Source organism: Streptomyces sp. NPDC050211, assembly GCF_040656035.1.
GTDB lineage: Bacteria > Actinomycetota > Actinomycetes > Streptomycetales > Streptomycetaceae > Streptomyces.
In genome coordinates this window covers 167,636-210,230 of the sequence record NZ_JBFALC010000002.1, presented here as the reverse complement: position 1 = coordinate 210,230, position 42,595 = coordinate 167,636, and the positions used below count along the sequence as shown (strand labels likewise).

Annotated in this window: 41 protein-coding genes and 5 tRNA genes (1 of these 46 only partly in view); 24 read left to right on the top strand and 22 right to left on the bottom strand. The window is 69.9% G+C overall.

Annotated elements, in window-relative coordinates; genetic code table 11:
• Positions 1-81: 81 nt before the first annotated feature.
• Positions 82-1,368: an amidohydrolase family protein gene (locus AB0I98_RS02930; protein WP_362934304.1), complete on the bottom strand. Its 1,287-nt coding sequence runs from the start codon at positions 1,366-1,368 to the stop codon at positions 82-84.
• Positions 1,369-1,611: 243 nt separating this feature from the next.
• On the opposite strand from AB0I98_RS02930, the gene AB0I98_RS02925 reads away from it, so the two are divergent.
• The 9 genes from AB0I98_RS02925 to AB0I98_RS02885 all read left to right on the top strand — a co-directional run bounded on the left by AB0I98_RS02925 (position 1,612) and on the right by AB0I98_RS02885 (position 6,334).
• Positions 1,612-1,684 (top strand) — tRNA-Thr (locus AB0I98_RS02925).
• Between the two features lie 46 nt (positions 1,685-1,730).
• Positions 1,731-1,803: transfer RNA gene (locus AB0I98_RS02920), tRNA-Met, on the top strand.
• Positions 1,804-1,891: 88 nt separating this feature from the next.
• On the top strand, positions 1,892-2,056 hold the full coding sequence (gene rpmG, locus AB0I98_RS02915; RefSeq protein WP_003948671.1) for a 50S ribosomal protein L33: 165 nt from the start codon (positions 1,892-1,894) through the stop codon (positions 2,054-2,056).
• A gap of 202 nt (positions 2,057-2,258) precedes the next feature.
• Entirely contained in the window at positions 2,259-2,711 is a 453-nt protein-coding gene (locus AB0I98_RS02910; RefSeq protein ID WP_301983260.1) for a MaoC family dehydratase N-terminal domain-containing protein, read from the top strand.
• Positions 2,712-2,713: 2 nt separating this feature from the next.
• On the top strand, positions 2,714-3,142 hold the full coding sequence (locus AB0I98_RS02905) for a MaoC family dehydratase (protein ID WP_301983261.1): 429 nt from the start codon (positions 2,714-2,716) through the stop codon (positions 3,140-3,142).
• Between the two features lie 102 nt (positions 3,143-3,244).
• Positions 3,245-3,814 (top strand): TetR/AcrR family transcriptional regulator, encoded by a 570-nt coding sequence (locus tag AB0I98_RS02900; RefSeq protein WP_362934301.1) that lies wholly within the window; start codon positions 3,245-3,247, stop codon positions 3,812-3,814.
• A 91-nt stretch (positions 3,815-3,905) separates the two neighbouring features.
• Positions 3,906-5,351, top strand: a complete 1,446-nt coding sequence (locus AB0I98_RS02895; RefSeq protein WP_362934298.1) for an MFS transporter — start codon at positions 3,906-3,908, stop codon at positions 5,349-5,351.
• A gap of 328 nt (positions 5,352-5,679) precedes the next feature.
• Positions 5,680-6,270: a bifunctional DNA primase/polymerase gene (locus AB0I98_RS02890; RefSeq protein WP_362934295.1), complete on the top strand. Its 591-nt coding sequence runs from the start codon at positions 5,680-5,682 to the stop codon at positions 6,268-6,270.
• Positions 6,261-6,334: transfer RNA gene (locus AB0I98_RS02885), tRNA-Lys, on the top strand. The genes AB0I98_RS02890 and AB0I98_RS02885 overlap by 10 nt, the downstream gene beginning before the upstream one ends.
• A gap of 73 nt (positions 6,335-6,407) precedes the next feature.
• On the opposite strand, the gene AB0I98_RS02880 is transcribed toward AB0I98_RS02885, so the two are convergent.
• Positions 6,408-7,751 (bottom strand): M6 family metalloprotease domain-containing protein, encoded by a 1,344-nt coding sequence (locus AB0I98_RS02880; RefSeq protein ID WP_362934292.1) that lies wholly within the window; start codon positions 7,749-7,751, stop codon positions 6,408-6,410.
• 359 nt (positions 7,752-8,110) lie between these two features.
• Here AB0I98_RS02880 and AB0I98_RS02875 point away from each other — a divergent pair, with 359 nt between their 5' ends.
• Positions 8,111-9,976: an EAL domain-containing protein gene (locus AB0I98_RS02875; RefSeq protein WP_362934289.1), complete on the top strand. Its 1,866-nt coding sequence runs from the start codon at positions 8,111-8,113 to the stop codon at positions 9,974-9,976.
• On the opposite strand, the gene AB0I98_RS02870 is transcribed toward AB0I98_RS02875, so the two are convergent.
• The 3 genes from AB0I98_RS02870 to AB0I98_RS02860 form a co-directional block, all read right to left on the bottom strand.
• The gene (locus tag AB0I98_RS02870) at positions 9,952-11,043 is read right to left on the bottom strand and encodes an LLM class flavin-dependent oxidoreductase (RefSeq protein ID WP_362934286.1); all 1,092 of its coding nucleotides are present in this window, start codon (positions 11,041-11,043) and stop codon (positions 9,952-9,954) included. The genes AB0I98_RS02875 and AB0I98_RS02870 overlap by 25 nt on opposite strands.
• Positions 11,044-11,106: 63 nt before the next feature.
• Positions 11,107-12,495, bottom strand: a complete 1,389-nt coding sequence (locus AB0I98_RS02865) for an amidase (RefSeq protein ID WP_362934283.1) — start codon at positions 12,493-12,495, stop codon at positions 11,107-11,109.
• Positions 12,496-12,514: 19 nt separating this feature from the next.
• Positions 12,515-13,474 carry a D-2-hydroxyacid dehydrogenase gene (locus tag AB0I98_RS02860; protein WP_362934280.1) on the bottom strand — a complete coding sequence of 320 codons (960 nt, stop codon included), beginning with the start codon at positions 13,472-13,474 and terminating at the stop codon, positions 12,515-12,517.
• Positions 13,475-13,668: 194 nt separating this feature from the next.
• On the opposite strand from AB0I98_RS02860, the gene AB0I98_RS02855 reads away from it, so the two are divergent.
• Both AB0I98_RS02855 and AB0I98_RS02850 read left to right on the top strand, forming a co-directional pair.
• Complete coding sequence (locus AB0I98_RS02855; RefSeq protein WP_362934277.1) at positions 13,669-14,508, top strand: aspartate/glutamate racemase family protein; 840 nt, start codon at positions 13,669-13,671, stop codon at positions 14,506-14,508.
• Positions 14,505-15,236 carry a decarboxylase gene (locus tag AB0I98_RS02850; RefSeq protein ID WP_362934274.1) on the top strand — a complete coding sequence of 244 codons (732 nt, stop codon included), beginning with the start codon at positions 14,505-14,507 and terminating at the stop codon, positions 15,234-15,236. The genes AB0I98_RS02855 and AB0I98_RS02850 overlap by 4 nt, the downstream gene beginning before the upstream one ends.
• Here the strand turns inward: AB0I98_RS02850 and AB0I98_RS02845 are convergent.
• Positions 15,208-15,561 (bottom strand): helix-turn-helix domain-containing protein, encoded by a 354-nt coding sequence (locus AB0I98_RS02845; RefSeq protein ID WP_362934271.1) that lies wholly within the window; start codon positions 15,559-15,561, stop codon positions 15,208-15,210. The genes AB0I98_RS02850 and AB0I98_RS02845 overlap by 29 nt on opposite strands.
• 435 nt (positions 15,562-15,996) lie before the next feature.
• Positions 15,997-16,461 (bottom strand): hypothetical protein, encoded by a 465-nt coding sequence (locus AB0I98_RS02840; RefSeq protein ID WP_362934268.1) that lies wholly within the window; start codon positions 16,459-16,461, stop codon positions 15,997-15,999.
• 246 nt (positions 16,462-16,707) lie between these two features.
• Here AB0I98_RS02840 and AB0I98_RS02835 point away from each other — a divergent pair, with 246 nt between their 5' ends.
• A complete protein-coding gene (locus AB0I98_RS02835) occupies positions 16,708-17,550 on the top strand; it encodes an alpha/beta hydrolase (protein WP_362934852.1) in 843 nt (280 codons plus the stop codon).
• Between the two features lie 66 nt (positions 17,551-17,616).
• Here AB0I98_RS02835 and AB0I98_RS02830 read toward each other — a convergent pair whose 3' ends face one another.
• Entirely contained in the window at positions 17,617-18,111 is a 495-nt protein-coding gene (locus tag AB0I98_RS02830; RefSeq protein ID WP_362934265.1) for a DUF3830 family protein, read from the bottom strand.
• 126 nt (positions 18,112-18,237) lie between these two features.
• Here AB0I98_RS02830 and ehuB point away from each other — a divergent pair, with 126 nt between their 5' ends.
• The 6 genes from ehuB to AB0I98_RS02800 all read left to right on the top strand — a co-directional run bounded on the left by ehuB (position 18,238) and on the right by AB0I98_RS02800 (position 22,348).
• Positions 18,238-19,113 carry an ectoine/hydroxyectoine ABC transporter substrate-binding protein EhuB gene (gene ehuB, locus AB0I98_RS02825; RefSeq protein ID WP_362934262.1) on the top strand — a complete coding sequence of 292 codons (876 nt, stop codon included), beginning with the start codon at positions 18,238-18,240 and terminating at the stop codon, positions 19,111-19,113.
• Positions 19,110-19,811, top strand: coding sequence for an ectoine/hydroxyectoine ABC transporter permease subunit EhuC (ehuC, locus tag AB0I98_RS02820; protein WP_362934259.1), 702 nt, complete (start codon positions 19,110-19,112; stop codon positions 19,809-19,811). Before ehuB ends, ehuC begins: the two co-directional genes overlap by 4 nt.
• A complete protein-coding gene (gene ehuD, locus AB0I98_RS02815) occupies positions 19,808-20,458 on the top strand; it encodes an ectoine/hydroxyectoine ABC transporter permease subunit EhuD (protein WP_362934256.1) in 651 nt (216 codons plus the stop codon). Before ehuC ends, ehuD begins: the two co-directional genes overlap by 4 nt.
• The gene (gene ehuA, locus AB0I98_RS02810) at positions 20,448-21,230 is read left to right on the top strand and encodes an ectoine/hydroxyectoine ABC transporter ATP-binding protein EhuA (RefSeq protein WP_362934253.1); all 783 of its coding nucleotides are present in this window, start codon (positions 20,448-20,450) and stop codon (positions 21,228-21,230) included. The genes ehuD and ehuA overlap by 11 nt, the downstream gene beginning before the upstream one ends.
• Positions 21,231-21,437: 207 nt before the next feature.
• Entirely contained in the window at positions 21,438-22,196 is a 759-nt protein-coding gene (locus tag AB0I98_RS02805) for an IclR family transcriptional regulator C-terminal domain-containing protein (RefSeq protein ID WP_362934250.1), read from the top strand.
• A gap of 78 nt (positions 22,197-22,274) precedes the next feature.
• Positions 22,275-22,348 (top strand) — tRNA-Lys (locus AB0I98_RS02800).
• Here AB0I98_RS02800 and AB0I98_RS02795 read toward each other — a convergent pair.
• The 5 genes from AB0I98_RS02795 to AB0I98_RS02775 form a co-directional block, all read right to left on the bottom strand.
• Positions 22,314-23,984 (bottom strand): long-chain-fatty-acid--CoA ligase, encoded by a 1,671-nt coding sequence (locus tag AB0I98_RS02795; protein ID WP_362934247.1) that lies wholly within the window; start codon positions 23,982-23,984, stop codon positions 22,314-22,316. The genes AB0I98_RS02800 and AB0I98_RS02795 overlap by 35 nt on opposite strands.
• A 70-nt stretch (positions 23,985-24,054) precedes the next feature.
• Positions 24,055-24,501: a DUF3592 domain-containing protein gene (locus AB0I98_RS02790; protein ID WP_362934244.1), complete on the bottom strand. Its 447-nt coding sequence runs from the start codon at positions 24,499-24,501 to the stop codon at positions 24,055-24,057.
• Between the two features lie 103 nt (positions 24,502-24,604).
• Positions 24,605-25,210 carry a lytic polysaccharide monooxygenase gene (locus AB0I98_RS02785; RefSeq protein WP_362934241.1) on the bottom strand — a complete coding sequence of 202 codons (606 nt, stop codon included), beginning with the start codon at positions 25,208-25,210 and terminating at the stop codon, positions 24,605-24,607.
• A gap of 121 nt (positions 25,211-25,331) precedes the next feature.
• Positions 25,332-26,453 (bottom strand): SPFH domain-containing protein, encoded by a 1,122-nt coding sequence (locus AB0I98_RS02780; RefSeq protein WP_362934238.1) that lies wholly within the window; start codon positions 26,451-26,453, stop codon positions 25,332-25,334.
• A gap of 75 nt (positions 26,454-26,528) precedes the next feature.
• Positions 26,529-27,818 carry a peptidoglycan-binding protein gene (locus AB0I98_RS02775; RefSeq protein ID WP_362934235.1) on the bottom strand — a complete coding sequence of 430 codons (1,290 nt, stop codon included), beginning with the start codon at positions 27,816-27,818 and terminating at the stop codon, positions 26,529-26,531.
• A gap of 187 nt (positions 27,819-28,005) precedes the next feature.
• Between AB0I98_RS02775 and AB0I98_RS02770 the strand changes: the two genes are divergently transcribed.
• From AB0I98_RS02770 to AB0I98_RS02760, 3 genes are all read left to right on the top strand, one after another.
• Positions 28,006-28,079, top strand: a tRNA-Lys gene (locus AB0I98_RS02770).
• A 449-nt stretch (positions 28,080-28,528) separates the two neighbouring features.
• The gene (locus tag AB0I98_RS02765) at positions 28,529-30,514 is read left to right on the top strand and encodes a glycosyltransferase family 2 protein (RefSeq protein WP_362934232.1); all 1,986 of its coding nucleotides are present in this window, start codon (positions 28,529-28,531) and stop codon (positions 30,512-30,514) included.
• Complete coding sequence (locus tag AB0I98_RS02760; protein ID WP_362934229.1) at positions 30,511-32,448, top strand: kelch motif-containing protein; 1,938 nt, start codon at positions 30,511-30,513, stop codon at positions 32,446-32,448. Before AB0I98_RS02765 ends, AB0I98_RS02760 begins: the two co-directional genes overlap by 4 nt.
• A gap of 54 nt (positions 32,449-32,502) precedes the next feature.
• Here the strand turns inward: AB0I98_RS02760 and AB0I98_RS02755 are convergent, their stop codons facing one another.
• Complete coding sequence (locus AB0I98_RS02755; RefSeq protein WP_362934226.1) at positions 32,503-33,540, bottom strand: glycoside hydrolase family 6 protein; 1,038 nt, start codon at positions 33,538-33,540, stop codon at positions 32,503-32,505.
• Between the two features lie 166 nt (positions 33,541-33,706).
• Between AB0I98_RS02755 and AB0I98_RS02750 the strand changes: the two genes are divergently transcribed.
• Positions 33,707-34,483 carry a GAF and ANTAR domain-containing protein gene (locus tag AB0I98_RS02750; RefSeq protein WP_362934223.1) on the top strand — a complete coding sequence of 259 codons (777 nt, stop codon included), beginning with the start codon at positions 33,707-33,709 and terminating at the stop codon, positions 34,481-34,483.
• Positions 34,484-34,795: 312 nt separating this feature from the next.
• On the opposite strand, the gene AB0I98_RS02745 is transcribed toward AB0I98_RS02750, so the two are convergent.
• Positions 34,796-35,443 carry a class F sortase gene (locus tag AB0I98_RS02745; protein WP_362934220.1) on the bottom strand — a complete coding sequence of 216 codons (648 nt, stop codon included), beginning with the start codon at positions 35,441-35,443 and terminating at the stop codon, positions 34,796-34,798.
• A 6-nt stretch (positions 35,444-35,449) separates the two neighbouring features.
• On the bottom strand, positions 35,450-36,052 hold the full coding sequence (locus AB0I98_RS02740) for a hypothetical protein (RefSeq protein ID WP_362934850.1): 603 nt from the start codon (positions 36,050-36,052) through the stop codon (positions 35,450-35,452).
• A 156-nt stretch (positions 36,053-36,208) separates the two neighbouring features.
• Between AB0I98_RS02740 and AB0I98_RS02735 the strand changes: the two genes are divergently transcribed.
• The gene (locus AB0I98_RS02735; RefSeq protein WP_362934217.1) at positions 36,209-36,988 is read left to right on the top strand and encodes an HAD-IIA family hydrolase; all 780 of its coding nucleotides are present in this window, start codon (positions 36,209-36,211) and stop codon (positions 36,986-36,988) included.
• 29 nt (positions 36,989-37,017) lie between these two features.
• Here AB0I98_RS02735 and AB0I98_RS02730 read toward each other — a convergent pair whose 3' ends face one another.
• From AB0I98_RS02730 to AB0I98_RS02705, 6 genes are all read right to left on the bottom strand, one after another.
• Positions 37,018-37,509 (bottom strand): SRPBCC family protein, encoded by a 492-nt coding sequence (locus AB0I98_RS02730; RefSeq protein ID WP_362934214.1) that lies wholly within the window; start codon positions 37,507-37,509, stop codon positions 37,018-37,020.
• Complete coding sequence (locus AB0I98_RS02725; RefSeq protein ID WP_362934211.1) at positions 37,506-37,898, bottom strand: metalloregulator ArsR/SmtB family transcription factor; 393 nt, start codon at positions 37,896-37,898, stop codon at positions 37,506-37,508. Before AB0I98_RS02725 ends, AB0I98_RS02730 begins: the two co-directional genes overlap by 4 nt.
• 61 nt (positions 37,899-37,959) lie before the next feature.
• Positions 37,960-39,423: an NAD(P)/FAD-dependent oxidoreductase gene (locus AB0I98_RS02720; protein ID WP_362934208.1), complete on the bottom strand. Its 1,464-nt coding sequence runs from the start codon at positions 39,421-39,423 to the stop codon at positions 37,960-37,962.
• 79 nt (positions 39,424-39,502) lie between these two features.
• Positions 39,503-41,845, bottom strand: a complete 2,343-nt coding sequence (gene secD, locus AB0I98_RS02715; protein WP_362934205.1) for a protein translocase subunit SecD — start codon at positions 41,843-41,845, stop codon at positions 39,503-39,505.
• 62 nt (positions 41,846-41,907) lie between these two features.
• A complete protein-coding gene (locus AB0I98_RS02710) occupies positions 41,908-42,312 on the bottom strand; it encodes a hypothetical protein (protein ID WP_362934202.1) in 405 nt (134 codons plus the stop codon).
• A gap of 170 nt (positions 42,313-42,482) precedes the next feature.
• Positions 42,483-42,595: the final stretch of a hypothetical protein gene (locus tag AB0I98_RS02705; protein ID WP_362934847.1), read on the bottom strand. Its footprint extends 619 nt past the window's final position; the window shows 113 of its 732 coding nt (coding positions 620-732); the start codon falls outside the window, past its right edge; it ends in the stop codon at positions 42,483-42,485.

Sequence of the window (42,595 nt, the reverse complement as noted above, 5' to 3'; positions counted from 1 at the left end):
TCTTTCCCTCCCCGAACATCCACCGATCCTGATCGCGCGCCTGGCGCCCACCACCGCCGCCAGCTCCCCAACCCCCAACCCTCACGACAACTCCCCGCGCCCCTGCCGAGGCAACCCCAGCTCCACCGCTACCGTCGAGTTGCAGTACTCCCGTACCGCGCTCGTCCGTGCCACTACGCGCCCCCGGTGCACCACGATCCGGCTGTACGCCAGCGACAGCGCGCTCGCCAGCCCGTCGCCCCGCACCGCGAGCAACTCGGCCGGGAATCCCGCCTCCACTCGGACCTCGGGCAGGCCGAGCACGGCACGAGCGGTCGTGCTCACCGCGTCGTAGGCGTCCTCGGGGCGCAGCCCGTAGCGCGAGGCGAGCAGATACGCGGCCTCCAGGGGGTCGCCGCGGCCGACCGGGTTGGAGACGTCACGGAGCGAGCCGCTGCCCGCGGCCACCCGTACGCCGGCCGAGCGCAGCAGCCGTACCGGAGCGGTGCCCCGGCGGTCCACGCCCCCGCAGCCGCCCTGGGGCAGGCACGCCACGGTCACTCCGGCCGCGGCGAGCTGGTCGGCGGTGCGGGAGGCCACCTCGGAGGGCAGCCGGCTCAGGCCCCCGCACGGCCCGAGTGTGACCCCGGGGCGCAGCCCTCCGGCCATGGTCGCGAGGCGGGCCAGACGGGCCGGGTCGGTGGCGTCCGTGTGCAGGTCGACGGGGCAGCCGTGCTCGGTGGCGACCTCCAGGACAGCCTCGACGTAGCCCGTCGGATCGGGGTCCAGATCCGGACAGCCGCCCACCACGGAGGCGCCCATCTTCGCCGCGTCCCGCAGTATCGCGAGCCCGTCCGCCCCGGCACGGCCGGTCAGCACACGGGGCATGGCCACCGTCATCAACTCGGTGAGCCCGCGCAGCGATCGCCGGGCCTGCAGTACGGCGCCCAGCGCGCCCAGCCCCTGCACGTCCCCCACGCGCACGTGCGCACGCAGCGCGGTCGCCCCGTGTCCGAGCTGCAGCAGGGCGGCCTCGGTCGCCCGGCGCTGGACGTCCTGGGGGTCGTACGAGACCGGACCGCCCTCGTCCGCCGACAGCGCGGTGTCGGCGTGGGCGTGCGGCTCGGCCGGGGCGGGCAGCAGCAGATAGCCGCCGAGGTCCACGCGTGCGCCCGGACCGGGCGAACCGTCCGCCGTCAGGCTCCCGGCGGTACCGACCGCCTCGATGCGCTCACCGCCCAGCCGTACGTCCACGGTCCGGCCGTCGGTGAGGCGCGCCCCGCACAGCAGCAGGGAGGCCGATTCGGTCTGCCCGGACGAGCCCGCTGAACCCGACGAGCCCGAAGCGGACGACGACGAAGGGGGCGGCTGCGGCTGGCTGTCGGGCATCGCGCTCCAGTGGCTCGGGGACTGCGCGGAGGACGCAAGATCACACAGAGTGAGTCGAGCCTAGGGTGGCGATCCGCGCGCGACGCGCAGGAGCGCAATAGTCGTACCGGCGTGGTCCGCCGAACGGGAGAGGCGCGCGGGGACGCTTCACGCGCGCGTGGCGGACCTGCGTTCGGGACGGGACGGGTGCCGCGAAACGGATTTGGGTGAACGGCGGCCGAGCGTGTAATGTCTTCATCGCTCGCCCCAATAGCTCAGTCGGTAGAGCGTCTCCATGGTAAGGAGAAGGTCTACGGTTCGATTCCGTATTGGGGCTCCGGTGTGGGAGGTTCTCGCCGCGAGGCGGGAACCGATCACATCACAGCGGTGTAGCTCAGTCGGTAGAGCAAGCGGCTCATAATCGCTGTGTCACCGGTTCAAGTCCGGTCACCGCTACTGACAGTAGCCGATTGTGGGGTCGGTCCTTCGGTCGGCTACTCTTTTATGCGTTCATCGTCCCATCCGTTCGTCAAGGAGCACTCCTGTGGCTGCCACCGACGTCCGCCCGAAGATCACGCTGGCCTGCGTGGAGTGCAAGGAGCGGAACTACATCACCAAGAAGAACCGGCGTAACAACCCGGACCGACTGGAGATGAAGAAGCACTGCCCGCGTTGCAACGCGCACACCGCGCACCGCGAAACGCGATAAATCAGGCTCGTACGTCGAGGCCGTCCCCACATCGGGGGCGGCCTCGCGTCGTTCCACCGGCCGGAACCGACCGGTAACCGCACTGACCGGTAACCGCACTGACCGGTGACCGCACCGACAGGTAACCGCTCCGGCAGCAACGGCGACAACGGCAGCAGCAGGACCAGCAGGACCAGCTGAACTATCAGGAGGTGCCGAGCCCATGGCGCTCGACCAGTCCTTCGTGGGGCGGACCTATCCGCCCACCGACCCCTATGAGGTGGGCCGGGAGAAGATCCGCGAGTTCGCGGAGGCCGTGGGGGACACCAACCCGGCGTACACGGACCCGGAGGCCGCCAAGGCGCTCGGTCACGCCGATGTGATCGCCCCGCCGACCTTCGTCTTCTCGATCACCTTCAAGGCCGCGGGACAGGTCACCGCCGACCCCCAACTGGGCCTGGACTACAGCCGGGTGGTGCACGGCGACCAGAAGTTCTCCTACGTCCGCCCGGTGCGCGCCGGCGACCGGCTCACGGTGACGTCCACCATCGAGGCGATCAAGTCCATGGCGGGCAACGACATCCTGGACATCCGCGGCGAGGTCCACGACGAGGCGGGCGAGCACGTCGTCACCGCCTGGACCAAGCTCGTGGCGCGCGCCGCAGAGGAGGACTGAGAGTGACCGCGAAGATCTCGTACGAGGACGTGGAGGTCGGCACCGAGCTGCCGGCCCAGTCCTTTCCCGTGACCCGCGCCACCCTCGTTCGGTACGCGGGCGCCTCCGGGGACTTCAACCCGATCCACTGGAACGAGAAGTTCGCCAAGGAGGTCGGGCTGCCGGACGTCATCGCGCACGGCATGTTCACCATGGCCGAGGCGATCCGCGTGGTCACCGACTGGACCGGCGACCCGGCCGCGGTCGTCGAGTACGGCGTCCGCTTCACCCGGCCCGTCGTCGTCCCGAACGACGACCAGGGCGCCACGATCGAGGTCGCCGGCAAGGTCGCGGCCAAGCTCGACGACAACACGGTCCGCGTCGACCTGACCGTCACGAGCGCCGGGCAGAAGGTGCTGGGGATGTCCCGGGCGGTCGTCCGGCTGGCCTGAGCATGGTCTTCGGTAAAGGGCGTCCGCTATTGCGGGCGCCCCTTACCCATGACCGGCCCTACCCCCTTGACGTAGTTAGTGATTGAGCACTAACTTTCTCCCATGGTCAGGATGAGCGCAGAAGAGAGGCGCGAGAGCGTCATCCGCGCGGCGACGAACGAGTTCGCCCGCGGTGGCTATCACGGCACGTCGACCGAGGCGATCGCCCAGCGGGTCGGCGTCTCGCAGCCGTATCTCTTCCGGCTCTTCCCGGGCAAGAAGGCGATCTTCCTGGCGGTGGCCGAGCGTTGCGTCGAGGACACCATTCGCACCTTCGAGCAGGCCGCTGAGGGTCTGCATGGCGAAGAGGCCCTGCATGCCATGGCGAACGCGTACACCAAGGTCATCGCGGAGCACCCCGAGCAGCTGTTGATGCAGATGCAGATGTACGTCGCCGTGGGAGCCGCCGAGAAGGAGGGCGACCACGAGTTCGGTACGGCGGTACGGGACGGCTGGATGCGCCTGTGGGAGACCGTTCATCTGCCGCTGGGGGCCGACGTCAACGAGACGACGACCTTCATGGCGTACGGGATGCTCGTCAATTGCCTGGTGGCCATGGGCTTCCCGCCCGAGCACCGGGTGTGGGAGGGGCTCTATCCCTCCGCGCGCGCCACCGGCCGACTCGAGCACTGAGGCAAGGAAAGCCGTCCAAGCGTCTTTTCTTGCCCGCAAAAGTTAGTCATCAATTACTAACCACGGCAAGTGATCAACCTCTGGGGGAGAGATGTCACAACAGAACGCACGTCGTGGAGAGGCCGTCTGGGCTCTCGCCATCACCAGTGTCGCCGGATTCATGGCGTCCCTGGACAACCTCGTCGTCACCACCGCGCTGCCCTCGATCCGCGAGGATCTCGGCGGAGCGCTGCACGACCTGGAATGGACCGTGAGCGCCTATACGCTCACCTTCGCCGTGCTGCTGATGTTCGGCGCGGCACTCGGCGACCGCTTCGGCCGTCGCCGGCTTCTCATCGTCGGCCTCACGATCTTCACCGGCGCGTCCGCGGCCGCGGCCGTCGCGCCCGGCATCGACAGCCTCATCGCCGCCCGCGCGGTCCAGGGCGTAGGCGCCGCGATCATGATGCCTCTGACGCTCACCCTGCTCACAGCGGCCGTTCCCGCCGCGAAGCGCGGAATGGCGTACGGCATCTGGGGCGCCGTCAACGGACTCGCCGTCGCCTCCGGGCCGCTGATCGGCGGCAGCCTCACCGAGCACATCTCCTGGCAGTGGATCTTCTGGCTGAACGTCCCGCTGGGCCTGGCCCTGCTGCCGCTCGCCCGCCTCCGCCTCGCCGAGTCCCACGGCACCGGCTCCCCGCTCGACGTCCCCGGCACCCTGCTCGCCAGCGGCGGACTCTTCGGGATCGTCTACGGCCTGGTCCGCGGCCCCGCCGACGGCTGGACCGCCCCTCTCGTCCTGACCGGCCTGTTCGCCGGATCCGCGCTGCTCGTCGGCTTCATCCTCTACAGCGCCCGCGCCAAGAACCCCATGCTCCCGATGCGGCTGTTCCGCTCCCGGGCGTTCTCCGGGATCAACGCCGCGAGCCTGCTGATGTTCCTGGGCATGTTCGGCTCGATCTTCCTGCTCAGCCAGTACATGCAGGGAGTGCTCGGCTACTCGCCCACCGAGGCGGGCCTGCGCATGCTGCCCTGGACCGGCATGCCGATGCTCGTCGCGCCCATCGCCGGCATCCTCTCCGACCGCATCGGCGGCCGCCCCGTCGTAGCCACCGGCCTCTTCCTCCAGGCGATCGGCCTCGGCTACCTGGCTTCCGTGGTCACGGCGGACGCCTCCTACTCCATCCAACTGCCCGGCCTGATCATCAGCGGCATCGGGATGGCCCTCTACTTCGCCCCCGCCGCCAACCTGGTCATGTCCAGCGTCCGCCACAGCGAGCAGGGCATGGCCTCCGGCGCCAACAACGCCCTGCGCGAGGTCGGCGGCGCGCTCGGCATCGCCATCATGGCCTCGATCTTCTCCGCCCAGGGTGGCTACGAGACGGGACAGACCTTCGTGGACGGCTTGCGCCCCGCCCTGGTCACCGGCTCCGCGGTGGTAGCCCTGGCCGGAATCGCAGCCCTTCTGATCCCGGCACGGTGCTCCACGCAGCCCCAGCGGCCGACCCAGACCGAGGACGCCCCGAAGCCGGCCCTGGAACCGGCCGCAGGCTGACAAGGACACGGCCCCACCCACGGGGGCCGTGTCCGACGCACCCGGCGCGGTGGCTGGGGCGGGGTGGGTCGCGCAGCCCGGCGCTGACGGGGTGCCGCCTGCGCCCACCCGTGCCGCCCCAGGCGGCACGCATGCCCGCAGCTTGGGCGGGACGGGACGGCAGCCGCAGCTGGGCGGCGCCGCTGCTCGCAGCTTGGCGCGGCGGCAGCCCGCAGCTCGGCGCGGCGGCATATGCCAGGCGGGCAAGATACTCCCTCCCCTTGCTCTCTGTCCCCGTTTCCGGCAACCCTCCGGGACTGTCGGCTCACCGGCGGTAGATCTGGACGGTATGAGCCGCAGCACCCGCAATGAGACGTTGTCCGGTCGATTCGACGTATCCGGTGTCACCGCGGACGGTGCCGCGTGGCTGGCGTCGGCCGGTGCGTACCCGCGGAGCACCCTCGCGCTGTGGGAGGAGCGGCCGGACGCGCCGGTCGTGCTGCCGTGCGGTACTGCCTTCGATGTCGTGAGCGTGCCCGCGGTCTTCGGGCGTCAGATGCTGGACCGGTTGTGGGACGAGGGACCGGGGTCCGGGCCGGTCGCGGTGTTCCGGGGGCGGATGCTGCTGTTCGCCGGGCCGGGTACGGCACACCGGCTGCCGTCGCTGCTGGACTGGGAGGAGTGGGCCGGCCGTACCGGCGGAATCCCGCCACTGCTCTGTCACGGCCATGGCGACGCCGTGACCCTCCCCGCACCCCTCGGCGCGGTCGGCCTCCACTCCCGCTGGCTCGTCGCCCCCGACACCCGTCATCCCTGGCTGCCGGGGCCGGAAATTCTGCTGTGGGCGGCCGTGCGGGCGGCCCGGACCACCGTACGGATATCGATTTTTCCTCCCGCCGATCAGGGTGCTAAGGTCTACGACGTCAGCAGGCGCCGCTAGCTCAGTTGGTTAGAGCAGCTGACTCTTAATCAGCGGGTCCGGGGTTCGAGTCCCTGGCGGCGCACCGACCGGAAGGCCTCCCACTCAGGTGGGGGGCCTTTTGCGTGTGTCACGGGCAACCAGATCACGCACCCAGATCACGCACCCGTGATCTTCACCGTCCACGCCCCCGCCCCCGTCCGCCCCTCCACCTCCACCCGGACCCCTTCTCCCGGGACCGTGAAGGTCTCGCCGAGGGCGACCGGGGCGTCTGCGAGGGGTGGGTAGACGGAGTTCGCCCAGCAGGCCTCGGTGCGGGGGTGGGCGTCGATGACCTGGATCGGGCCGGCGCCGGATGGCTCGCCGCTGCGGATGCGGTAGACGAGGATGCCCTGGCGGCAGGCTGTCGCGTCGTTGCCGACGGGGCCGCGTGCCTCGAAGGCGAGGGCCGTGTCGGCGCCGGTGCGGAGGATGGCCACTTTCGTGCCGTGACCGAGGCCGAAGGACGGGGCGCCCGCGGCGCCGGTCGCCGGGATGTCCGGGCCCGCCGCGAGCGGCTCCAGGGTCAGCCGGGTGGGCCCGCTGCCCTGCACGCATCTCACCTGACGGCCGTCCAGCCAGCCCAGCTTCCACTTGTGCCAGCCGAACAGGTCGGGGGCCAGGCCGAACTGGCTGCCCATCAGGTCCCAGTCACCGACATAGGTGTCCCAGTCGCCCTCGTCGTCCGTCGGCCGGTGGTACAGGTCGGGCAGGTCGAAGACATGCCCGGTCTCATGGGCCAGGACCAGCCGGTCCGGCGGGTGCTGTTCGAAGACCGTGACGACCCGGCGCAGATCCGTGCCGTCGGCGCGCAGCGGCGTCTCCAGGTTGACGACCTTCGTCGCGTCCGAGTCGACGCCGGGGGCGTGCGGATCGGCGACGAAGTAGACGATGTCGTAGCGGGAGAAGTCGACGTGCGGGTCGGCCACCCGCATGGCGTCGCGCAGGAACGCCGCCCGGTGCGCGGAGTTCCAGTCGCGCTGTATGGCGTACGACATCGACGAGTGCGGCATCCGGATCCAGTGCCGGAGCGGGTGCGGGCGCAGGGTGAAGCGGCCGTAGGAGGAGCGTTCGAAGAAGCGGCTGGTGACCGGGAAGTGGTCGGCGGTCAGTTCGGCGGGGGTGGTCAGCGGGGCGGAGTCCGGGAAGGACAGGAACACCATCACCGCGTCAAGCCGGCGGGCCGGGCGCGGATAGGCGGCGTTCCAGGTGTCGACGCCCTCCGAGTGGTGGGCGTCGGTGCGGTGCAGGGCGCACGAGGCCGGCGAGAAGGGCTCGGCGACCGAGGGGCCCGTGATCAGGGAGGTCGCGGCGAGCGCGGACATCGTGGTGAACACCGCGGCCGTACTGCGCAGTCGGGGCCGCGCCGCCGCCCAGCCGAACCCTCGGCGGACCCCATGGGTGAGTCCGGTGAGGGAGAGCTGACGTGGCACGGGGACCTCCGGGTGCGGTTCGCGGGACACCGCATCCAGCCTGTGCGAGATTGTCGTACTACGTCCTGTTTGTCTGGACCAGATGAGTGAGATACCCGAGAGACCGTCAGAAGAGAGGACCAGTGGCAACAGCCGAAGCCGACACCCCCGAATCGCTCACGGAACGTCACATGCGATCGGGGGCCCGAAGAACCCGCCCATGTGCGGGCAGAAACGATCTGCCAGAAAGGCCGGTGCGTCGGGGACACTGGACTGTGGCTGGAAGGGCCCGGGGCCAGCCTCTATGATCGGCACACTTTCCAGCCCGGACACGGCCCGGAGGCCTTCCTCCCCGGACGGCCATCCCGACGAGACCCATCCGAAGATCGAGTGCACTGCGGGAGCGAGCGGTGAGCGGAACGTCCGAAGGGCCGGCGCCCACGGCAGATCTCATCCAACCTGCCGTCACAGAGAGTGATGAAATGTTGTCGTCCGGTATCACCCCGGACACTCTGAACCCACCAGTCGACTTCCGTTCCGCGTTCTCCGCCGCCCCGCTCGCGATGGCCGTGGTCGACCGCGAGGGCCTGGTCGTCAGCGCCAACGAAGCGCTCGGCGCTCTACTCGGCGCGCAGCCAGGGGTGTTGACCGGCAAACTGGCCGCCGATCTGGTGGACCTGGCGTCCGACGCCCGTACTTGGCACGCGTATCGCGAGGTGCTGCGGGGGCGGCAGGCGCGGCTGCGCTGTACACGTCGTATCAAGCATCCCGACGGGCAGGCGGTGTGGGTGCAGGTCACGGTGGGGCCGCTGCCGGACCGGGCCGAGGCGGTGCTGCTGTCCGTCTTCGACATCAGTGCCCGGCGTGAACTCCAGGCGCGGCTGCGGCATTTGCAGATGCACGACCCGGTGACCCGGCTGCCCAACCGCACGCTGTTCTTCGAGCGCCTGTCGTCCGCGCTGGAGGCGGATGCGTACGCCGAGGGCGGCACCGGACGGATCGGGCTGTGCTACCTGGATCTCGACGGCTTCAAGGCGGTCAACGACACGCTCGGCCACCGGGTCGGCGACCGGCTGCTGGCCGCCGTGGCGGAGCGCCTCAACCGCTGTGCGGACGAGGCCGGTTACGCCAGAGCGAGCGCGCCGCTGGTGGCGCGGCTCGGCGGGGACGAGTTCGCCCTGCTGGTCGAGGACTCGACGGGGACCGAGCAACTCGCCGATCTGGCCGAGTCGGTGCTGCGGGCCCTGCAGGCGCCCTTCGACCTGTCCGGCCAGCGGCTGTCGGTCTCGGCGTCGATCGGTGTGGTGGAACGCCGGGCTGCCGGGACCACGGCGACCGGTCTGATGCAGGCCGCCGACACCACGCTGTACTGGGCGAAGGCCGACGGCAAGGACCGCTGGACGCTGTTCGACCCGGAACGCAACGCCCACCGCATGACCCGTCAGGCCCTGGCCTCCACCCTCCGTCCGGCCATCGAGCGCGGTGAATTCACCCTCGAGTACCAGCCGTTGGTGGGCATGGAGGACGGACGGCTGCGCGGGGTCGAGGCGTTGGTCAGATGGAACCATCCACAGTTCGGCGTACTGACGCCGAATCGGTTCATCGGATTGGCGGAGGAGGACGGTTCGATCGTTCCGCTGGGCCGTTGGGTGCTCACGACCGCCTGCCGGCAGGCGCGGCGCTGGCAGGTGGAGCACCCCGACGAGCCCCCGCTGTTCGTCAGCGTCAATGTGGCGGTCCGCCAGGTCTGGGACTCGGATTTGGTGGCGGACGTGGCCGAGACGCTGGCGGAGACGGGCCTCGCACCGCATCTGCTCCAGCTGGAACTCACCGAGTCCGCGGTGATGGGCTCGGCGGGCCGCCCCCTCCAAGCGCTCCAGGCGCTCAGCGAGATGGGCGTGGGCATCGCGATCGACGACTTCGGCACCGGCTACTCGAACCTGGCCTACCTCAGCCGGCTGCCGGTGTCGGTGCTGAAGCTCGACGGGTCGTTCGTACGGGGCTTCCAGTACGACAGCACCGACAGTTCCGCCGACAAGGCCGTCGCGCCCAACCCGGCGGACGAGGTCATCGTCGAGGCGATGATCCAGCTCGCCCACCGGCTGGGGCTGACCGTCACGGCCGAGTGCGTGGAGACGTCGGCGCAGGCCACCCGGCTCCGGCACATCGGCTGCGACACCGGGCAGGGGTGGCTGTACTCCCGTCCGGTGCCGCCGGATCGTATCTCCGAGCTGCTGGGCCCGCCGGAGATTCAGGCGGCGGTCGGCAACCCGTAGGCGTCCGCGATGAGTTCGTAGCTGCGGACGCGGAGGGCTCCGTCGTGGGCGTGCGAGGTGAGCATCAACTCGTCGGCGCCGGTGCGCTTTTGGAGGTCGTCGAGGCCGGAGCGGACTTCGTCGGCGGTGCCGTGGATGATGTTGGAGTTCCAGGAGCCGATGAACTCCCGCTCCATGGGGCTGAATTCGTAGGCCTCGGCTTCCTCGGGCGTGGGGACGAGGCCGGGACGTCCGGTGCGCAGACGGATCATGTTCAGGGCGCCGGCCATGACCTGGCGGCGGGCCTCCTTCTCGTCGTCGGTGGCGAGCGCGGAGACGCCGATGAGGGCGTACGGCTCGTCCAGGAGCGCCGACGGCTGGAAGGACTCCCGGTAGATGTCGAGGGCCGGGATCGTGTTCTGCGCCGAGAAGTGGTGCGCGAAGGCGAAGGGCAGGCCGAGAGCGGCGGCGAGACGGGCGCTGAAGCCGGAGGAGCCGAGCAGCCAGACCGGGGGGCGGTGCGGGGACTGGACGCCGCCGGGGCTGGTCGCCTGGACCGGGCCGGGGACGGCGTGGATACGGCGGTAGGGGTGGCCGTCGGGGAAGTCGTCGTCCAGGAAGCGGACCAGCTCGGCGAGCTGCTGGGGGAAGTCGTCGGCGCCCTCATTGAGGTGGTCCGTGCGGCGCAGGGCCGCCGCGGTGGCACCGTCCGTGCCGGGGGCGCGGCCGAGGCCCAGGTCGACACGGCCCGGGGCCATCGCCTCCAGCGTGCCGAACTGCTCCGCGATGACGAGCGGGGCGTGGTTCGGGAGCATCACGCCGCCCGAGCCGAGGCGGATGCGGCTGGTGTGGGCGGCGAGATGGGCGAGGATCACGGCCGGCGACGAGGAGGCCACGCCCGGCATGGAGTGGTGCTCGGCGACCCAGTAGCGGTGGAAGCCGCGCTTTTCGGCGAGGCGGGACAGCTCGACGCTGGTGCGGAGGGCGTCGGTGGCGGTGTGCCCCGCACCGACGGTCACCAGGTCCAGTACGGAGAGGGGGGTGGGGGCCGTGCCCTGCGCTGTGCCCCGTATCTCGTCTGCCGTCACGGTGAAGCCTCCTGTGTCGATGCCGTGCGCTGTCCGCGGCAAACAACAGGAGGCTGTCTCCGTTTATTCCCGGGGACCGGCGCCCCCTGCCTCGTAGAGCGCATGCGCCGCCCGCAGGACCAGATCGTCCCGGTGCCGCGCCCCCACGATCTGCAGCCCGATCGGCAGCCCCTCCCCGTCCGTCCCCACCGGCACCGTCGCCGCCGGCTGCTGGGTCATGTTGAACGGGTAGGTGAACGGCGTCCACCCCGTCCACCGCCGGTGCCCCGACCCTTTCGGTACCTCGGCGCCCGCTTCGAACGCGGTGATCGGCAGGGTCGGCGTGACCAGCAGGTCGTACGACTCGTGGAACTGCCCCATCCGGCGCCCGAGTTCCATGCGGACGTCGACCGCGGCGAGGTAGTCCAGCGCGCTGTAGCGGGCGCCGAGCGCGCAGATCTCCTGGAGTCCCGGATCGAGCAACTCCCGCTGGTGCGGCCCGAAGTGCTGGGTCACCCGGGCCGCGCCGCTGAACCACAGGGTGTGGAAGGCGTCCACCGGGTCGGTGAAGTCGGGGTCGGTCTCCTCGACGTACGCGCCGAGCCCGGCCAGGCGTTCCACGGCGCCCCGTACGGCCGCGGCGACCGCGGGACGGACCGCCACCTGACCGCCCAGGGCGGGCGAGTAGGCGACCCGCAGGCCGCGGACGCCGCCCGCGAGGGCCTGGACGAAGGAGGTGGTCGGTGCGAGCGCCGACCAGTCCCGGGTGTCGGGAGCGCCGATCACGTCCATCAGCAGGGCCGCGTCCGCCGCGTCCCGCGTCATCGGCCCGACGTGCGCGAGCGTGCCGAAGGCGCTCGCCGGATACAGCGCCACTCGCCCGTACGTCGGCTTCAGCGCGAAGATCCCGCAGAAGGCGGCCGGGATGCGGACACTGCCTCCGCCGTCCGTGCCGAGGGACAAGGGCCCCGCGCCCAGCGCCACGGCCGCCGCGCTTCCGCCGCTCGAGCCGCCCGCGGTGCGTGAGGTGTCGTGCGGATTGCGGGTCACCCCGGTCAGCGGTGAGTCCGTGACGCCCTTCCAGCCGAACTCAGGCGTCGTAGTCTTCCCGAGGAACACGGCACCGTGCTCGCGCAGCCGGGCGACGGAGGGGGCGTCCTCGTCCCAACGGCCGTTCGGATCAATGGCCTTGGAGCCCTTGAGCGTCGGCCCGCCCCGCATCAGCAGGATGTCCTTCACCGTCACCGGCACCCCGTCCACCAGCCCGGCCGGCTCCCCGCGCCGCCACCGTTCCGCCGACTCCGCGGCCCGCGCGAGCGCGTCCTCGGGGTCGAGACGTACGAACGCGTTGACGAGCGGCTGCAGCTGCTCGGCCCGTTCCAGGGCCGCTCGGGTCGCCTCGACGGGGCTGAATTCGCCCTTTCGGTAGCCGTTGACGAGTTGTACGGCGGTCAGCTCGGTGAGCTCCGACATGCAGACCCTCCCAGGGACGTCAGCGTCCGGGTACGTACCCGCGCTTCTTGTCGACCACGTTCAGCAGTGATCTGCCCGCCTCCCAGCGTTCGTACAACTCCACGAACTGCCGGCCGAGTTCGTCCCGCCAGCCGATCGTGTCGCCGCTCATGTGCGGGGACACGATCAGGCCGGGCAACTGCCACAGCGGGCTGTCGGGGGTGAGGGGCTCGTGCTCGAAGACATCCAGGGCGGCGCCCGCGATCCACCGCTTGGCCAGCGCCTCGGCGAGCGCGTCCTCGACGACCAGCTGGCCGCGGCCGACGTTGATGAAGCGGGCGGAGGGCTGCATCATGCCGAAGCGGCGGGCGTCGAACATGCCGTGCGTCTGCTCGGTGAGCGGCGCGGCGGCGATCACCCAGTCGGCGCGGGCCATCAGCCGGTCGAGGTCCTCGGGGCCGTGGACGCCGGTGCGCGAGGCGCGCCCGACGAGCGCGGTCGTCACTTCGAGGGCCTTGAGGGTACGGGCGATCGTCCGCCCGATCGGGCCCGTGCCGACGATGCAGGCGCGCGTGCCCGCGACCCGCTGCGACTCGCGGTGGCGCCACTCCCGGGCGCGCTGCAGCTCCCACGTCCGCGGCAGATCCTTGGCCATCGCGAGGACGAGCGCGGCGACGTACTCGGCGATGGGCTGGTCGAAGACGCCGCGCGCATTGGTGACCACCGTGTCGGAGTCGGCCAGCGCCGGGCACATCAGATGGTCCACGCCCGCGCTCGCCGTGTGCACCCAGCGCGGGCGCGGTCCCTCGCCCGGCCAGGCCTCGCGCACGGCATGTGAGGTGAAGTCCCAGACCAGGAGCACATCGGCGTGCGGGAGGCGCTCGGCGAGGGTCGAGGGGTCGGCGTGTTCGATGCGCGCGCGGCCGGTGAGGCGGCCGAGGCGGGGCGGCGGCTCTGCGTCGAGGACGAGGAGGGTGGGGGCGGACGGGGGTGAGGTCATTCGGGGGCCGTTTCTCGGCGATTTCTCGGCGATGACAGTCGTCTGACGTGGGCGGTGATGTGCCGGTAACGACACGTTGACCTGCGGGCGACATGCGAGGATTGACCACGCTCGCACCCGAACCTACCTTCGTCAACATGGGCGGGCGTTGGGTCCGCTGCCCTCTCGCTTCTCATGTGAGGCCGGTGCCTGCCATGGACGTCTCCTTTCTGGGCGGACCGCGCCCTCAGCGCGGTGTCGGTGTAGTTGCCCCCTTCGACTTCGCGCTCGATCGCGAGCTGTGGCGCTGGGTGCCCGACGACATCTCCCTCCACCTCACGCGCACGCCGTTCGTGCCCGTCGAGGTCAGCCTCGACCTGGCCAGGCTGGTCAGCGAGCACGAGACGCTCGGAGACGCCGTGCGCACCCTGAACGCCATCACACCCGAGGTCGTCGCCTACGCCTGCACCTCCGGCAGCTTCGTCGGCGGCATCGCGGGCGAACGCGCGATGTGCGAGGCGATGACCCGCGAGGGCGCCGTGCCGTCCCTCACGACGTCCGGCGCGCTGCTGGAGGCGCTGGCCTCGCTGGGCGCGCGAAGGGTCGCGCTGGTGACGCCGTACACGGTGTCGGTGACCCGCTCGCTGGAGAAGTACGTGGCGGAGGCGGGCGTCACGGTCACGGGCTGCGCTTTCATGGGCCTGACCCGGCACATCTGGAAGGTGCCGTACCGGAACGTCGCGGACATGGCCCGGCAGGCGGTGAGCCGGGGCGGGGCGGACGCCCTGTTCATCAGCTGCACCAACCTGCCCACGTACGACGTCATCCCCCAACTCGAGGCGGAACTGCGCCTGCCGGTGCTGTCGGCCAACCAGGTGACGATGTGGGCGGCACTGCGCCGACTGGGTACCCGAGCGGTGGGGCCGTATCAGCGGCTGATCGATCCGGCCGCGCGGATCGGCCCCGTGGTGCCGGAGAGTTCCGGCGCCGTACTGCCGGAGGGTTCCGGCCCCGTACTGCCGGAGGAAGAGCAGCAGCAGGAAGGGTGGACATGACAGCACTCGGATTCCTCTACCCGGGCCACTCCGCCGAGGACGACTATCCACGCATCGAGCAGCTCCTGGGCAGCGACATCCGGCTCGACGTGATCCACACGGACATCGGCGAGGACGCCCACCGCGTCGACGCGCTGCTCCGGATGGGCTCGGCGGAACGACTCGCGGCGGGCACCGAGGCCCTCCGCCTGACCGGCGCCGAGGCGGTGGTGTGGGCCTGCACCAGCGGCAGCTTCGTCTACGGCTGGGAGGGCGCCCACGACCAGGTCCGCACCCTCGCCCTCGCGGCGGGCATGCCCGCCTCCTCGACGTCCTTCGCCTTCGTGCACGCGGTGCGGGAGCTGGACGTGCGGCGGGTCGCGGTCGGCGCGACGTATCCATCGGACGTGGCGGACCTGTTCGCTCAGTTCCTGCGGGCGGGCGGCGCGGAGGTGCTCTCCGTCCGCGGCTCCGGCATCATCACGGCGGCCGAGGTCGGCACCTGGGGCGAGGAAGAGGTCCTGACGCTGGCCCGCGAGGCGGACCACACGGACGCGGAAGCGGTCCTCCTCCCGGACACCGCCCTCCACACCGCCTCCCACCTCCCGGCCCTGGAGAAGGAACTGGGCAAGCCGGTCCTCACCGCGAATCAGGTCACGGTCTGGGAGGCGCTGCGGCTGACGGACCGGCGGGTGAACGCGCCGGTGCTGGGTTCGCTGTTCACGAGGGAGCCGATCGTGCAGGTGTGACGGCGGAGCTTGTGACGGCGGGGCTCCCGGGTGCGGTGGTGATGCCGTCGGTGTGCAGCAGCCAGGTCAGGGTGATCATGAGGTCGAGCCGGTCGGCGGGGTCGTGGCACCGGGTGCCGGTCAGTTCCGCTATCCGCCGCAGCCGGTAGCGGACGGTCTGTTCGTGGACCTGGAGCCGGGCGCTCGTGATCACGGCGTTGTCACCGCACTGGAGATAGGCGAGGAGCGTGGTCAGCAGCGGCACCCGGCGGCGCGGTGGCAGGGCGACCACCGCGACCGTGCCGGGCACCCTCCAGTCGGCCGCCCTGGCCTGCTCGTGGATCATGCCGGGTTCCGGCGGCGGCTCGCGGACCAGCAGATCACGCAGTCGCCGGCGCCGGCGCTCCCGGTCAGTGGCCAGATGACCCTGCTGACGCGCGTACCGTTCCTGATGACTGAGCGGGAGTGAGCCCGTTCAGCCGCACGCCCCGAACGGTCTTGGGCGCACTGGTCCCCGGCGTACTCAACCCCGGGGCGGCGACACGCATCCTGTGCGTGGTCCGGGCCCGGGAGGCCAGTTCCCTGCGCGATCTGGCCGACGGGTACAGCCAGAGGCGACGGAGAGGCCCCGAACCATCACTCTGGTGGAGCGGGGGCTCCGCACGCTGGCGCCGCACTCGGCGTCCCAGGTCGCACGATCACCGTAGCCCGGTCGGCCCAGTGCGCCGCAAGCTCGCGAGCGGACCATCACACGATCGAGCTAACTCGACCTCGTACGCACTCACCGACGAGCAGTCACCAACCCCTGGGCGCCGGCGTCGGCCGCCTGGGCGAGGAGCCCGAAGAGGCCGTCGGTGAGCGAGGAGAGGGTCTCCTTGGACCAGGAGAACCGGTAGGCGTCCTTGATGAACCGGCGGCAGGCGACCTGCCCGCTCAGCCTGAGCGCGGTCTGCAACCGGTCGAGGCTATAGCCCCGGCGGGCCGCCTCGGCTCCCAACTGGCTGTACAGCACGGTCAGTTGGGTGGAACCCGTGGCGTCCCGGCCGAGCGAGTCGACGAAGTGGGCGACGGTTTCGTTGATGACCTGACGGACGGCTCTGCGGTAGTCGGCGTCCACGGGCGGACCGCCTTCGTGAACATGCACCCGGACCTCGCGCTCGATCTCCTCGACGGCGTCCGGGAGGTGCGGCCGGAGCAGGTCCGACAGCGACTTCGCCAACGGTGGGTCGATGACAGTCACAGGCATCCTCTTCCGTCCCCCCGGATGGTCCAGGCAGATCGTTCACCTCGTCAACTCACCTGCATGACAAGGTGAGTTGATCGTTTTATCGGCATCGCGCCAACCTTGTCGGAGACCGACAAACAAGGCCGCGAATTGCCCGTCGTCACATGCAGCACGCCGGTCTCCCTGATTCCACGATGTCCTCTCGAAACCCCCACACTCACGAGAGGACTCTCCGTGAAACCAGCGCTGAGAAAAAGGTTAGGAGTACTGCTCACCGGTCTGTCCCTGACCGTGCTGCTGGGCGTCAACACCCCGGCCGAGGCGGCACAGAACCCGTACGAGCGCGGCCCCGCCCCCACGCAGGCCAGTGTCATCGCCGCCCGCGGCCCGTTCGCCATCGGCCAGGTGAGCGTGCCGTCCGGCAGCGGCACCGGCTTCAACGGCGGCACGATCTACTACCCGACCGACACCAGTCAGGGCACGTTCGGCGCGGTCGCGGTCATTCCCGGTTTCGTCTCGCCCCAGTCCGTGGTCCAGTGGCTGGGCCCCCGTCTGGCCTCGCAGGGCTTCGTCGTCTTCACCCTGGACTCCAACGGGCTGTTCGATCAGCCGCAGAGCCGCGGCAGCCAACTGCTCGCCGCGCTCGACCATCTGACCACGAGGAGTCCGGTCCGCGATCGCGTCGACCCCAACCGCCTCGCGGTCATGGGGCATTCGATGGGCGGCGGGGGCTCGCTGTGGGCGGCGCAGAACCGGTCGTCCCTGAAGGCGGCGATTCCGCTGGCGCCCTGGGAAACCGACTCCACCTGGGAGAGCGTCAGGGTGCCTACGATGATCATCGGAGGCCAGTCCGACACCCTCGCCCCGGTCGCCTCCATGTCGATCCCGATGTACACGTCCATGACGGCCGCGCCCGAAAAGGCGTACCTGGAAATGCTGAACGGCAGCCATCTCGCCCCCGTCAGCGAGAACGTCACCACCGCCAAGTACGCCCTGTCCTGGCTGAAGCGTTTCGTCGACAACGACACCCGCTACGACCAGTTCCTCTGCCCGGCGCCCGCCCCGAACACGGCGATCAGCCAGTACCGCGACACCTGCCCCAACGCCTGATCCCCCGCGCCGGCCTGGCCCTCCTCTCTCCCCGGGAGGGCCGGGCCAACCCTGCGGCAAGGCGCGTCATACCCTCCGGAAGCTGAGGCTCTCCCCCGCCGCCCCGGTCCGCCACAGGTCGTTGCAGCCCTCCGCCATCTCCGTGAGGCCCTCGACCACCGTCCCCCAGACGATCCCCGGTACCCACCCCACGTCAGCGTTGAGCAGCAGGTTGTTGCGCTCGTAGAAGAGGGCGAGGTCGACGAGGGTCGTGCCGGCGCGGACCTCGCGGTCGTAGCCGTAGGCCTTCGTGCCCAGTTCCGCTCCCGCGAAGGAGAAGTAACAGAGGTCCCCCGGGATGGGGGTCACCGTCGGATTCTCCAGAGGCGGCTCCGCGTCCGCGAACGGCGCGAAAAGGGCGTAGATCTCATTGCGTGCGTATTTCGCGTGGTAGACGTCGCCGGAAAGCGGCAGGGAATCCCAGACGGCGGCGCAGGTGATCGGTGCGCGGTCGTCGAGCAGCCGGGCCCGGCAGGTGATTCCGCGCTTGACCAGCGATACCTCGATGTAGCGATCAGCCATGCAGTCCATGGTGCCCCGCCGGTCAAGAGGGCGTGGCCAGGAACGGGGCTCAAATCGGCCCGCATAACTCGCATGAGGTCGGGTAGCCGCGCCGCCATGGCTCCATCACTGGAACATGGCTCATATATGTCCGGGCCCACGCGCCGGTCGCTGCTCGCGGGGGTGGCGGCGGTCGGCGCGCTGGGCGCCGCGGGCTGCTCACGCGTGGCCTCGGCTTCGTCCACGGAGGGCGGTGATCTGCTCGACCGGCTGAAGGCGCAGGGTGTCGTACGGCTCGGGATCGCGGGCGAGATCCCGTTCGGATACATCGATACGAACGGCGAACTCACCGGTGAGGCGCCGGAGTTGGCGAAGGTGATCTTCAAACGGCTCGGCGTGGACAGCGTGCAGGCCGTGCCGACGGAGTTCGGGTCGCTCATTCCGGGGCTGAACGTGCAGCAGTTCGACGTCGTGGCGGCGGGGATGTACGTCAATCCCGAGCGCTGCGCGGAGGTGATCTTCGCCGATCCCGACTACCAGATGCTCGACGCCTTCATCGTGCGCAAGGGGAATCCCAAAGGGCTGCACAACTACAAGGACGTCGTCGAGAAGAAGGCGAAGTTCGCGACCGGGACCGGTTACGCGGAGATCCAGTACGCCGTCGAGGCGGGGTACAAGGAGAGCGACATCATGATCGTCCAGGATCAGGTCGCCGGGCTGAACGCGGTGGAGGCGGGGCGCGTCGACGTCTTCGCCGGGACCGCGCTCACCACCCGTGAGGTGGTGAAGAAGTCCGCCAAGGCCGAGTCGACCGAGCCGTTCAAGCCACTCGTCGGCGGGAAGCCGCATGTCGACGGGGGCGCCTTCGCGTTCCGTCCGACGGAGACGAACCTCCGCGACGCCTTCAATGTGGAACTGCGCAAGCTCAAGCAGAGCGGAGAGCTGCTCCGCATCCTCCGGCCCTTCGGCTTCACCGAGGCCGAGATGACCGATCTCACCGCGAAGGAGCTGTGCGGCGGATGACCTCGGGACTGTGGGAACTGGTACTCAAGGGCCTCTGGGTCACGATCCAGCTGCTCGTCTTCAGCGCGCTGCTCGCGGCGGCCGTGTCGTTCATCGTCGGCACCGCCCGCGTCCACCGGCTGCGGATCGTCCGCTTCCTCGCGGGCTTCTACACCGAGGTGTTCCGCGGAACGTCGGCGCTCGTCATGATCTTCTGGGTGTACTTCGTGCTGCCGCCCGCCTTCGGCTGGCAGCTGGTGCCGATGTGGGCGGGCACGCTGGCGCTCGGACTGACCTACGGGGCGTACGGCTCCGAGATCGTGCGCGGCGCGCTGGCCGCCGTGGACCCGGCGCAGAAGGAGGGCGGGATCGCGCTCAGCTTCACGCCCTGGCAGCGAATGCGGCTGATCCTGCTGCCGCAGGCGGTGCCGGAGATGATCCCGCCGTTCTCCAACCTGCTGATCGAGCTGCTCAAGGGCACCGCGCTGGTGTCGATCATGGGCATGGGCGATCTGGCGTTCAGCGGCAGCCTGGTGCGGCTCGCCCTGCAGGAGAGCGCGGAGATCTACACGTACATCCTGCTGATCTACTTCGTGATCGCCTTCCTGCTGACGCGTGTGATGCGCGGACTGGAGAAGAAGTTGAAGGCCGGGGTCGGCAAGAAGCCGGAGAAGAAGGTGTCCGCGGTGCGCGTGCCTGAGGGGAGTGGTGTCGCGTGAACTGGGACTGGGGAGCGGTCGCCGACTTCATGCCGCACTTCTGGGACGGCCTGCTGGTCACCCTGCAAGCGCTGGTGCTCGGCTCGCTGATCTCGTTCGCGCTGGGTCTGGTGTGGGCGCTGCTGATGCGGGTGCCGACGCGCTGGGTGACCTGGCCGGTCGGGGTCCTCACGGAGTTCGTACGCAACACCCCGCTGCTGGTGCAGCTGTTCTTCCTCTTCTACGTCCTGCCCGAGTGGAACATCACCTTCTCCGCGCTGACCACCGGCGTCTTCGCGATCGGCCTGCACTACTCGACGTACACGATGCAGGTCTACCGGGCCGGTATCGAAGCGGTGCCCGTCGGCCAGTGGGAGGCGGCGACCGCGCTGAACCTGCCGCTCAGGCGGACGTGGACCGTGGTGATCCTGCCGCAGGCGATCCGCCGGGTCGTGCCCGCGCTCGGCAACTACGTGATCGCGATGCTGAAGGACACGCCGATGCTGATGGCCATCACCGTGCTGGACATGATGGGCGAGGCACGGCTGTTCTCCCAGCAGACCTTCCGCTTCACCGAGCCGCTGACCGTGATCGGCGTGGCCTTCATCCTCATCTCCTATCTCGCCTCCGTCCTGCTGCGCACCCTGGAGCGACGCCTTGTCCGTTGACACCGAAAAGAACCCGACCGACGTGCCGGCCTCCTCGTCCGAACTGATCCGCCTGGAGAACGTGACCAAGCGGTTCGGCGAGAACACGGTCCTCGACCATCTCGACTTCTCCGTGAGCGCGGGCAAGCACGTCACCCTGATCGGCCCGTCCGGCTCCGGCAAGACCACGATCCTGCGGCTGCTGATGACGCTGACCAAGCCCGACGAGGGGACCATCACCGTGGACGGGGAGCAGTTGTTCCCCGCGCCGGAGAAGCAGGTCCGTGAGGTCCGCAAGAAGATCGGGATGGTCTTCCAGCAGTTCAACCTGTTCCCGAACATGACGGTGCTGAGGAACATCACCGAGGCACCGGTCACCGTGCTCGGCATGAGCAAGGACGAGGCGGAGGAGCGGGCGCGCGGGCTGCTGGACCTGGTGGGGCTCAGCGACAAGTGCGACGCCCACCCCTCCCAGCTCTCCGGCGGCCAGCAGCAGCGCGTCGCGATCGCGCGGGCGCTGGCGATGCGGCCGCAGGTGCTGCTGCTCGACGAGGTGACGTCCGCGCTCGACCCGGAGCTGGTCGCCGGTGTCCTCGACGTCCTCAGGGACATCGCCCGTTCCACGGACATCACGATGCTCTGTGTGACCCACGAGATGAATTTCGCCCGCGACATCTCCGACCAGGTCCTGATGTTCGATTCCGGCCGGGTCATCGAGGCCGGGCCGCCGGAGAAAATCTTCAGCGAGCCGGAGCAGGACCGAACGCGGGAGTTCCTCAGCGCGGTTCTCTGATTACAGGAGGTGAAGGCGGGCGGGCTGCCGGAGCGCAAACGGCAGCCCTTTCCTCTGGCATATGCCAGAGTGTCAGTCCCCCTGTTGAGAGGGCCGGAATCTCGTCAACAACCGCTCACTACAAGCCTCTTGCCGGTTATCGTGGAGAGGATCCGCTGACCGGATTGCGGCCCAAGAGCGAGCCAAGAGCGAGCGCAGGGGGAAACCGTGGCGCTGATGAACGAGCCGACCGCGCCGTACCACTCGGCCCAGGACGCCCTGCGCGTCCTGGAGACGGTGGCGCGGCACTCCGCCGGAGTCACCGACGCCGAGCTCGCCCGGCACACCGGCCTCGGCGCCGAGCGGCTGCCCGCGCTGCTGCGGATGTTGCGCCGTGAGGGGTACGTCGAGCAGGGCGCCGACGGTGCCTATGTCACCGGCGCCGCCCTCACCCGCCTCACCTCCGCGCACGGCCGCGAGGAGGCCCTGCGCGAGAAGCTCCAGGGCACCCTCGACCGGCTGCGCGACTCGGTGGGCGCCGCCGTCTACATCAGCCGGTACGTGGACGGCGAGATCAACGTCACGCAGTACGCCGACGGCCCCACCACACCCGCGGTCAACGAGTGGGTGGACTTCCGCTACTCCGCCCACGCCACCGCGATCGGCAAGAGCCTGCTCGGGCAGCTCGACCACAACGGCCGCCGGGACCATCTCTCCCGGCACAAGATGGCCCGACTCACCTCGCGCACGATCACCAGCGACAAGCTGCTGCTCTCCCGCCTGGAGGCCCAGCCGCCGACCGTGCCCCACCTCGACCTCCAGGAGTACGCGGTGGGCACGGTCTGCGCCGCCGTCCCGATCACGGCCGGCTCCTCGGTGGGCTGCCTCGCCCTCTCCCTCCCGGTCGAGCACGCGCACCGCCTCAAGCAGGCAGCCGACGCGCTGAACCGCAACGCCGCCCCGGTGCTGCTCTCGCTGGCCATCTGAGGTTGGTCAGGAGCACCCCTCAGGACCAGGTAATATTTTCTGTGCCGTCGGCGGCCAAGCCCAGCCGACGGGAGTCACGCGCCGCTAGCTCAGTTGGTTAGAGCAGCTGACTCTTAATCAGCGGGTCCGGGGTTCGAGTCCCTGGCGGCGCACCGGTGAAGGGCCTCTCGTGGGAGCGAGGGGCCCTTCTTCGATGTCCGCTTCGATGTCCGCGTGCGTCAGCCTTCGGTAGGCGTCCTCCCCCGCCGGTCGCCACCACACGGGATCGGTGCAGCGGACGCCCTCCTTGCGCAGTTGCGCTCGGTGGATCTTGTTCGTCGCCGTGACCGGCATCCGCTCCACGACCCGCACGAACCGGGGTGCCATCTTGGTCCCGAGGTCGGGCTGAGCTGCCAGAAAGCGCGCGAAGCCCTCCGGCTCGAAGGTCCCGGAGATCGCCGCCATCACCTGGTCCCCGGTCACCGGGTCCGGCACCGCGTACACGGCGACGGCGTCCGCACCCTCGTACCGGGCGAGGATGTTCTCGATCATCGCGGCGGCGAGATTCTCGCTGTCGACGCGGATCCTGTCGTCCGCGCGCCCGGCGAAGTACAGGAACCCGTCGGCGTCCCGGCAGAAGAGGTCGCCGGTCCAGTACGCGCCGTCCCGCAGCCGTGCCGCGTCCGCCTCCGGGTTGCGCCAGTAGCCCTCGAAGGGATTCGGCCCCCGGTTCACCAGCTCGCCGATCGCCTCCTCCCCGTTGAGCAGCCTCCCCGTGGAGTCGAAGAGAGCCGCCGGGCACTCCTGTCCCGTCTCCGGATCGAGTACGACCAGCCCGGGCGTCGCAGGCCCGACCGCCCCCGTCGGCGTCCCCGGCGTCCACTGCACCGCCGCCCCGCCCTCCGACGACCCGTATCCCTCCACCAGCCGCACGCCGAACCGCCGCTCGAACGCCGCCGCGTCCACCGCCCCCGCCTCCGTGCCGAAGCCGAGCCGCAGCGGATTGTCGCGGTCGTCGGGCCGTTCCTCGGTGGCGAGGATGTACTGCACGGCCCGCCCGACGTACGTGAAGTACGTCGCCCCGTAGCGCCGTACGTCCGTCAGGAACCCCGACGCCGAGAACCGCCGCCGCAGCGCCACCCCCGCCCCGGCCGCCAGCGCGGGCGCCCAGTCGGCGATCACCGCGTTGCCGTGGAACATCGGCATGCAGATGTAGTGCACGTCGTCCCGGCCCACCCCGAAGTGGCCGGCGAGCGAGTGCCCGGCGGCGGCAAGGCGGCCCTGGGTGCAGACGGCGGCCTTGGGGGCGCCGGTCGAGCCGGAGGTGAAGTACAGCAGGAGACGGTGGGACGGGGTGGCCCGGGTGGCGTCCGGGCGGGCGTCGGCGTAGGGCGCGAGCAGGTCGTCGTACTCCTGTGTGTCGGTCGACAGCAGGCGTACGCCGGGCAGGTCGAGGCCGCTGAGGAGCGGCAGGCGGGTGCGGTCGGTGAGGACGATCCGGCAGTCGGTGTGCAGGATGTCGCGGGCGAGTTCGGGGCCGCGGCGGGTGGGGTTGATCCCGGCGACGGCCGCACCGCCGAGGGCGGCGGCGCCCAACCACAGCGGGTACTCAGGGGTGTTGTCGAGCAGCACCGCGAGGTGCGGCTCGGCGCCCGGCGGCAGCAGATCGGCCATCAGCGCCGCCCGGGCCGCCGCTCCGGCCGCCATCTCGTGGTGGGTGAACGTCCGTTCCTCGCACCACAGCCCCGGGCGGTGGTCGCCCCACCGCGCCGCGACGAGTTCCGCGACCGTGCCTGCACTGGATTCCATGGGCGCGCACGGTAATTGACGCACCGTCAGATGTGGAGCCCTAGGAGAACCCCAGGAGCGCCCCAGGAACCTAGAACCCGAAGCCTTCCAGCGCCGAGAAGGCCGTGTGGACGATGAGCATGAACGCGATGCAGAAGGCGATGAAGACGCCGAGGAACAGCAGCACGCAGCCCGAGCCCGCCGCGAGCTTTCCGGGTGACGGGGCGTGGGCCGTGGCGCGCTCGGGGCGGTCCGGCAGGTAGTGCACAGTGACGATGTCGCCTTCCACGGTCATCGCCGGGCCGTACTGCTCCTCGAACCGGATGTAACGCCCGTCGCGCGTGGTGAACTCATAGACGTGGTGCTGTGTCGTGGAGTCATTGCGCGTCGTCGTGAACGCCCGCAGACACCGCGCCTCGACCGTGAGCCCGTTGTTCCAGGCGCTGCGGATGTCGCGGGAGCGCCGCATCAGCCTCGTCGCGGCGTAGCCGGCAAGGCCGATCATGAACAGCGGTATGACGTAGAACAGCGCTTCCATGAGGTCCCCCGAGGTCAGGTACGGCTTCCCGCACGCCGGAACGGTCTTGATCGGCGTGCGGGAAACCTACCCGCGGGGGGTGGCGAATTGACTCAAGGGATGCTCAGAACGTGACGTCGGAGCAGGCGTAGAACGCGTTGCTCGTGTCCGCGATGGTCCACACGGCGAGGATGACGTGGCGGCCGCTCAGGCCGGAGGGCAGCGTGCCGCTGTGGGAGAGGGTCTGCGGCGGGCGCTGGCCGTTGTAGGGGACGGTGAAGAACGGGGTGAGGTTGAGGTCCGAGCGGGCCAGGTTGTGGTTCTGGTTCCAGCCCGGCTTGGTGACGTAGTACTTGAAGTCGGTCGTGGCGTGCATGGCCGTGAACTGCCAGCGGAACGTGTAGCTCTGACCACCCGTCACCTTGGTGGTCGGCCAGTTGGCGCCGGACGGCGTCCTCGGGGCGCTGAGCTGGGCGAACTGGCCCAACCCCGCGTTGCATATCTGCCCGTCCGCCGGGCCGGACGCCGGGAAGCCCTTCGGGCCCTCGACGCTCTGCGGCTCCCACTGAATGGAGCCGCAGTTGGTCACGGTGCCGTTCTGGCAGAGCTTCTGCCTGCTGATGGGGAGGTCGGTGTAGCCGTGGCCGCTGGCGCCGCCGGAGGAGAGCACAAGGGCTCCGGTCGTGGCGAGGCCCACCGCGACGGCGGACAACTTGGTCTTGGTGCGCATGCTGCCGCTCCTGGAGAACGTGGGGGAAGTTCAGTGAGCTTGCAGGTCTAGACCAAGGTTCAGATTATTGCGGTTACTTGAACATGTCCATACCAATCGAGGAACTCATTCCGGACACGGTTCAGGGCCCTGTTTCTCCGCGTCCGGAACAGAACGCCACCGTCAAGTCCTTCACCAGCACCTTGCGTTCGTAGTCGTCGAGTTCCACCAGCCCCCGCATGGTCAGCCGTGTCACCGTGTCCTCCACCGAGTCCACGACCGACGTCAGCATGCTCGCCCGGTGCTGGGCGTCCAGCGCTGCGATCCGGCGGCGGTGCATGGCGGCGGCGACCTCGGGGGCGTACTCGACACGCACCGGCCGCACCGAGAACACCTCCAGGCCGACCGGCGTCGCGTCCGCCGCGACCAGCCGGGTCAGCGCGTCGGTGGCCACGTCCATCGACGGCCGTACGCCGCCCGGCATCTCCACCGGCACCCGGGCGAGCGCCGCCTCCACGCACTCGCGCAGATAGGTCTCGTGGTCCTCGACGCCCAGCGTGGCCCGCGCGGTGTCGCGCACCCGCCACACCACGAGGACGACGACCCGCAGCGCGACCCCGCTGCCCTCGGCCGCGGGCATCGGCTCGCTGCGCCAGTGCCGCAGCCGTACGTCGACCCGGCGGCGCAGCAGCAGTGGGTTGACCCACATCAGCCCGGTCCGCCGCACGGTCCCCCGGTAGCGCCCGAACAGCCCGAGCACCCAGGCCCGCCCGGTCCGCCCCCGGGCCAGTCCGCCGAACCCGAACAGACCGAGCGCCCCCGCCCCGGCGTACGCCGCCCACTGCACCGGCCCGAGCCCGGCCCCGCCGGTCACCGGAAGCCCCAGTTCGGCAACGACGGGGGCCGGCAACGCCCCCGCCCACCAAGAGGTGAGGAGAGTTCCGGCCACCCCGGTCCCCCCGGCGAGCACTCCCACCACACCGGGCAGCACGCGTGCGGGGCGCTCGGTCAGGGCGGGGTCCACCTCCGGCACCGGGCGGGCCTTCGCCGGGACGGGACGGCGCAGTCGCGGCTGCTCCCCCGTCCCGTGACGCCGGCCCACGACGGCGGGCTTGAGGGGGACGGACACCGGGTTGGGGTCGTCGCGGAACAGCAGATGAACGGGGATCTCGGTGGTCGCCTCGTTCTGGATCAGCCGGGCGGGCCGGGGCGCGCTCTCGGCGGGGCCGTCGGACTCGGGCGTGTGGGACGTGGTCGTGGTCATCGGGTGCCTCCAGCCTCCGCGCCAGATGCGTCAGATGCGTCAGATGCTCAGAACGGTGGGATGCGCGGCCTCGCGTCACGCGAACAGCCGCCGCCAGGTCTCCGGCCCCGGATAGCCGTCCGCCGCGCCGCCCCGCCAGCCCTGGGAGCGCTGGAAGGCCTCGACGCCGCGCCGGTCCGCCTCGCTCCAGCGCGGACCCTGACCGGTCGTGTAGTGCGTGCCGAATCCCTTCCTCACCAGCTGCCGGCGGAGCTGTGTGACGTACTCGTTGGCGGCGCCCGGCCGGAACATCGCCCGGCCCGGATAGCCGGGCACCCCGTGCGAGGCGGGAGCGGCCAGCGCGGTCGCCCCCGTGGTGATGTCCTTGCCCTCGCCGGTGACCAGCAGCGCCCAGGTCCGCGGCCCCGGCAGCCCGTCCGCGTCGTCGCCGGTCCAGCCCTGGGCGCGCTGGAAGGCCCGGGTCGCCCTGCGGTCGGCGTCCGTCCAGCGGGAGCCCGGACCCGAGGCGTAGAACTGGCCGGCGCCGCGGGCGACGAGCATCCGGCCCAGCTCGGCGACGTACTTGTTGTGGGCGCCGGGACCGAAGTAGGCCGCTCCCGGGTACGTCTGCGCGGCGGGGGCGCCCGCCGTGACCGCCGTGCCCGCGGCGAGCCCCTTGTAGCGGTAGGCGAGATAGCGGTCGGAGTTGTTCCAGTAGGCGTAGGGGGTGGTCTGCCTGCGGGCGTGCGGGCGGGTGGACTCGTAGGCGATGTAGGAGGTGTGCGTGTGATCGGTCCAGCCGCCGAAGATGACGACGTGTGAGCCGTTCTGCGGGTTCTCCGGGTTGTGGAACAGCAGAATGTCGCCGGGCAGCAGATCGTCCTTGGACACCCGCACCCCGTACTGGCCGAGGCTGCCCGTCCATTCGTTGCCGGGCAGCTTCCAGGCCATCGAGACGAAGCCCGAGCAGTCCTGCCGGTATCCGTCGGACCAGAACCGGCTCATGCTGTACGGCACCTTCGCCTTGACCCAAGTCTTGGCCCGCCTGATGATCTCCGCCCTGGTGGTCGTGGGCACCTTGGCCACAGGAGCGGGCTTGATCGGCCCGCCCGCCGGACCGTGCAGCGGGTCCCGGCCGCCCTGCGGGCTCGCGGGCTCGTCACCTGGGGGAAGGTCCGGCCGCTGGGCCGCGTGCGGGGCGGCGAGCGCCGGTGCCGCCTGCCCCGCCGCGAGCGCCGCGGCGGCCACGACCAGCACCCGCTGGGCGGCCGGGTGACGGCTTCCGTGGCCGGTCGCGGAATACGGCAGGACCCGCCGCCAGTGAACACATCCCGGGCAGTCGCAGTCGCCCGCGGGATCGAATTCCTCGAAGGCCGGAGCCGGCATGCGATTCCCCTCACACTCCAGCTGGAAATGTCCACGTCTGTGCATGTTGATCAGTTTCACAACTGTCGTCCGGACGCGCATGTTGACGGTCCGAATGATGTACGGCGGCCGGGGCGGGCCCCGGCCGGCGGGGCGCCGGTGGTCCGGAGCACCCTCCGGGGTCCGGTAAAGTTGTGCAGGTCAGCAGGCGCCGCTAGCTCAGTTGGTTAGAGCAGCTGACTCTTAATCAGCGGGTCCGGGGTTCGAGTCCCTGGCGGCGCACCGACAGCTAGGCCCCTCGCTCCGGCGGGGGGCTTTCTGCTGACCCCGTGCCCCACCGTCGAACAGCCGTGCGCGCCACTCACCCACACGGGGTCCACAAGACCCCCACAGCTGCCACAATGAACGCGTATGACCGGTAAACACCGCGTTTCGCATCTTGCGATCATGCTGAACGCCGTAGAACCCTGTTTTTTCAAGATGCTGTGGATTCGCGGCACTTGGGGGGCAAGGAGCCGGTTGCCGGATTGTCGCGGGGAGAGGGGGCCCCGTTCATGAGGCGATGCCGAGGGGGGCATCATGCAACCGGAAGGTCGCTGTTTCATGTCTAGTGGTGTGGAAGATGTGGTGACAGCGGTCCATCACTGATACGCCTGTGAAGGTCGAGGGGGACCGGCGCAGGTGTAAGGAACCGACAGACACGCGCTGATCCGCGTGTGGGGGGATGACTCATGACGTCGACGCCGACGGGCGCCCGGCAGAATTACGACCCGTCACAGACGACCCAGCTCAGGGTCCCATCGCATCGGACCGGCGCCTTCCGCCGGATCAAGAAGACGCTGCCGAAGTACGACTACGAGCACTACAGCCGACTGGCGGGTCCCCTCACACAACCCGATCCGAACAAGCCCTACAGAGTGCAGTACCGCTCCTTGATCTCACAGGAGCCGCACCGCCTCAGAGTGGCCCTGATGCTGGCGGCCGCGCCGCTGCTCTCGCTCGTGCTGCTCGCCTGGCTGCTCCAGCCCGTGCACTGGACCGAGCGCGACTATCCGGCGTACGACTTTCTGCCGACCCTCGACATGGTGATGCTCGTCTCGATCGGCCTGATCGAGTTCTTCCGCTGCATGAACGTGCTGTCGAACGCGCACGCCACGCTGGTCGCCCGCGACCCCATCCCGGTGGTGCCCGAGACCGGCACGAGAGTCGCCTTCCTGACCTCCTTCGTGCCCGGCAAGGAGCCGCTGGAGATGGTGACGAAGACCCTGGAGGCGGCCGTCAAGCTGCGCCACCGGGGCCTGCTGCATGTCTGGCTGCTCGACGAGGGCGACGACCCCGCGGTCAAGGAGGTCTGCGCCCGGCTCGGCGTGCACCACTTCAGCCGCAAGGGTGTCGCCAAGTGGAACCAGGCCAAGGGCCCGCACCGCGCCAAGACCAAGCACGGCAACTACAACGCCTGGCTGGACGCGCACGGCGACCACTACGACTTCTTCGCCTCCGTCGACACCGACCACGTGCCGCTGCCCAACTACCTGGAGCGGATGCTCGGCTTCTTCCGCGACCCGGACGTCGGCTTCGTCATCGGCCCGCAGGTCTACGGCAACTACGACAACTTCGTCACCAAGGCCGCCGAGTCCCAGCAGTTCCTCTTCCACGCCCTGATCCAGCGCGCCGGCAACCGCTACGGCTCGCCGATGTTCGTGGGCACCTCCAACGCCGTACGCATCAGGGCGCTGAAGCAGATCGGCGGGCTGTACGACTCGATCACCGAGGACATGGCGACCGGCTTCGAGATCCACCGGCACAAGAACCCCGTCACGGGCAAGAAGTGGCGCTCGGTCTACACGCCGGACGTGCTGGCTGTCGGTGAGGGCCCGAGCGCCTGGACGGACTTCTTCACCCAGCAGATGCGCTGGTCGCGCGGGACGTACGAAACGATCCTCAAGCAGTACTGGAAGGGCTTCTACTCGCTGCCGCCGAGCAAGCTCTTCAACTACACGATGATGATCATCTTCTACCCGATGTCGGCCCTGAACTGGATCCTCGCGGCGATCAGTTGCGCCCTGTTCCTGGGCCTGGGCGCCTCGGGTGTGAACATCGACCCGACGATCTGGCTGATGCTCTACGGCAACGCCTCGGCCCTGCAGATCGGCCTGTACGTCTGGAACCGCCGCCACAATGTCTCGCCGCACGAGCCCGAGGGCTCCGGCGGTGTGGCCGGCATGGTGATGTCCGCGCTGTCGGCGCCGCTCTACGCCAAGGCGCTGATCGACTCGATGCTCCGCAAGAAGAGCAAGTTCGTGGTCACGCCCAAGGGCGACTCGGCCAGCCCGGACCGCTGGTTCGGGACCTTCCGGTACCACTGGTACTTCATCCTGATCTTCGCCGGATCGATCGCCGCGGGCTTCGTGTACGGCCACTCCCACCCCGCGATGATCATCTGGGCCTGCTTCGCCCTGCTGATCACGGCCACGCCCATCTTCGCGTGGCGCCACATGATGCGGCAGGAGAAGAAGAAGCCCGCCGCGCCCAGCCGGCCCGAGCCGCAGGACGCGGGCGGGGTCGTGCCGCACCAGCACCAGCCGCAGCCGCTGCCGGCGCCACACGCCCCGCAGCAGAAGCCGAGCTGGGCCGCCGCGCAGCAGCAGCCGGGGGTCGGCGGCAACGACCAGACCATGCAGATCGCCCTTGGTGGACTTGGGGGACGTAAGGAATGAAAGACCAGGCCGGCCGCCGCCGTGTCCGTCGACTCGCGATAGGCACGGCGGTGGTTCTCGCGCTGGCCGGGATGAACGGGCCGTGGCTCTACCGCGTCGGGACCGAGAAATATCACGAGTACCAGATCAACAGACCCGAGTACAAAGCCGACAACGGTCACTGGGAGATCGTCGAATTCCCGGAGGAGTACCGGCAGAACACCATCCACGCGGCGCTGCTGCGCACCGGCAAGGTGCTGCTCGTCGCCGGGTCGGGCAACAACCAGGACAACTTCGACGCGAAGAAGTTCGACACCCGGATCTGGGACCCCGTCAAGGGCACCATCAAGAAGGTGCCGACGCCCAGCGACCTGTTCTGCACGGGCCACACCCAGCTCGCCAACGGCAATCTGCTGATCGCGGGCGGTACCAAGCGGTACGAGAAGCTCAAGGGTGACGTCACCAAGGCCGGCGGCCTGATGATCGTCCACAACGAGAACCCGGACAAGCCGATCACCCTGCCCGCGGGCACCAAGTTCACCGGCAAGGAGAACGGCAAGACGTTCGTCTCCAAGGACCCGGTGCTCGTGCCGCGCGCCAAGAAGGTCTTCGACCCGGCGACCGGCGAGTTCCTGCGCAACGACCCCGGTCTCGGCCGTATCTATGTCGAGGCGCAGAAGAAGGGCCGACAGTACGAGACCGGCACCCAGGACAACTACCGCGTCCAGGGCCTGACCGGCGCCGCCGCCCGCAACACCTACGGCATCGCGCAGAAGCTCGCGCTCGACAAGAAGGACTTCCAGGGCATCCGGGACGCCTTCGAGTTCGACCCGGTCGCCGAGAAGTACATCAAGGTCGACCCGATGAAGGAGGCCCGCTGGTACCCGACGCTCACCACCCTGAGCGACGGCAGGATCCTCAGCGTCTCCGGCCTCGACGACATCGGCCAGCTGGTCCCCGGCAAGAACGAGATCTTCGACCCGGCGACCAAGAAGTGGACGTACACGAAGAAGATCCGGCAGTTCCCGACGTATCCGGCGCTGTTCCTGATGCAGAACGGCAAGATCTTCTACTCGGGCGCGAACGCGGGATACGGGCCGGACGACGTGGGGCGTGACCCCGGTGTCTGGGACCTGGACAGCAACAAGTTCAGCAAGGTGCCCGGGCTGAGCGACGCGAACATGCTGGAGACCGCCAACACCGTGCTGCTGCCGCCGGCGCAGGACGAGAAGTACATGGTGATCGGCGGCGGCGGGGTCGGCGAGTCCAAGCTGTCGAGCGAGAAGACCCGGCTGATCGACCTGAAGGACGCGAACCCCGCGTTCACGGACGGGCCTTCACTGGAGAAGGGCACACGGTATCCGCAGGCGTCCGTGCTGCCCGACGACAGCGTGCTGATCTCCGGCGGCTCCGAGGACTACCGCGGGCGCGGCGACTCCAACATCCTTGAGGCGCGGATGTACGACGCCGAGACCGGCGAGATGCGACGCGTCGCCGACCCGCTGGTCGGCCGGAACTACCACTCCGGGTCGATTCTGCTGCCCGACGGGCGGGTGATGTTCTTCGGCTCCGACTCGCTGTACAGCGACAAGGCCAACACCAAGCCGGGCAAGTTCGAGCAGCGGATCGAGATCTACACGCCGCCGTATCTGTACCGGGACGCACAGCCGTCGCTGTCCGGCGGTCCGAAGACGATCGAGCGCGGTGGGACGGGGACGTTCACCTCGCAGCATGCGTCGACGATCAAGAAGGTGCGGCTGATCCGGCCGAGCGCGTCGACGCACGTCACGGACGTCGATCAGCGGTCCATCGCGCTGGACTACAAGGTGTCCGGGGGCAAGATCACGGTGACTGTGCCGAAGAACAGGAATTTGGTGCAGGCGGGGTGGTACATGCTGTTCGTCACGGATGATCAGGGGACGCCTAGTAAGGCGCAGTGGGTCCGGGTGCCGTAACCAGCACATGACCAGGGGCGCCCTCCTTTGCGGAAGGCGCCCCGAGTCATGTGGTCACTTGCTGGCCTTGGCCAAGCTCAGCGCGTACTCCGGCCACCACTCGCCCGCCTTCGGGCCGCCCTTGCACTCGCCGTCCGATTCGCCGGGGCGTTTGGCCCAGACGTAGGCGTCGACCAAGGGGTCCGCCGTTTTGGTGGTCGGGGTTTCGCCGAGGGCTCGGCCGGGTGGGTTGCACCAGCGTTCGTCGGGGTTGCCCTCGGTGTAGGGGCCGTTGCCGTTGCGGCTGGTGTCGATGATGAAGGGCTTGTTGCCGACCTTCGCGGAGAGCTCCTTGCCGTAGGCGATGGAGTCTTCGGTGGTGTAGAAGTTCGAGACGTTGACGGAGAAGCCGTCGGCCTTGTCGATGCCCGCCCACTGGAGGGGCTCGAAGATCTGGTCGGGCTGGCCCCAGCCGGCGTTGCCCGCGTCCAGGTAGACCTTGGTGTTCTTGTTGGCCTTGAGCTTCTCGATGGCGCCCTTGAGGAGGTCGTAGCGCTCCTCGTGGAACTCGTCCGGGGTGCAGCCGTCGACCAGGTGCAGGATCGCGTCCGGTTCGAGGATCACGGTCGCGGAGCGGTCGCCTATGCCCTTGGCGACCTGGTCGATGAACCCCCGGTACGCGTTGCCGTCCGCGGCGCCGCCGCCGGAGAACTGGCCGCAGTCGCGGTGCGGAATGTTGTAGACGACGAGCAGCGCGTCCCGGTCGGCCTTCTCGGCGGCCTCGGTGAAGCCGCGCGCCTCCTGCTCGGCGCTCTCCGGAGTGAGCCACTCGCCCGTCGGCTGCTGAGCTATCTTGCGGATCTGCTCGGCCTCGTCCTGCTTGCCGGCCTTCGCGTACGTCGCGACCTGCTCGGCCGCGTTTCCCTCCGGGTTGACCCAGAACGGGTCGGTGTCCTTGGGCTGTTGGGAGATCTTCGCACCGGCGTCACCGGTCTCCTCCCCGCCGTCCCCGTCCCCGGAAGAGCACCCCGCGAGCAGCAGCGCCGCCCCCAGCACCACTGCGGACGCCCGTGTTCCGGCCGTCAAAGACCTCACCCCCCTGTTGCCGTACATCCAACTCCCCCTTGGGTGCACCGTTCGAGGCTCAATCCTGACATACGTAACGCTGCGCCCACGAGGCCGCCCGAGCCTTGTCGGAGAGCTGTTACAGCCCCGATGGTCTGGAGAGGCGCGCGCCTGAGAGGAGGGCGCGAGGGCACGCGAAAGGGAGTGCGCGGGCATGCATCACACCGGTCGGGAGATACAGCTCGCTCAGGCTCTGGTGGAGGCGGCGGACACTCTCACCGACGCCTTCGAGGCCACGCGGTACTTACAGGTGATCTCGGACCACTGTGTGGAACTGCTGGCCGCGCGGGCGGCCGGGATCATGCTGATCGATGGCGGTCGGGCGGTGTCGCTGGCCGGGAGCAGCCGCCAGCAGGAGGTCGCCCTCGATCTGCTGGAGGCGCAGCACGGCGGCGGGCCCTGCCTCGACAGCTACAGCTCCGGGCAGCCGGTGCCGCCGGTGTCCATCCGGCTCGCCCACGCCGACGCCCGCTGGCCGGACTTCACCGCGCGGGCGCTGCGGCACGACGTCATGGCGACGTATGCGGTGCCGCTCCGCCGCCGCGAGACACTGCTCGGCGCGCTCAACGTGTTCGCGCCGACGCCCCCCGAGCACGACGGGCATGCCGGTGAGGCGGAACTGGCGCTGGCCCAGGCGCTGGCCGACGCCGCCGCCGTAGGACTGCAGAACCATCGCGCGTACGTGCAGTACCGCACGCTGGCCGGGCAGTTGCAGGAAGCCCTGACCAGCCGGGTGCGGATCGAGCAGGCCAAGGGGATGCTGGCGGAGCGCTGGGGCACGGGGGCCGACGACGCGTTCATGGCCCTGCGGCAGTACGCGCGCCGGCGCAGGCTTCCGCTCGACCGGGTGGCGAGCGCTGTCATCGAACGGGTCGCGGATGACGCGGAGTTGCGCGGGGAGGGCGGGGGGACGGCCGACGGACCCGCGTAGACCCCTGTACCACCTGCAACCTCTATGCCGGGCAGCGTTTTTCGTTCTACAGTCGTCCTCGATGGCCCCAGTCCCCGGCCAGTCCTCCCCCACTGTGGCTTCCAAGCCTCCCGCGCCGGTCGCCGGGTTACTCCCGCAGCCCGAGCGCACGCGGTTGAGGACCAGCCCGGTCGGCGGCTTCAGGGGGAGCGGGTCGTCGACCGGGCGGGTGGCTCCGCCGGTCAGCAAGTAATCGTGCGGGTTGGTGGGGGCTGGTCGCGCCCGCGCGGCGGAGCCGCATATCGATACAGCCCCGCGCCCCTTTCGGGGCGCTCACGTGAGGTAGGCCGAGACGATCACGTTTGCCGTGTAGGTGCGGCTTGCGCGGTCGAAGGTGCCGCCGCACGTGATCAGCCGTAGTTCGGGGCGGCCGGGGTGGTGAGGGCCGTAGGCCTGGTGGGCGTCGAAGAGGTCGCGGGTTACTACCTGGATGTCGTCGACGGTGAACTCGGCGATCTTGCCGTCGTCGCGGATGACGCGGACCTTCGCGCCGGGCTGCAGGGAGCTGAGCTTGTGGAAGACGGCGGGGCGGGTCTCGGTGTCGGCGTGTCCGACCATGAGCGCGGTGCCCGCGGCGCCGGGTTTCGCGCCGCCCGCGTACCAGCTGACCACTCCGGGCTGGTCGAGGGGCGGTGGGTCGACGGCGCCGTGCGCGTCGAGTCCGCGGGCCACGACGGGGGCCTGCACGCCCAGGTCGGGGATGTCGATGCGCTGCGGCAGCGCGGCCTTCAACGGCCGGGCGGCGGGCGGCAGTTCGGCGTCCGGGGGCCTGCCGACCGCCGCCATGTCACCGGTGGTGGGGGTGGCTGTCCCGTGCCGTACGTCGGTGACCTCCCGCCCCCACAGCCACAGCCCGAGCAGCAGCACCGCCCAGACCAACCCCGTCGTGAGGCGGCCGGTACCCGGGGAGCGCTCGGACATCGCCGGTCAGTCCGTTCCGCGGCTCCGGCGGGCGCTGCGCAGCGCCACGGCGACCGCGGCGACACCCGCCAGCACCAGCCCGGTCACCGCGTGCCCCGTACCGGGCCCGGCCTCGTCGGCCTCGGCATCCGCCTCGGCTTCGGCGCCGAGCCGGGCCGCGCCGCCGCCGCCCGCCTGGACGGGGGCCACGGGGGAGGAGGCGGGGGCGGGGGCAGCGGGCTGGAGCGGGGCCGACGGCTGCGTATGCGGCTGCGCCTTCGGTGGCGTCTTCGGTGGCGTTTTCGCTACGACGGTGAGGGCGCCCTTCGTCTGCACGCCCGCACACGTGACCCGCACGTCGTACGTACCCGCCCTGATCGAGGAGCTGACGCGGGTCTCCCCGACGAGTGTGCCGCCGGAGCCGGTGAGGCGGGCGTCGGCGACGAAGGCCGCCGAGGCCGCGGTGCCGGTGGTGGTGGAGCAGCCGGTGGTCCTGAGGGCGATGTCGGTACCGGGGGCGGGGGACGCCGGGGTCACCGAGAGGCCGCCTCCGTCCGCCGCGTGGGCGGCCGGGGTGAGCGCCGCGAAGATCGCCGCGCCCGCACAGAGAGTGACGTTCAGTGGACCCATCATGAACCTCCAGATACCAGGAGGCTCCTCCTCCGGGCCCGCCCCCGCACCCGGGAAGGGGTGACGGCTGCTCCAGACGAGGGACTAGCAGTTGGTACCCGACGAGTGAATAGCATGGTCATTCCATGAGTCCGCGTACGGCAGGAGCCACCACCCATGACAGATCGCAAGCCCATCGAATCGTGGCTCACCGACATGGATGGGGTGCTTATGCACGAGGGTGTGCCAGTCCCCGGAGCAGATGCGTTCATCAAGAAGCTCCGCGGGTCAGGCAAGCCGTTCCTCGTCCTGACGAACAACTCGATCTATACAGCGCGTGATCTCCACGCCCGGCTGAGCCGGATCGGCCTCGACGTGCCGGTGGAGAACATCTGGACCTCGGCTTTGGCGACGGCCAAGTTCCTGGACAGTCAGCACCCCGGAGGCTCGGCCTACGTCATCGGCGAGGCCGGCCTGACTACGGCGCTGCACGATGTGGGCTACGTGATGACTGACCTTGATCCCGATTTCGTGGTCTTGGGCGAAACGCGTACTTATTCCTTCGAGTCGCTGACGAAGGCGATCCGGCTGATCGACGACGGCGCCCGGTTCATTGCCACCAACCCGGACAACACCGGGCCCTCTCCTCAGGGGGCGCTTCCGGCAACCGGCTCTGTCGCTGCGCTGATCACGAAGGCGACGGGCAAGGATCCGTACTTCGTGGGCAAGCCGAATCCCCTGATGATGCGGACCGGGCTGAACGTCATCGGGGCGCACTCCGAGACCTCCGCCATGATCGGTGACCGCATGGACACGGACGTGCTGGCGGGCCTGGAGGCCGGGATGCAGACGTTCCTGGTGCTCACCGGGCTGACCAAGGTCGGTGAGATCGAGCGGTTCCCGTACCGGCCGACCAAGGTCGTCGACTCGATCGCGGACCTCGTTGACCTCGTCTGAGACAGCAAGCCGTCCGCCTGTCCGGCGCATCAGGCCAGGGACTCGAAGTACGCCTTCTGCGCGGGGTAGTAGTCCTCGAAGTCAGGACGTGGCGCGCCCGTGCGTGCGGCGGTGAGCATGTCCAGGTAGTACTCCCAGCCCGGGCCGGTCTCGCCGAGGTGCTCGGTGGAGGCGAGGTGTTGGACCAGCCGGAGTTCGGTGGTGCCGTCGTTCTCGGCCAGCAGCAGCTCCAGCGACCAGGATCCGGCCTCGTCCTCCATCGAGACGGCGAGTCGGCGCGGCGGTTCGCAGGCTTCGATGCGCAGTGGGCACCAGGGCGCCGACTCCTCGAACACCATCTGCACCTCGACGGTGCGGCCGGCCGCCGCCTGGCCGCGCCACGGGCCGAACCAGCGGGCGGTGCGCTCCGGCTCGGTGACACTCGCCCAGACGTCGTCGGCGGAGGCGCGGTAGCTGCGGGTAAGGATCAGGTCGTGCCCCGTCGGCGTGGGGATCAGTCGTCCGGTGGGCTCAAGGGTCATGCCGTGTCCTCCTTGAAGTGGCGCGCGGTGGGCTGATCGTCAGCGGGCTCCGCCCGATGACGGTCCCGTCGGGTGCGGTAGACCTCGGTCTCCAACGCGGCCAGCCGCTGCGGCCAGTCGGCACGCTGGGTGTCGAACTGAGTGAGCCAGGCGGCGAGGTCGCCCAGCCGGGGACGGACGAGGGAGTAACGCCGGTGGCGTCCGATCTGCTGGTCCCGGACCAGGCCGCTCTCCCGCAGCACGCGCAGGTGACGGCTGACCGCGGGTCGGCTGATGGCGAACCGGGCAGCGATGTCGCCTGCCGTCAGCGGGGTACGGCGCAACATCATCAGGATCTCCCGGCGCACCGGATCGGCGATGGCGTCGGCCACCTGGCTCAGGTCGTCCACCCAAGAAGCGTAACCCATAGGTTACGCGTCAAGATGGCAAGCCTCAGGTTGAACCCTGCATTCATTTCGCCGAACTCGATCGAGTCAAGCCCGCGTAGCGGTGTGCCACTCCGCCGGGAAGCAGGTATTCGGCCAGCAGGTTGCCGGTGCGGCGGGATGGCAACCCCATGTCGTGCAGGAGTTCGTCCGCGCAGTGGATGTCGTAGGGGCCGAAGTCGTAGCCGCCGGAGCCTGGCAGTACCTGCTCCTGCCAGGCCAGGCGAGCGTCGATGGCCTCCCGCATCTCCTGCTCGCCCGGGGTGGTGCGCAGCGTCGCCCGGAAATGGCCGGCCAACCAGTGCGCGGTGAGTTCCACTCCCATGATGTTGTTGAAGACCTGCCGGAAACCGACGAACCCCAACCGGTCGGCGCCGGGGGGCACGATGCCTCGGTAGAGCCGCAGCCGCCCGTCGTCATCGTGCACGCACACGCTCGAGTCCAGGAACGGGAAGACTTTGTGGTGCCCCGTGGCGAACACGATGACATCCGCCGCCACTTCCTCGCCGGTCGCCAGTCGCAGCCCCTTGTCGGTATACGCCTCGACGGCAGTGACCTTGGGGGCGATCAGGCCGCGGCGGACGGCCCGCGCGTAGCCGCGTGGCATCACTCCCGCGTGGGCCAGATGGAAGGGGAGCGCGTGAGCGGGCCGCAGTTGCCTCGGCAGCCGGTACAGCCCGGTGGAAAGCAGCATGTCACGGGTGATGAGCCACCACAGAGCCCGCTTGACCCGCTCGTCGATGCGGTCGATCGGGCGGACGCAGTCCGGATCGTGGTAACGGGGCAGGAGCGCCTCACCGAGACGGGTGAACAGGATCCACTTGTAGCCGACCAGACCGAGCAGGAGCCGCTCGGGGATCATCCAGTTCACCTTGCGCTGCACGATCGTGGCCGAGGCCGCCTCGCGTGCGGCGCGGGTGATCAGGTCCAATGCGGATTTACCGCCGCCTACGACGACCACGCGTCGGCCCGCGAATGTCCCGGCCCGCACCTCGTTGGAGTGCAGCACGGTCCCACGGAACGACTCACGCCCGGGCAGCTCGGGCAGTTGGGGATGATGATGAGCCCCGCTGGCGACAACGACGTAGTCGAATGTCTCGCGATGAACGTCGGCCGCCGTGTCCCCGGCAGGCCGGGAGTCGACCGACCAGCCGGAGGCGCCCACCCGCCCGGGCCCCTCCACCGGACTGATGGAGATCACCTCGGTGCCGGGCCGGACGCGGTTCAGTACACCGAAGGTCTTGGCGTAGTTCTCCAGGTAGCGTTGCGTGTCCACCGCGCCGGCGAAGTGCAGGCGGTTGGGCAGGTCCGCGAACTCGAAGATACGGAGCGCGGACTGGTTGGCCAGCCCGTCGTAGCAGCCCTGTGCTGACCAGATCCCGCCGACCTGCTGGTACTTGTCGAAGACCGTGACGTCGAAACCGTTCTCCAGCAGCACCTTGGCGGTGACGATTCCCCCGGGGCCGGCCCCGACCACACACGCTCTCATCAGCTGTCACTCCCCCTGGCGATCGCCGTGCCCAGCTCGCTCATCATCCCGGTCGCGGACCTCCATGCCCAGGGCGCCCTCACACCACAGCGCCTGAATCCCGCGTCCGCCCGCGTCGCTCCAGCGGACTCCGCGCTCCGCTGGCCTCGCCGCGCTTGGGGCGCGCTGGTGGCGCCGGGCGGCTGCCCTCGAGTTGCACGGCGATCGGTACGGCGGTGAACACCGTCGACGCCATACCGATCACCATGCCGGCGATCAGTGCCAGGGAGAAGTCCGCGAGCGAGTCACGGCCGAGCACGGCCAGGGCTGCCAGGATGAACAGCGCGCCCATACCGGTGTTCACCGTGCGCGGCAGCGTCTGAATGACGGCCTGGTTCGCGGTGGTTTCCAGGTCCGCCGCCGGATCGCGGCGGCGCGCCTCGCGCACCCGGTCGAAGACGACGACGGTGTCATTGACGGAGTAGCCGACGACCGTGAGCAGGGCCGCCAGGAAGACGCTGTCGACGGGCTTGCCGAGCCAGGCGAACAGGCCCACCACGAGCAGCACGTCGTGCACCATGGCCGCTACCGCCGCGGCGGCGAACGTCCACCGGAACCGCACGCTGAGGTAGATCAGCTGGGCCGCGACGGCGATGCCGAGCGCGATGAGCGCGTGCCGGCGCAGTTCGTCGCCGAGGCTCGGGCCGATCAGCTCGTCCCGCTCGACGGTGACCTCGCCGCCCTCCTTCGCCAGCGCCGTTTTGATCGTGTGCTGCTGGTCGTTGCTCAGCTCACCGGTGCGTACCGAGATGTCCCCGTCCCCCGACTCCTGCACCACCGCGCGCGGGAACCCGGCGTCCGTGACCGCCGTGCGCGCCGCGTCCACGTCCACGGGCCTGCTGGTGCTGTACTGCACCAGGCGCCCGCCGGTGAACTCCACCCCGAAGTCCGGGCCGCGCAGGCCGATTCCGGCGACGGCGACCACGATCAGCAGCGCGCTGACGCCGAGCCAGCGGCGCCGGTGGTGCACCAGGCGGGGTTTGCGGCGCGCGAGCCAGGCGCGTACCCGGCCGGTGGAGGTGATCCCGGTCAGGCCGGGCCGGTTGCGCACGAAGCCGCGCCGGATCGCGAAGTCGGCGAGGACCCGGGTGATCACCAGGGCCGAGATCATCGAGACGAGGACACCGATGGAGAGCGTGACGCCGAAGCCCTTGACGGGTCCGGTGGCGAAGAAGAAGAGCAGCCCGGCCGCGAGCAGCGTCGTCACATTCGAGTCGACCACCGCGCTCCAGGCCTTGGCGAAGCCGGTGCGCAGCGGTTTGTCCAGGTGCGCCGAGGCGGACTTCAGGGCGCGGGCTCCCAGATACTCCTCGCGGGCGCGCTCGAAGACCAGCACGTTCGCGTCCACCGCCATGCCGATCGCCAGGACGAAACCGGCGAGTCCGGGCAGGGTCAGGGTCGCGCCCAGGGCGACCAGTGCGGCGTAGGAGATCAGCCCGTACAGCGCGAGCGCGATGGTGGCCAGGGCGCCGAGCAGCCGGTAGACGACGAGGATGAACAGCCCCGTCAGGGCGAGCCCGATGATCGCGGCCTGGGTGCTGGCGGCGATGGCGTCGGCACCGAGCGTGGGGCCGACGGTGCGCTGCTCCACGACCTCTACGGGCACCGGCAGCGCACCGCCCTTGACGAGCGCGGCCAGATCGCGGGCCTCTTCCCGGCCGAAGCCGCCGGTGATCTGCGTGGAGCCGCCGGAGATGCCGACCTCGCACGCCACATCCGCGTTGACGCCGGGCGCCGAGAGGACCTTGCCGTCCAGGACGATGGCGACGCGCCGCTCGGGGGCGCCCTGCGGGGCACAGGCCGCCGCCCCGGTGACCCGTGCCCAGTCCTTGCCCGCCTGCCCGCGGAAGGTGAGGTCGACCATCCAGCCCGACATCTGCTGCTGGTCGAGCACCGCCTCGGCGTCCTTGACGCCCTCGCCGGTGAGGGCGGTGGGCCCGAGCTTGAGGAACGCCCCCTTCTGGTCGGGGTCGGCCAGGGTGCGCGAGCCGTCCTTGGCCGGCTTCCCCTTGTTCTCGTCCTGCTTGTCCGTCGCGCCCAGCACCGGGTGGACGGTCAACTGCGCGGTGCGGCCGATGACTTCGGCGGCCTCGCGCGGGTCCTGCAGGCCGGGCAGCTCGACGAAGATCCGCTGCTGTCCGGACCGGTACAGGCTCGGCTCGGACACGCCGAGCGCGTCGACCCGCTGGCGGAGCACCTCCAGGGCCCGCTGGGTCGATTCGGCATTGGCCTCGACGACGGGTGAGTCCTTGGTCTCCAGGACGATCTGGGTGCCGCCGCGCAGGTCGAGGCCGAGGCGGGCGGGCTGGGTGAGAGCGAAGTAGAGCGAGGCGGCGATCACACCTAGGGCGACGATCGCCCGCCACATGGGCGCGCGAGACATGAGTTCTCCACGATGGGCAGGCAGACGGAGTCGACGTCTGCGCCGGACGCGGAGGCGAACGGTCAGGCGTCGATACGGACTTCGGTGCTCCATCGGGACGGCGGGCCGCGCGGGCGATACGCGTGGGCGCCACGGCTCGCTCCCGCGGTCGCGGCCGCCACGGCCACGGCGGGGCCGCCGACAGCGCGGTGCGGGGCTGCGTCCCCGGCGCCAGGGCCCAGGAAGGGCTGGAACGGGTACGGCACTACGTCGGCGTGGCCGAGCACGGGGTGCGCCACGGTGACGGGTCGCTGCGCGTCGGCGGTCGCGGACGCCTGCGTGATCGCCGTCGCGACCGTGCCCGTCGAGGACGGGCGGGACGCCGACGCCGACTTGGCCGACACCGGCAGGAGGAAGGTCAGGACCGCGAGCAGCGCGGAGAGCACGACGGCGGCCGGGCGCGTGAGGTGTGCGCGGTGCTGCTGCACGCCTCTTGCCCCCCGGTCAAGTCGTCGTACGCCATCAGCAGTTGGCACTGTGAGCCGACGACTCGGCTCGTCCGGCCGTCAGTGACACGAACGCCATCGGGCGCCCTGAGGTTCCCGACTCACCGCACGAAGGTTGCGGCCACGGATCGTCGCAGACGGGCGCGGTGCGCTCAGCGGCGCCTGCGTACGAGGAACAGTGCGCCGCCCGTGGTGAGCAGGAAGACGACGGTGGCGGCGAGGGCACCGGGCGGCGTGCTGAGACCGGTGCGGGCGAGTTCGTCGG

Excerpts from the sequence above, each read along its gene's own strand:
- AB0I98_RS02930 (WP_362934304.1), bottom strand. The coding sequence starts at position 1,368 with ATGCCCGACAGCCAGCCGCAGCCGCCCCCTTCGTCGTCGTCCGCTTCG.
- AB0I98_RS02910 (WP_301983260.1), top strand. The coding sequence starts at position 2,259 with ATGGCGCTCGACCAGTCCTTCGTGGGGCGGACCTATCCGCCCACCGAC.
- AB0I98_RS02900 (WP_362934301.1), top strand. The coding sequence starts at position 3,245 with ATGGTCAGGATGAGCGCAGAAGAGAGGCGCGAGAGCGTCATCCGCGCG.
- AB0I98_RS02895 (WP_362934298.1), top strand. The coding sequence starts at position 3,906 with ATGTCACAACAGAACGCACGTCGTGGAGAGGCCGTCTGGGCTCTCGCC.
- AB0I98_RS02890 (WP_362934295.1), top strand. The coding sequence starts at position 5,680 with ATGAGCCGCAGCACCCGCAATGAGACGTTGTCCGGTCGATTCGACGTA.
- AB0I98_RS02865 (WP_362934283.1), bottom strand. The coding sequence starts at position 12,495 with ATGTCGGAGCTCACCGAGCTGACCGCCGTACAACTCGTCAACGGCTAC.
- AB0I98_RS02860 (WP_362934280.1), bottom strand. The coding sequence starts at position 13,474 with ATGACCTCACCCCCGTCCGCCCCCACCCTCCTCGTCCTCGACGCAGAG.
- AB0I98_RS02855 (WP_362934277.1), top strand. The coding sequence starts at position 13,669 with ATGGACGTCTCCTTTCTGGGCGGACCGCGCCCTCAGCGCGGTGTCGGT.
- AB0I98_RS02850 (WP_362934274.1), top strand. The coding sequence starts at position 14,505 with ATGACAGCACTCGGATTCCTCTACCCGGGCCACTCCGCCGAGGACGAC.
- AB0I98_RS02845 (WP_362934271.1), bottom strand. The coding sequence starts at position 15,561 with ATGATCCACGAGCAGGCCAGGGCGGCCGACTGGAGGGTGCCCGGCACG.
- AB0I98_RS02840 (WP_362934268.1), bottom strand. The coding sequence starts at position 16,461 with ATGCCTGTGACTGTCATCGACCCACCGTTGGCGAAGTCGCTGTCGGAC.
- AB0I98_RS02830 (WP_362934265.1), bottom strand. The coding sequence starts at position 18,111 with ATGGCTGATCGCTACATCGAGGTATCGCTGGTCAAGCGCGGAATCACC.
- ehuB (WP_362934262.1), top strand. The coding sequence starts at position 18,238 with ATGTCCGGGCCCACGCGCCGGTCGCTGCTCGCGGGGGTGGCGGCGGTC.
- ehuC (WP_362934259.1), top strand. The coding sequence starts at position 19,110 with ATGACCTCGGGACTGTGGGAACTGGTACTCAAGGGCCTCTGGGTCACG.
- AB0I98_RS02795 (WP_362934247.1), bottom strand. The coding sequence starts at position 23,984 with ATGGAATCCAGTGCAGGCACGGTCGCGGAACTCGTCGCGGCGCGGTGG.
- AB0I98_RS02790 (WP_362934244.1), bottom strand. The coding sequence starts at position 24,501 with ATGGAAGCGCTGTTCTACGTCATACCGCTGTTCATGATCGGCCTTGCC.
- AB0I98_RS02785 (WP_362934241.1), bottom strand. The coding sequence starts at position 25,210 with ATGCGCACCAAGACCAAGTTGTCCGCCGTCGCGGTGGGCCTCGCCACG.
- AB0I98_RS02780 (WP_362934238.1), bottom strand. The coding sequence starts at position 26,453 with ATGACCACGACCACGTCCCACACGCCCGAGTCCGACGGCCCCGCCGAG.
- AB0I98_RS02775 (WP_362934235.1), bottom strand. The coding sequence starts at position 27,818 with ATGCCGGCTCCGGCCTTCGAGGAATTCGATCCCGCGGGCGACTGCGAC.
- AB0I98_RS02765 (WP_362934232.1), top strand. The coding sequence starts at position 28,529 with ATGACGTCGACGCCGACGGGCGCCCGGCAGAATTACGACCCGTCACAG.
- AB0I98_RS02760 (WP_362934229.1), top strand. The coding sequence starts at position 30,511 with ATGAAAGACCAGGCCGGCCGCCGCCGTGTCCGTCGACTCGCGATAGGC.
- AB0I98_RS02755 (WP_362934226.1), bottom strand. The coding sequence starts at position 33,540 with ATGTACGGCAACAGGGGGGTGAGGTCTTTGACGGCCGGAACACGGGCG.
- AB0I98_RS02750 (WP_362934223.1), top strand. The coding sequence starts at position 33,707 with ATGCATCACACCGGTCGGGAGATACAGCTCGCTCAGGCTCTGGTGGAG.
- AB0I98_RS02745 (WP_362934220.1), bottom strand. The coding sequence starts at position 35,443 with ATGTCCGAGCGCTCCCCGGGTACCGGCCGCCTCACGACGGGGTTGGTC.
- AB0I98_RS02740 (WP_362934850.1), bottom strand. The coding sequence starts at position 36,052 with ATGGGTCCACTGAACGTCACTCTCTGTGCGGGCGCGGCGATCTTCGCG.
- AB0I98_RS02735 (WP_362934217.1), top strand. The coding sequence starts at position 36,209 with ATGACAGATCGCAAGCCCATCGAATCGTGGCTCACCGACATGGATGGG.
- AB0I98_RS02730 (WP_362934214.1), bottom strand. The coding sequence starts at position 37,509 with ATGACCCTTGAGCCCACCGGACGACTGATCCCCACGCCGACGGGGCAC.
- AB0I98_RS02720 (WP_362934208.1), bottom strand. The coding sequence starts at position 39,423 with ATGAGAGCGTGTGTGGTCGGGGCCGGCCCCGGGGGAATCGTCACCGCC.
- secD (WP_362934205.1), bottom strand. The coding sequence starts at position 41,845 with ATGTCTCGCGCGCCCATGTGGCGGGCGATCGTCGCCCTAGGTGTGATC.